At 72.6% G+C, this 56,988-nt stretch carries 52 protein-coding genes (1 of these 52 only partly in view); 23 read left to right on the top strand and 29 right to left on the bottom strand.

Features of this window, described 5'->3' with window-relative positions:
• Positions 1–409, top strand: the 3' portion of a protein-coding gene (locus tag ABCR83_RS20050) for an NUDIX hydrolase (protein ID WP_462696455.1). It extends 128 nt beyond the left edge of the window; only the last 409 of its 537 coding nucleotides appear in the window; the start codon falls outside the window, past its left edge; the stop codon is at positions 407–409.
• Positions 410–449: 40 nt separating this feature from the next.
• Here ABCR83_RS20050 and ABCR83_RS20045 read toward each other — a convergent pair whose 3' ends face one another.
• Positions 450–1,046: a M48 metallopeptidase family protein gene (locus ABCR83_RS20045; RefSeq protein WP_462696454.1), complete on the bottom strand. Its 597-nt coding sequence runs from the start codon at positions 1,044–1,046 to the stop codon at positions 450–452.
• A gap of 252 nt (positions 1,047–1,298) precedes the next feature.
• Here ABCR83_RS20045 and ABCR83_RS20040 point away from each other — a divergent pair, with 252 nt between their 5' ends.
• Together ABCR83_RS20040 and ABCR83_RS20035 are read left to right on the top strand one after the other, a co-directional pair.
• Complete coding sequence (locus ABCR83_RS20040; RefSeq protein ID WP_462696453.1) at positions 1,299–2,489, top strand: ThiF family adenylyltransferase; 1,191 nt, start codon at positions 1,299–1,301, stop codon at positions 2,487–2,489.
• Positions 2,490–2,531: 42 nt separating this feature from the next.
• Positions 2,532–3,896, top strand: a complete 1,365-nt coding sequence (locus tag ABCR83_RS20035) for an ABC1 kinase family protein (RefSeq protein WP_462696452.1) — start codon at positions 2,532–2,534, stop codon at positions 3,894–3,896.
• A gap of 16 nt (positions 3,897–3,912) precedes the next feature.
• On the opposite strand, the gene ABCR83_RS20030 is transcribed toward ABCR83_RS20035, so the two are convergent.
• From ABCR83_RS20030 to ABCR83_RS20010, 5 genes are all read right to left on the bottom strand, one after another.
• Positions 3,913–4,119 carry a hypothetical protein gene (locus tag ABCR83_RS20030; protein WP_462696451.1) on the bottom strand — a complete coding sequence of 69 codons (207 nt, stop codon included), beginning with the start codon at positions 4,117–4,119 and terminating at the stop codon, positions 3,913–3,915.
• A 126-nt stretch (positions 4,120–4,245) separates the two neighbouring features.
• Positions 4,246–4,572, bottom strand: a complete 327-nt coding sequence (locus tag ABCR83_RS20025; protein ID WP_462696450.1) for a hypothetical protein — start codon at positions 4,570–4,572, stop codon at positions 4,246–4,248.
• Positions 4,569–4,928, bottom strand: a complete 360-nt coding sequence (locus ABCR83_RS20020) for a WhiB family transcriptional regulator (protein WP_462696449.1) — start codon at positions 4,926–4,928, stop codon at positions 4,569–4,571. Before ABCR83_RS20020 ends, ABCR83_RS20025 begins: the two co-directional genes overlap by 4 nt.
• Before the next feature lie 131 nt (positions 4,929–5,059).
• Positions 5,060–5,362 carry a hypothetical protein gene (locus ABCR83_RS20015; RefSeq protein ID WP_462696448.1) on the bottom strand — a complete coding sequence of 101 codons (303 nt, stop codon included), beginning with the start codon at positions 5,360–5,362 and terminating at the stop codon, positions 5,060–5,062.
• Between the two features lie 141 nt (positions 5,363–5,503).
• Positions 5,504–7,708 (bottom strand): ATP-dependent DNA helicase UvrD2, encoded by a 2,205-nt coding sequence (locus tag ABCR83_RS20010; RefSeq protein WP_462696447.1) that lies wholly within the window; start codon positions 7,706–7,708, stop codon positions 5,504–5,506.
• Between the two features lie 143 nt (positions 7,709–7,851).
• Here ABCR83_RS20010 and ABCR83_RS20005 point away from each other — a divergent pair, with 143 nt between their 5' ends.
• A complete protein-coding gene (locus ABCR83_RS20005; protein WP_462696446.1) occupies positions 7,852–8,091 on the top strand; it encodes a mycoredoxin in 240 nt (79 codons plus the stop codon).
• A 9-nt stretch (positions 8,092–8,100) separates the two neighbouring features.
• Here the strand turns inward: ABCR83_RS20005 and nudC are convergent, their stop codons facing one another.
• The 5 genes from nudC to ABCR83_RS19980 form a co-directional block, all read right to left on the bottom strand.
• Entirely contained in the window at positions 8,101–9,030 is a 930-nt protein-coding gene (gene nudC, locus ABCR83_RS20000) for an NAD(+) diphosphatase (protein WP_462696445.1), read from the bottom strand.
• Between the two features lie 58 nt (positions 9,031–9,088).
• Positions 9,089–10,477: a dipeptidase gene (locus tag ABCR83_RS19995; RefSeq protein ID WP_462696444.1), complete on the bottom strand. Its 1,389-nt coding sequence runs from the start codon at positions 10,475–10,477 to the stop codon at positions 9,089–9,091.
• Positions 10,478–10,538: 61 nt separating this feature from the next.
• Complete coding sequence (locus tag ABCR83_RS19990) at positions 10,539–13,943, bottom strand: UvrD-helicase domain-containing protein (protein WP_462696443.1); 3,405 nt, start codon at positions 13,941–13,943, stop codon at positions 10,539–10,541.
• 5 nt (positions 13,944–13,948) lie between these two features.
• On the bottom strand, positions 13,949–17,428 hold the full coding sequence (locus ABCR83_RS19985) for an ATP-dependent helicase (RefSeq protein WP_462696466.1): 3,480 nt from the start codon (positions 17,426–17,428) through the stop codon (positions 13,949–13,951).
• A gap of 120 nt (positions 17,429–17,548) precedes the next feature.
• The gene (locus ABCR83_RS19980; protein WP_462696442.1) at positions 17,549–17,971 is read right to left on the bottom strand and encodes an MGMT family protein; all 423 of its coding nucleotides are present in this window, start codon (positions 17,969–17,971) and stop codon (positions 17,549–17,551) included.
• Between the two features lie 176 nt (positions 17,972–18,147).
• Here ABCR83_RS19980 and ABCR83_RS19975 point away from each other — a divergent pair, with 176 nt between their 5' ends.
• The 7 genes from ABCR83_RS19975 (at position 18,148) to ABCR83_RS19945 (ending at position 27,725) form a co-directional block, all read left to right on the top strand.
• Positions 18,148–20,865: a lysylphosphatidylglycerol synthase transmembrane domain-containing protein gene (locus tag ABCR83_RS19975; RefSeq protein ID WP_462696465.1), complete on the top strand. Its 2,718-nt coding sequence runs from the start codon at positions 18,148–18,150 to the stop codon at positions 20,863–20,865.
• A 96-nt stretch (positions 20,866–20,961) separates the two neighbouring features.
• Positions 20,962–21,360, top strand: coding sequence for a TOBE domain-containing protein (locus tag ABCR83_RS19970; RefSeq protein ID WP_462696441.1), 399 nt, complete (start codon positions 20,962–20,964; stop codon positions 21,358–21,360).
• Positions 21,361–21,379: 19 nt separating this feature from the next.
• Positions 21,380–22,135 carry a molybdate ABC transporter substrate-binding protein gene (gene modA, locus ABCR83_RS19965; protein WP_462696440.1) on the top strand — a complete coding sequence of 252 codons (756 nt, stop codon included), beginning with the start codon at positions 21,380–21,382 and terminating at the stop codon, positions 22,133–22,135.
• Positions 22,132–24,069: an ABC transporter permease gene (locus ABCR83_RS19960; RefSeq protein WP_462696439.1), complete on the top strand. Its 1,938-nt coding sequence runs from the start codon at positions 22,132–22,134 to the stop codon at positions 24,067–24,069. The genes modA and ABCR83_RS19960 overlap by 4 nt, the downstream gene beginning before the upstream one ends.
• Positions 24,070–24,116: 47 nt before the next feature.
• A complete protein-coding gene (locus ABCR83_RS19955) occupies positions 24,117–25,691 on the top strand; it encodes an alpha/beta hydrolase (protein ID WP_462696464.1) in 1,575 nt (524 codons plus the stop codon).
• Between the two features lie 128 nt (positions 25,692–25,819).
• Positions 25,820–26,164: a hypothetical protein gene (locus ABCR83_RS19950; protein ID WP_462696438.1), complete on the top strand. Its 345-nt coding sequence runs from the start codon at positions 25,820–25,822 to the stop codon at positions 26,162–26,164.
• A 10-nt stretch (positions 26,165–26,174) separates the two neighbouring features.
• Positions 26,175–27,725, top strand: a complete 1,551-nt coding sequence (locus ABCR83_RS19945) for an alpha/beta hydrolase (protein ID WP_462696437.1) — start codon at positions 26,175–26,177, stop codon at positions 27,723–27,725.
• A gap of 235 nt (positions 27,726–27,960) precedes the next feature.
• Here ABCR83_RS19945 and moeZ read toward each other — a convergent pair whose 3' ends face one another.
• The 7 genes from moeZ to ABCR83_RS19910 form a co-directional block, all read right to left on the bottom strand.
• Positions 27,961–29,139 (bottom strand): adenylyltransferase/sulfurtransferase MoeZ, encoded by a 1,179-nt coding sequence (moeZ, locus tag ABCR83_RS19940; RefSeq protein ID WP_462696436.1) that lies wholly within the window; start codon positions 29,137–29,139, stop codon positions 27,961–27,963.
• A gap of 91 nt (positions 29,140–29,230) precedes the next feature.
• A complete protein-coding gene (locus tag ABCR83_RS19935) occupies positions 29,231–29,977 on the bottom strand; it encodes a spherulation-specific family 4 protein (protein WP_462696463.1) in 747 nt (248 codons plus the stop codon).
• The gene (locus ABCR83_RS19930; RefSeq protein ID WP_462696435.1) at positions 29,974–30,888 is read right to left on the bottom strand and encodes an NAD-dependent epimerase/dehydratase family protein; all 915 of its coding nucleotides are present in this window, start codon (positions 30,886–30,888) and stop codon (positions 29,974–29,976) included. The genes ABCR83_RS19935 and ABCR83_RS19930 overlap by 4 nt, the downstream gene beginning before the upstream one ends.
• Positions 30,889–30,934: 46 nt before the next feature.
• A complete protein-coding gene (locus ABCR83_RS19925; protein ID WP_462696434.1) occupies positions 30,935–32,029 on the bottom strand; it encodes a hypothetical protein in 1,095 nt (364 codons plus the stop codon).
• Positions 32,026–33,573 (bottom strand): DUF3492 domain-containing protein, encoded by a 1,548-nt coding sequence (locus ABCR83_RS19920; protein ID WP_462696433.1) that lies wholly within the window; start codon positions 33,571–33,573, stop codon positions 32,026–32,028. The genes ABCR83_RS19925 and ABCR83_RS19920 overlap by 4 nt, the downstream gene beginning before the upstream one ends.
• Before the next feature lie 212 nt (positions 33,574–33,785).
• A complete protein-coding gene (locus tag ABCR83_RS19915; RefSeq protein ID WP_462696432.1) occupies positions 33,786–34,832 on the bottom strand; it encodes a DUF3152 domain-containing protein in 1,047 nt (348 codons plus the stop codon).
• Complete coding sequence (locus ABCR83_RS19910) at positions 34,825–35,811, bottom strand: alpha/beta fold hydrolase (RefSeq protein ID WP_462696431.1); 987 nt, start codon at positions 35,809–35,811, stop codon at positions 34,825–34,827. The genes ABCR83_RS19915 and ABCR83_RS19910 overlap by 8 nt, the downstream gene beginning before the upstream one ends.
• Before the next feature lie 124 nt (positions 35,812–35,935).
• Between ABCR83_RS19910 and ABCR83_RS19905 the strand changes: the two genes are divergently transcribed.
• The 4 genes from ABCR83_RS19905 to ABCR83_RS19890 all read left to right on the top strand — a co-directional run bounded on the left by ABCR83_RS19905 (position 35,936) and on the right by ABCR83_RS19890 (position 37,849).
• Complete coding sequence (locus tag ABCR83_RS19905; protein ID WP_462696430.1) at positions 35,936–36,154, top strand: hypothetical protein; 219 nt, start codon at positions 35,936–35,938, stop codon at positions 36,152–36,154.
• 201 nt (positions 36,155–36,355) lie between these two features.
• Positions 36,356–36,991 (top strand): TetR/AcrR family transcriptional regulator, encoded by a 636-nt coding sequence (locus ABCR83_RS19900; protein ID WP_462696429.1) that lies wholly within the window; start codon positions 36,356–36,358, stop codon positions 36,989–36,991.
• Positions 36,992–37,159: 168 nt separating this feature from the next.
• Positions 37,160–37,387, top strand: coding sequence for a DUF3107 domain-containing protein (locus ABCR83_RS19895; RefSeq protein ID WP_462696428.1), 228 nt, complete (start codon positions 37,160–37,162; stop codon positions 37,385–37,387).
• A 180-nt stretch (positions 37,388–37,567) separates the two neighbouring features.
• Complete coding sequence (locus tag ABCR83_RS19890; protein ID WP_462696427.1) at positions 37,568–37,849, top strand: hypothetical protein; 282 nt, start codon at positions 37,568–37,570, stop codon at positions 37,847–37,849.
• A 43-nt stretch (positions 37,850–37,892) separates the two neighbouring features.
• Here ABCR83_RS19890 and ABCR83_RS19885 read toward each other — a convergent pair whose 3' ends face one another.
• Positions 37,893–38,630 carry a ferritin-like fold-containing protein gene (locus ABCR83_RS19885; protein ID WP_462696426.1) on the bottom strand — a complete coding sequence of 246 codons (738 nt, stop codon included), beginning with the start codon at positions 38,628–38,630 and terminating at the stop codon, positions 37,893–37,895.
• 527 nt (positions 38,631–39,157) lie between these two features.
• Here ABCR83_RS19885 and ABCR83_RS19880 point away from each other — a divergent pair.
• A complete protein-coding gene (locus tag ABCR83_RS19880) occupies positions 39,158–41,206 on the top strand; it encodes a DEAD/DEAH box helicase (RefSeq protein ID WP_462696425.1) in 2,049 nt (682 codons plus the stop codon).
• A 110-nt stretch (positions 41,207–41,316) separates the two neighbouring features.
• Complete coding sequence (locus ABCR83_RS19875) at positions 41,317–42,198, top strand: alpha/beta fold hydrolase (RefSeq protein WP_462696424.1); 882 nt, start codon at positions 41,317–41,319, stop codon at positions 42,196–42,198.
• Here ABCR83_RS19875 and ABCR83_RS19870 read toward each other — a convergent pair.
• Both ABCR83_RS19870 and ABCR83_RS19865 read right to left on the bottom strand, forming a co-directional pair.
• The gene (locus tag ABCR83_RS19870; protein ID WP_462696423.1) at positions 42,170–42,943 is read right to left on the bottom strand and encodes a VOC family protein; all 774 of its coding nucleotides are present in this window, start codon (positions 42,941–42,943) and stop codon (positions 42,170–42,172) included. The genes ABCR83_RS19875 and ABCR83_RS19870 overlap by 29 nt on opposite strands.
• 129 nt (positions 42,944–43,072) lie before the next feature.
• A complete protein-coding gene (locus ABCR83_RS19865; protein ID WP_462696422.1) occupies positions 43,073–43,999 on the bottom strand; it encodes an NYN domain-containing protein in 927 nt (308 codons plus the stop codon).
• A gap of 178 nt (positions 44,000–44,177) precedes the next feature.
• On the opposite strand from ABCR83_RS19865, the gene ABCR83_RS19860 reads away from it, so the two are divergent.
• Entirely contained in the window at positions 44,178–44,330 is a 153-nt protein-coding gene (locus ABCR83_RS19860) for a hypothetical protein (protein WP_462696421.1), read from the top strand.
• 77 nt (positions 44,331–44,407) lie between these two features.
• On the opposite strand, the gene ABCR83_RS19855 is transcribed toward ABCR83_RS19860, so the two are convergent.
• The 4 genes from ABCR83_RS19855 to ABCR83_RS19840 form a co-directional block, all read right to left on the bottom strand.
• Complete coding sequence (locus tag ABCR83_RS19855) at positions 44,408–45,013, bottom strand: MarC family protein (protein ID WP_462696420.1); 606 nt, start codon at positions 45,011–45,013, stop codon at positions 44,408–44,410.
• A gap of 139 nt (positions 45,014–45,152) precedes the next feature.
• On the bottom strand, positions 45,153–46,007 hold the full coding sequence (locus ABCR83_RS19850) for a PHP domain-containing protein (RefSeq protein WP_462696419.1): 855 nt from the start codon (positions 46,005–46,007) through the stop codon (positions 45,153–45,155).
• 117 nt (positions 46,008–46,124) lie between these two features.
• Positions 46,125–46,766, bottom strand: a complete 642-nt coding sequence (locus ABCR83_RS19845; protein WP_462696418.1) for a DUF6758 family protein — start codon at positions 46,764–46,766, stop codon at positions 46,125–46,127.
• 71 nt (positions 46,767–46,837) lie between these two features.
• Complete coding sequence (locus tag ABCR83_RS19840; RefSeq protein ID WP_462696417.1) at positions 46,838–47,431, bottom strand: suppressor of fused domain protein; 594 nt, start codon at positions 47,429–47,431, stop codon at positions 46,838–46,840.
• Between the two features lie 484 nt (positions 47,432–47,915).
• Between ABCR83_RS19840 and ABCR83_RS19835 the strand changes: the two genes are divergently transcribed.
• Together ABCR83_RS19835 and ABCR83_RS19830 are read left to right on the top strand one after the other, a co-directional pair.
• Entirely contained in the window at positions 47,916–49,022 is a 1,107-nt protein-coding gene (locus tag ABCR83_RS19835) for a magnesium and cobalt transport protein CorA (RefSeq protein WP_462696416.1), read from the top strand.
• Positions 49,023–49,113: 91 nt separating this feature from the next.
• Complete coding sequence (locus tag ABCR83_RS19830) at positions 49,114–49,641, top strand: hypothetical protein (protein WP_462696415.1); 528 nt, start codon at positions 49,114–49,116, stop codon at positions 49,639–49,641.
• A 7-nt stretch (positions 49,642–49,648) separates the two neighbouring features.
• On the opposite strand, the gene ABCR83_RS19825 is transcribed toward ABCR83_RS19830, so the two are convergent.
• Positions 49,649–50,392, bottom strand: a complete 744-nt coding sequence (locus tag ABCR83_RS19825; RefSeq protein WP_462696414.1) for a hypothetical protein — start codon at positions 50,390–50,392, stop codon at positions 49,649–49,651.
• Positions 50,393–50,562: 170 nt separating this feature from the next.
• Between ABCR83_RS19825 and ABCR83_RS19820 the strand changes: the two genes are divergently transcribed.
• Genes ABCR83_RS19820 through ABCR83_RS19810 form a run of 3 tightly spaced genes read left to right on the top strand, consistent with a single transcriptional unit; the run spans position 50,563 to position 53,640 of the window.
• Positions 50,563–51,840: a magnesium transporter MgtE N-terminal domain-containing protein gene (locus ABCR83_RS19820; protein WP_462696413.1), complete on the top strand. Its 1,278-nt coding sequence runs from the start codon at positions 50,563–50,565 to the stop codon at positions 51,838–51,840.
• An 8-nt stretch (positions 51,841–51,848) separates the two neighbouring features.
• Positions 51,849–52,439, top strand: coding sequence for a DUF1003 domain-containing protein (locus ABCR83_RS19815; RefSeq protein WP_462696462.1), 591 nt, complete (start codon positions 51,849–51,851; stop codon positions 52,437–52,439).
• Between the two features lie 43 nt (positions 52,440–52,482).
• Positions 52,483–53,640, top strand: coding sequence for an Mrp/NBP35 family ATP-binding protein (locus ABCR83_RS19810; RefSeq protein WP_462696412.1), 1,158 nt, complete (start codon positions 52,483–52,485; stop codon positions 53,638–53,640).
• 63 nt (positions 53,641–53,703) lie between these two features.
• Here ABCR83_RS19810 and ABCR83_RS19805 read toward each other — a convergent pair whose 3' ends face one another.
• The 3 genes from ABCR83_RS19805 to ABCR83_RS19795 all read right to left on the bottom strand — a co-directional run bounded on the left by ABCR83_RS19805 (position 53,704) and on the right by ABCR83_RS19795 (position 56,770).
• A complete protein-coding gene (locus ABCR83_RS19805) occupies positions 53,704–54,480 on the bottom strand; it encodes a hypothetical protein (RefSeq protein ID WP_462696411.1) in 777 nt (258 codons plus the stop codon).
• 116 nt (positions 54,481–54,596) lie between these two features.
• Positions 54,597–55,022, bottom strand: coding sequence for a sec-independent translocase (locus ABCR83_RS19800; RefSeq protein WP_462696410.1), 426 nt, complete (start codon positions 55,020–55,022; stop codon positions 54,597–54,599).
• Between the two features lie 155 nt (positions 55,023–55,177).
• On the bottom strand, positions 55,178–56,770 hold the full coding sequence (locus tag ABCR83_RS19795) for a S1C family serine protease (RefSeq protein ID WP_462696409.1): 1,593 nt from the start codon (positions 56,768–56,770) through the stop codon (positions 55,178–55,180).
• Positions 56,771–56,988 lie beyond the last annotated feature (218 nt).

Here is a 56,988-nt window from a genome sequence, read left to right as displayed (position 1 = left end):
GGCCTGCCCGGACGGGCACCTCACCGCGAGCGCGCTGATCGTGGACCCGGCCGGCGGGCGGGTGCTGCTCACCCTGCACCGCAAGTTGGAGATGTGGCTGCAGATGGGCGGCCACTGCGAACCGCAGGACGCCACCCTCGCGGCCGCCGCGCTGCGCGAGGCCACCGAGGAGTCGGGCATCGCCACCGGGCTGACACTGCTGCCGGGCGGCCCGGTGCGGCTCGACCGGCACCACACGCCCTGCGCCTGGCACCTGGACGTGCAGTACGCGGCACTCGCGCCGGCCGGAGCGCAGCCGACCGTCAGCGAGGAGTCGCTGGACGTCCGCTGGTTCCGCTACGCCGAGGTGGCCTCGGTGGCCGACGAGTCGGTCGTGCGTCTGATGGAGCGCACCCGCGCGCTGCTGTAGTCGCACACGGTGATACCCGGGGCGGTGTCCCCGGGCATCACTACTCGCCGCGGGCCGCGGGCAGATGCGGCAGCCGTTCGGCGGCAACCACACCTTCGAGGTACCCCCGGGCCCGCTCGGTGCGCGGGTACGCCTCCAGCAGCCGCCAGAACGCCGCCCCATGGCCGGGCACCAGCAGGTGCGCCAGCTCGTGGAGGAGCACGTAGTCCACCACGTATTCGGGCATGCCCTGCAGCCGGTGGGAGAGGCGGATGCTGCCCTCCGAGGGAGTGCAGGAACCCCAGCGGGTGTTCTGGTTGGTGACCCAGCGGACCGTATCGGGACGCGCACGGCCGTCGAGATACTGTGCGGAGAGGCGCTCGGCCCGGTCCGCCAGCTCGGCGTCGCCCAGCATCCGCTTGTTCTCCTGGGCGGCGAGCCGCTCGAGCATCACACTGACCCAGCGCTGCTCCTCCGCATCCGACATACGGGCCGGGATGAGGACGATGGTGCGATCACCCTCGCGGTAGGCGGAGACCGTTCTGCGGCGGCGCGCGCTCCGACGGACCTCGACCGCGCCGGTCTCAGCACCTTTGGCCAACGGGCTCGAGGCACTGCGCGGTGGTCTTGCGGCACTGTGCAGGGGGTCGACGGGCACGCCCTGACGTTACCCGCTGGCGGCGCATGAAGTCCCGCCCGCCGCTGGGTTGACGAGGAAACCGGCACCCGAAGGGCAATGACACACGACAGCGGCTTACTTATACGACTATCACCCTCTACCTGTGGATAACTTCGCACGGTAATCGCCGTGGACCTGCATGCTGAAGGCCGACCGAGATCTGGCACCGAGCCACGCAAAGTCACCCAGCACGCCAAGTCACCCAGCACGCCAAGTCACCGAGGGGGAAGCATGCAGGCGCACTCCGTGGGTGAGTCCACGCATCCGATGATCAAGCCCGCGCTGCGCCGTGCCTGGCGCAGCCGCGACTCCGTGCAGTTCGGCATGACGAGGGCCCATGCGGCCGTGGTGGCCCCGGTGGACACCGCGACGGGTTCCTTCCTCGGCCTGCTGGACGGCACGCGTGGCCTGCCCCTGCTCCGCGAGGAGGCGAGAGCCATGGCACTGCCGGAGGGCCGGGCCGACGCGGTGGTGGAGCGGCTGGCCCGGGCCGGGCTGCTCGACGATTCGCGGGGCGGCGGCGAGAGCGGCGCGGCCCTGCGCGGCCGGGGCGGGGCGCTGGAGCGGTTGCGGCCGGATCTGGCCTCGCTGTCCGTGCTCCACCCCGAGCCGGGTGCGGCGATCCGGCTGATGGCGGCGCGTCAGGAGTCGCGGGTGCAGGTGCGGGGCGCGGGCCGGGTGGGGGCGGCCGTGGCGGCGCTGTTGTCGGCGTCGGGCGTGGGGCGGGTCGATGTGGTGGACGGCGGCTGTGTCGAGCCATGGGATGTGGGGCCCGGTGGGGTGGGTGCCGAGGGGACGGGCGAGCGGCGGGATGCCGCCGTGCGGCGGGCGGTGCGGCAGGCCGCGCCGTTTTCTCCGCCGCGGGCCCGGGCCCGCGGCGGCGGGAGTCCCGGGGAGAGCGGGGGCGCGGTGCCCGAACCGCCGCTGGCCCTCACCGTGTTCACGCCCCGTGACGGTCTCTCGGTGTACGCACCGGATCCCGCCGCGGCGGAGGAGCTCGTCTCCGCCGGGGTGCCGCACCTGTACGCGGGGGTGGTCGAGGCCACCGGGGTGGTGGGCCCGCTGGTGCTGCCCGGCTGGTCGGCCTGTGCGGGCTGCATGGAGCTGGAGCAGGTCGAGCGGGATGCGGTCTGGCCCCGGATGCTTGCCCAATGGAGGTCCGGCCGACGTGCGGGGGTACCGTCTTGCGACATGGCACTGGCCACGGTGGTGGTGGGGTTCACCGTGTCGTGGGCGCTCGCGTTCCTCGACAGTGGGTCCATGGCAAACGCGGGGGTCCGTCTGGAGCTGGCTCTGCCGGGTCCGGGGTGGTCGTCCCGCACCGTCGAGGCCCATCCGCGGTGTCCATGCGGGGCGTCGGGATCTTCCGATCCCGAATATGCCTCGGCCGTGGGAATGCCGCAGGGGAAGATGCAGGGGTAACCGCCGTCAGGGGCGTGGCTGTTCAGCAAGTTGGAGGGGCGCATGTCTGATCTACCGCGCAAGGCGGTCGCTCGTACCGCCAAGTTGGCCGCGCTGCCACTGGGGTTCGCCGGGCGCACCGCGCTGGGGCTCGGGAAACGCATCGGCGGGCGGCCGGCGGAGCTGATCGCCGCGGAGCTGCAGCAGCGCACGGCCGAGCAGCTGTTCGCGACCCTGGGGCAGCTCAAGGGGGGTGCGATGAAGCTCGGGCAGGCGCTGTCGGTCTTTGAGTCGGCGCTCCCGGAGCAGGTGGCGGGGCCCTATCGGGCCGCGCTCACCAAACTCCAGGAGGCTGCTCCGCCGATGCCGACCAAGTCGGTGCACGGCGCGCTGGCCCAGCGGTTGGGGCAGGACTGGCGCGACCTCTTCGAGGAGTTCGAGGACAAACCGGCGGCGGCAGCGTCGATCGGGCAGGTGCACCGGGCGGTCTGGCATGACGGGCGCGAGGTCGCGGTCAAGGTGCAGTACCCGGGGGCGGGTGAGGCCCTGCTGTCAGATCTCACGCAACTGGGGCGTTTTGCCCGGCTGCTGGGCCCGCTGGTGCCCGGTATGGACCTCAAACCGCTCATCTCCGAGCTGCGCGACCGGGTGTCCGAGGAGCTGGACTATGAGCTGGAGGCCCGGGCCCAGAGTGCGCATGCCCGGGAGTTCGCCGGCGACCCGGATGTGACGGTGCCGGGGGTGGTCCACCAAAGCGACCAGGTGCTGGTGACGGAGTGGCTGGAGGGGGTGCCGCTGTCCGAGGTCATAGCGGAAGGCACCCAGGAGCAGCGGGACCGGGCCGGTCAGCTGCTGGCGCGCTTCCTGTTCTCGGGGGCGGCGCGGACGGGATTGCTGCACGCGGATCCGCATCCGGGCAATTTCCGGCTGCTGACCGGGGATGCCCCGGACGGCCCGCCGGAGAGATGGCGGCTGGGGGTGCTGGATTTCGGCACGGTGGACCGACTGCCGCAGGGCCTGCCGCCGGAGATAGGCACCGCGCTTCGGCTGACGCTGGACGGCGAGGCGGAGGCCGTTCACGAGCTGCTGCGGACGGAGGGGTTCGTCAAGCCGGAGATCGAGTTGGATCCGGGGGCGGTGCTGGACTATCTGCTGCCGATCATCGAACCAGCTCAGGTGGAGAAGTTCACTTTCACCCGCGACTGGATGCGCGCGCAGGCGACGCGGATCGCCGACCCGCGTTCTCCCGCCTATCAGCTGGCCCGTCAGCTCAATCTGCCGCCGGCGTATCTGCTGATTCACCGGGTGACGACGAGCACCATAGGCGTGCTGTGTCAGCTCGGCGCCACCGTGCGGCTGCGTGACGAGATGGAGGCGTGGGTGCCCGGGTTTGCGGCCGACGACCGCGGTCAGGAGACGTCCGCCTGAGAGCTGAGTCGGGGTCTCACCACCAGGAGGAGTCGAGCCGGCCCTCGATCGCTCTGAGGTTGGCGCGAGCGCAGTCGTTGCAGAAGTAGCGGCGACTGCCGTTCTCGACGGAACAGGCCCAGGTCGGCGGCGTACCGTCGGCGGTGGTGCCACAGCGGGCACACGTGGTGGTCCCGGTGGCCTCAGGGTCCAACTGCGCTGTTTCAGGCGTCTTCTGGTCCACTCCCAGACGATATCCCCGTGGGCGGTTCACGAGGGCACAACGCACCCGACAGGACGCACGCCCGACAGGACACGGGGCCGGTTCCTTTGGGACCGGCCCCGTGGGGTGGTGTTCAGTCGGCCGTGCTCACTGCATGACGGCGGTGGCCAGGGCGCGGCGGGCACGCATGGAGGCACGCTCGGCGCGGCGCTGCATGCGCCGGGCCACGACCAGCCGTACGGCCTGGCGCTCGCGCTCGGCCTCGCGCATGCGGTCGTGCATATGGGCTCGGGCCAGGACTTCTGGGATGAGTTGCATTTCGAGGTTCCTGTTCTGGCGCGACTCGGTCGCACCGGAGGTCTCACGGGTGAGGGCGTTGGAGCCGGTCGGCTCGGATGCTGGACGCTGCATGCTCGGATCCTGCTTCTTGGGGTCGTACGTCAGAGGGCGGTCGATGGTGCCGGGGGCGTTCATGCGACGACCGCGTTCTTGCGCGGACGACCACGGGGCCGCTTGCGGGCCACGACGACGCCCTGGACGAAGAGCTCGCCGCCCCAGACGCCCCAGGGCTCGCGGCGGTCGATGGCGCCGGCGAGACAGGCCTCACGCAGCGGGCAGGTCTGGCAGAGCGACTTGGCGTACTCGACGTCCGCCGGGGACTCGGCGAAGAAGACCTCGGGGTCGTAGCTGCGGCACGGGACGGGGACGCCCAGGTTCTCGATCGCGTCGTCGAGGTCGGTCAGGGCGGTGAGGGGAGTCAAAGTGTCCTCCGTGGGGACGGGCGGGGGGATCAAGTCGGTGGCTGACGGGGTGTGCGTCTTGAGTTGCACGGTTTGAGTTCCTCGTCTGTCGTTCCGGCTGGTGGCCGGGCTGGTTTCCCCTGGCTCGGGGACAAACAAAAGGGCCGCGGATCCCGGTGTGGGTTCCGCGGCCCTGGAAGGTGCCGACCTGATCGCGCCGATCAGGCTGGATCTCTCCAGGGTTCGAGCCCACGGAAGGCCCACATCGTGTGGTGCTGGTACTGCTTCTTCAGGGATCCGGCGCCTTCGGTCTTCGGTGCGAGGGCACTTGCCGGGGCATGTGCCGCTGCTGCCGATTCCGCTACCTCGGACGCCTGGATCGGTCGCTCATTGACCAGGAGGAAGGTGGCGTTGGACAGACCGCTGCCATTGCAGGAACCAAACGGAAGACCAGCGACACCGAGCGGACGCATGGCGAGGACCCGGCGATCGGTCATTTTGTCTGCGGTAATGAAGCTGATCATTGGACTCGCCTCCTCTCGGCGTATCGGGGACGGATGGTGATCCGTCACATTCGGTTGATTCCAGCATGGAGCCACCGGCTCCCGGAAGAGCCGTTGTTTCCCTGCTCGGAAGGCTATGGGTAGGTCGTCCACCCGCGCAAACTATTTTTCCGGAGAATTTTCCGCCGCCTCGCGCGACCCCGGCTCGCGGCCGGCGCACAGCGCCAGGACGTCGGCTCCGAACTTGCCGAGCTTGCGCCCTCCCACCCCTGAGATGCCGGAGAGCTCCGCTTCGGTTCCCGGCACGGCCTCGGCGATGGCCAGCAGCGTCTTGTCGGTGAACACACAGTAGGTGGGCTGGCCCAGCCGCCGGGCCTGCTCGGCCCGCCAGTCACGCAGCCGCTCATGGAGCGCCTCGTCAAGCTCCGAGGGGCAGTCCTCGCAGCGCATCAGCTTGATCTCGCCTGCATCGGTGAGCGTTCGCCCACAGACCCGGCACCGGGCGGATGCCCGGCGCACCCGACGGCCGGCGCCACCGCGCTCGATGCCGCCGCCCGGGAATCCCCCGGCCCCCGGGGCTGCCGGACGGGACATACCGGACCCCGGACGCAGACCGGTCAGAAAGTGGCTGGGCCGCCGCGAGGCGCGGCCGCCGGGGGCACGGGAGAGCGCCCAGGACAGGGTGAGATGCCGACGGGCCCGGGTGACGCCGACATAGAGCAGCCGACGCTCCTCCTCGATCTGCTCATCGGTCTTGGCATAGGTGATCGGCACCATGCCCTCGGTGAGGCCGACCAGGAAGACGGCGTCCCACTCCAGTCCCTTGGCCGCGTGCAGTGAGGCGAGAGTCACACCCTCGACGGTGGGGGCGTGCTGGGCGCTCATCCGCTCGTCCAGCTCGGTGACGAGATCGGCGAGGGTGGTGCCGGGCCTGGCCCGCCCGAAGTCCTCGGCGAGGCGGACCAGGGCCGCCAGGGATTCCCAGCGGTCACGGACCGCGCCCGAGCCCGCGGGCGGCTCGGGCCGCCAGCCCCGGGTGGACAGCACCGCGCGCACCTGGGCGGGCAGGTCCTCGGCGTCGGCCAGCTGGGGGTCGGAGCTTCGGCCGGCCCGGGCCGCACCCCTGAGCAGCAGAATGGCCTCCCGCACCTCGGGCCGTTCGAAGAACCGCTCGGCACCGCGCAGTTGGTAGGGCACGCCGGCATCGGCGAGGGCCTGTTCATACACCTCGGACTGGGCGTTGATGCGGTACAGGACCGCGATCTCGCTCGCGGGCACCCCGGAGTCGATGAGCCGGCGGATCCGCCGTGCGGTGCCCTCGGCCTCGGCGGGCTCATCGGCGAACTCGGCGTAATCGGGCTCCGGGCCCGGGCCGCGCTGGGAGATCAGCTCGAGCCGGTGCTCGGCGGCCCGGCCGCGGGCCTGGACCAGCAGCCCATTGGCCAGGTGCACCACCTGGGGTGTGGAGCGGTAGTCGCGCACCAGCTTGACGACCGTCGCCCGTGGATGGCGGGTGCGGAAGTTCAGCAGGTGGTCCGGGGTGGCGCCGGTGAAGGAGTAGATGGTCTGGCTGGCGTCGCCGACCACGCAGAGGTTGTCCCGGTCGCCCAGCCACAGCTCCAGGAGTCTCTGCTGCAGGGGGCTGACGTCCTGGTATTCGTCGACGACGAAGTGCTGGTACTGGCGGCGCACCGTCTCGGCGATGTCGTGCCGGTCCTGGAGGACGCCCACGGTCAGCAGCAGGACATCCTCGAAGTCGATCTCCCCGCGCTCGCGCTTCAGCTGCTCGTACATCCCGTAGACCCGGGCGATCTCGGCGGGGTCCCGGGGGGCTTCGCGGCCGTGCTTGGCGGCGGTGGCCGGGTAGTCCTCGGGGACGGTCTGGGTGACCTTGGCCCATTCGATCTCGCCCGTGACATCCCGCAGCTCATTGCGGTCCAGGCGGATCCGGCAGCGGGCCGCGGACTCGGCGACGAGCTGGACCTTCCGCTCGACCAGCCGGGGCAGCTCCCCGCCGACGGCCTTCGGCCAGAAGTACTGGAGCTGGCGCAGCGCGGCCGAGTGGAAGGTGCGGGCCTGGACGCCACCGGCGCCCAGCTGGCGGAGCCGGCCGCGCATCTCTCCGGCCGCGCGGTTGGTGAAGGTGACGGCGAGCACACTCGCGGGCTGGATCACACCGGAGCGGACGCCATAGGCGATGCGGTGGGTGATCGCGCGCGTCTTGCCCGTACCGGCTCCGGCCAGCACGCACACGGGACCGCTGAGAGCCGTGGCCACCTCGCGCTGCTCGGGGTCGAGCCCGTCGAGCACCGCATCCGGGGTCTCCGGCACACGCGGGAAGAGAGTGGAGTGCGTTACTGCTGTCACCCCGCCATGCTGCCAGGTCCGCGGAGGTGACCGGGAACGTTGTCCACAGGCGGAACGGTGCGGTCGTATGAATGCCGGGAATGGCCGGGAGCGACCGCACGTTCTACCTCTGCAGCATCACCCGCCGCCCCGAAGGAGATTCGATGTCCCCCGTCACGATGTACAGCACCACCTGGTGCGGCTACTGCCGTCGCCTCAAGGGCCAGATGGACCGTGAGGGGATCGCGTACACCGAGGTCAACATCGAACTCGACGCCGAATCGGCGGCCTTCGTGGAGAAGGCGAACGGCGGCAACCAGACGGTGCCGACCGTTCTCTTCGCGGACGGTTCGACGCTCACCAACCCCTCGCTGGCCCAGGTCAAGGCCAAGGTCGGCGTCTGAGCGGGGTATTTAGGGCAACGGCTCGCCGTACCAGAGCTCGACCAGCCGGGCTGCGATCGAGATGCCGGTGAAGGACAGCACCTCCCCGGACTCGAACGCGGCCCGCAGCTCTGCCCGGGAGAACCAGCGGGCCTCATGGATCTCCTCGCCGTCCACATGTATCTCGGAGGAGAGGGCGCGCGCCCGGAAGCCGAGCATCAGGCTGGACGGGAAGGGCCACGGCTGGCTGGCGACGTAGTCCACCTCGCCGATCAGCACCCCGGCCTCCTCGGCGACCTCGCGCCGCACCGACTGCTCGATGGACTCGCCCGGCTCGACGAAGCCCGCCAGCGTGGAGAAGCGGCCCTCGGGCCAGTGCATCTGGCGGCCCAGCAGCGCCCGGTCCTGCTCATCGGTGACCAGCATGATGACGGCGGGGTCGGTGCGCGGGTAGTGCTCGGCGCCGCAGGCGGGGCAGCGGCGGATGTGGCCGGCGGCGGCGATGACGGTGCGCTCGCCACAGCGTGAGCAGAAGCGGTGCAGCCGCTGCCAGTTCTCCAGGGCCACCGCGTGCACCAGCAGACCGGCGTCGCGCGGCGACAGCAGCAGACCGGCCTCGCGCAGCCCGGCGGGGCGCGCCGACTGGTCCATGCGGCCCGGCAGCGCGTCCTTCTGCAGGGCGAAGTAGGCGACGCCGTCCGCGTCCTCGCCCAGGAAGTAGCGGTGGGTCTCGGTGACGGGCGCCTCGAAGGCGGGCGTCATGACGAGTTCGGTGCGTCCGTCGGGGGTGTCGTCGATCAGCGCCTGGCCGCCGGAGACCACGAAGACCCGGGTCGAGGGGTGGCTCCAGGCCGCGGACAGCCAGGCCTCGTCCAGACGGTGGTGCGCGGCGCGGTCGATGCCGCTCTCGGCGCTGAACTTGAGCGGCCGGTCGGTGACGGGATCGGTCCAAGTGGTCACGGCTGTTTCCAACTCCCCCTGTGGATGGTGGTGATCTGTCATGGGCCCGGGCCGCCTGCTACGAGGCGGCGAGGTCGCCCCACAAGTAGGCGGCGGTTTCCACGCCCTTCATCAGAAGATCCAGCTCGACCTTCTCGTTCGGCGCGTGCCAGCCGTCCGAGGGCACCGAGATGCCCAGGAACAGCACGGGGACCCCGAGGACGTCCCGCAGATCGGCGGCCGGGCCGGAACCGCCCTCGCGGGTGAAGCGGATCCGCTGCCCGAAGGCGCGCCCCATGGCCCGGACGACGGACTGGAGGGCCGGGTCGTCGAGCGGGGTCAGGCAGGGCCGGGTCACGCCCCAGAAGGTGATCTCATGGCGGATGCCGTCCGGCAGCTGCCGGGCCACCCAGTCCCGCACCAGCTGCTGGATGCGGCCGCCGTCCTGTCCGGAGACCATCCGGAAGGACAGCTTCAGCTGGGCGGTGGACGGCACGATCGTCTTGCCGCCGGGGCCCTGGTAGCCGCCGCCGAGGCCATTGACCTCGGCGGCGGGCCGGGCCCAGATCCGCTCCAGGGTGGTGTAGCCGGCCTCGCCGAGGGTGGCGTGCGAGTGGGCGGTGCGCTGCCACTCCTTCTCGTCGAAGGGCAGCTCGGCGAAGAGTTCGCGCTCGCGGGCGGTGAGTTCGACCACACCGTCGTAGAAGCCGGGGATCGCCACCCGGCGGTTCTCGTCGTGCAGGGCGGCGGCCAGCCGGGCGGCCTCGGTGGCCGGGTTGGGCACCGCGCCGCCGAAGGAGCCGGAGTGGATGTCCTGGTCCGGCCCGTACAGATCGATCTGGCAATCGGTGAGGCCGCGCATGCCGGTGCAGACCGTGGGGGTGTCCTCGGACCACATGCCGGTGTCGGAGACGATCACCGTGTCGCAGGCCAGGCGGTCGGCGTGCGCGCGGATCAGGGCGGGGAAGTTCGGCGAGCCGGATTCCTCCTCGCCCTCGACGATCAGCTTGAGGTTGACGGCGGGGGCGGTACGGCCGGTGGCCGCCAGGTGGGCCCGGACGCCCAGGGTGTGGAAGAACACCTGGCCCTTGTCGTCGGCGGCACCCCGGGCATACAGCCGCCCGTCCTTGATCACCGGCTCGAAGGGGTCGGTGTGCCAGCCGTCCTCGCGGGCGGCGGGCTGGACGTCGTGGTGCCCGTAGACCAGGACGGTCGGCGCGCCCTGCTCGCCGGAGGGCCACTCGGCGAAGACCGCGGGGGCGCCCGGCGTCTCCCAGACCTCCACGGTGGGGAAGCCGGTTTCGGTGAGCTTCGCGGCCAGCCAGTCGGCGCTGCGCCGTACCTCGGCCGCCCGGCCGGGGTCGGCCGACACCGAGGGGATGCGCAGCCACTCGGCGAGGTCGTCGAGGAAGGCGGCGCGATGGGCCTCGATGTACGTGCGGACGGCGCTGTCCGGGGTGTCGCTCATGCCATCGAGCCTATCCGGCCATCCGGAACGGCCGGGACCGGCGTCCCCCTCCGGGCGGCCCTCACTCCGTCTCCCCGAGCAGGATCCGCTCGAGCGCGGCGCGATCGGGCAGCCGGGGCGGGCGGACGACCTCGCCGTCGCGGATGTAGACAAAGGCGGCGGTGACCGAGGACAGCGGCAGCCCGTGCTGCTCGGCCCAGGCCAGGCGGTAGATCGCCAGCTGGAGGGGGTCGGCAAGGTGCCGGCGGTGGGTTTTCCAGTCGACGATCTCGTAGCTGCCGGGCTCCGGTCCGCGGTAGACCGCGTCGATCCGGCCGCGGATCGACCGGCCTGCGAGGGTGAGCTGGAACGGGGCCTCGACGCGGTGCGGGGTGCGCCGGGCATACGGGGTGCGCTCGAAGGCGTCCTTGAGCGCGGCCAGGTCGCGCTCATCGGCGATCTCGGGTTCGTCGTCGGCGCCGCCGGGCAGCTCGTCTGGGCCGAGCAGGGGCAGTGGCAGCGCCTCGAAGCGTGACTCCACCCAGGCGTGGAAGCGGGTGCCGCGGCGGGCCGCGGGCTGGGGCGGGCGCGGCATGGGGCGCGCCAGCTCCCGCGCGAAGGCGTCCGGATCGGCGGCGAGCCGCACCAGCTGGGTGGCGGTCAGCGAGGGCGGTATGAGCACCTCGCGCACGCTCGCCCGGGCCCTGCGCAGCTCGCCCGCGAGGGCGTCCAGGTCGCGGTCCCAGGAGGCGGCGAGGCGGGCCTCTTCGGGGGTGAGGGTTTCGGCGGGGGCCTGCCGGGGGGTGGGCAGCGGGGCGTGGGCCGGCTCCGGGGGCCGGGTGCGGGGCAGCTCGTCCCACCCGGTGAGGCCGGCGTCTTCCGGCGGGCACGCCTCGTCGTCCTGGTACGCCTCGTCGTCATCCGGCGGGAGCGGCCAGTCGGGGTCGTACCCGGGCTCCGGCGCGGGACGCTCCTGGCGGAGGTGGTGCAGCCGGGTCCGGACCTCGGCCGCCGCGGCGCGACGCAGGGCCAGCGAATCCGGATCCAGTGGCAGCGGCCAGGCGCGGTCCGCGGCCGGCTCGGCCAGGGCCGGGTTCGCGGTGCCCTCCTCCGGCGCGTCCGCCCAGGCCTCGATCTCGCCGTGGCCCGCCTCGCAGTGCTCGCGCAGGGCCTGCAGAAAGCCGGACGGGCCGCGCGGCTTCTTCTGCTCCGGCCCCCACCAGTGGCCGGAGCCCAGCAGCAGCGACCGGGGCCGGGTGAAGGTGACATAGCCGAGGCGGAGTTCCTCGATGCGCTGGTGTTCCTTCATGGCTGCCTTGAAGGCCGCCAGGCCCTTGGCGTCCCAGGGGCCGGCCTCGGGCAGGGTGGCGGCGTCGCCGCGCAGGGCGTGCGGCAGCACCTTGGCCTGCGCCGTCCAGGCGTCGCGGGACTGCTCGCTGGGGAAGCTCCTGGCGACCAGCCCGGGGACCGCGACGACATCCCACTCCAGCCCCTTGGACTTGTGCGCGGTGAGGATCTTGACGGTGTCCTCCCCGCCCGGGAGCGAGTTGTCCAGCCCCTTCTCGTACTGTGCGGCGGTGCGCAGAAAGCCGAGGAAGGCGAGCAGACCTGCCTCCCCGTCAAGGCCGGCGAAGCCGGCGGCAAGGTCCAGGAACTGGTCGAGGGTCTCCCGGCGGCGGGCGGCCAGGGCGTGCGGGGAGGCGGAGAGTTCGACGTCCAGGCCGGTGGTGGCCAGCACCCGGTGGAGTATGTCCATCAGCGGGTCGGCCAGGCAGCGCCGCAGGTCGCGCAGCTCGGTGGCGAGCCGGGCGAAGCGCACCCGGGCCGCTGCGGAGAACGGCAGGCCGTCATCCGGCCCCTGGCCGGTCAGGAAAGTGTCGAGCGCGTCGGCCAGCGAGATGGCCTCGGCCGGGTCGCGCCCCTCGACGGCCTCCGCGAGCCGCCGCCCGGGGTCGGTGCCGCTGTTGCCATAGGGCACCAGGGTGCGGGCGCGGCGGCCGAGCAGGGCCAGGTCGCGGGCGCCGATGCGCCAGCGCGGGCCGGTCAGCAGCCGGACCAGGGCGGCGTTGGCGGTGGGGTCCTGGAGCACCTCGCAGACGGCGACCAGGTCGGCGATCTCCGGCAGGTGCAGCAGCCCGGAGAGGCCGACCACCTCGACCGGGATGCCGCGCTCCACCAGCGCGCCCTGGATCCGCCCGAAGTCGGCGGCCGTGCGGCACAGCACCGCGATGGCGCCCGGCGCGGTGCCGGTGTGCACCAGGTGGGCCAGCGAGCCGGCCAGCCAGGCCAGCTCCTCGGCGTGGGTGGGCAGCAGGGCGCAGCGCACCAGGCCGTCGTGCTCGGCGCCGGGGGCGGGGCGCAGCGCCTCGACGCCCTGGTGGCGCCGGCGCAGCTCGGCGGCCAGGCCGTTGGCGAGGCGGAGGAGGCGGCCGCCGCTGCGGCGGTTCTCGCTGAGGGCGTGCCGCCGGGCGGGGCTGCCGTCGGGGTGCGGGAAGTGGCGGGGGAAGTCGTCGAGGTTGGCCACGGAGGCGCCGCGCCAGCCGTAGATGGCCTGGCAGGGGTCGCCGACGGCGGTGACCGGATGGCCGGTGCCGCCGCCGAACAGCGAGGCGAGCAGCTGCCGTTGGGCGACGGAGGTGTCCTGGTATTCGTCGAGGAGGACGACCGCGAACTGCTCGCGCAGGATCCGCCCGACCTCCGGGCGGCTGCGGGCCAGCTCGGCGGAGCGGGCGATCTGGTCACCGAAGTCGAGGAGGCCGCGCTCGCGCTTGTGCCGCCGGTACGCGCCGACCAGGCCGAGCAGTTCGAGGCGGGCCCGGGCGGCCTCGGGCACCTTGCGCAGGTCGGGGTTGGTGAGCTTGACGCCGGCCAGGGTGGTCAGCAGTTCGGTGTCAAAGGCCCGCAGCCGCTCCGGCTCCACCAGGTGTTCGGCGAGCTCGCCGTCGAGGGCGAGGAGGTCGGCGACGAGGTCGGCGAAGGAGCGGGTGAGGGCGGGGTGCGGGCCCGGGGAGGTGCGCAGGACGCGGGCGGCGAGCTGGTACCGGGTGGCGTCGGCGAGCAGGCGGACATCGGGTTCCAGGCCGATGCGCAGGCCGTGGTCCTTGAGGAGGCGGCCGGCGAAGGCGTGGTAGGTGGAGATCTGCGGCTCGCCCGACTCGCCGTCGTCCAAGGCCTCCGGGGTGATCCCGGCCTGGCCGAGGGCCTTGCGCACCCGCTCGGAGAGCTCGCCGGCCGCCTTGTTGGTGAAGGTGAGGCCGAGGACCTGCTCGGGCGCGACCTGCCCGGTGCCCACCAGCCAGACCACCCGGGCGGCCATCACGGTGGTCTTGCCGGACCCGGCGCCCGCCACGATGACCTGCGGGGCGGGCGGCGCGGTGATGCAGGCCGTCTGCTCCGGGGTGAAGGGGATGCCGAGGAGCTCCTTGAGCTGCTCGGGGTCGGTCAGTCGGGGGGTCACACCGGGAACGCTAACGGGAGCCACTGACATCCGGCTCACTCCACCACCTGGCGGCCCTCGGGGCGGGCCGGGCAGGAGGCGCGGAAGGCGCAGTGGCCGCAGTGCTGTCCGGGGCGGGGGGCGAAGCGTTCCTCCAGGACCCGGCCCGCCGCGTCGGCGAGCAGCTTGCCGATCCACTCGTCCCCTTCGTCCAGCGGCCCCTGGGCCTGCACCCTGGGCACTGCCTCGCCGCCCTCCTTCCTGGCCGCGCCCTGCCGCAGGTGGACGAGCTCTGCGCCGCCGGGCCGCGGACGCACCCCGCCGAACGCCTCGTCGACGGCGCCCTGTTCGATGGCGAGCTGGTAGACGGCGAGCTGGGGGTGGCGGTCCACCTCGCGGGCGCTCGGCGCGTTCCGGCCGGTCTTGAAGTCGACCACATGGGCGTGCCCCCGGTCGTCCCGCTCCACCCGGTCCATGGAGCCGCGCACCCGGATCAGGTGGTCCGCCGCCTTGAGCGTGACGTCGAAGCCGTACTCGGTGGCGACGGGGGTGCGGCCGCCGCGGTCCATGACGTGCCAGTGCAGGAAGCGCTCCAGGGCGGCCCGGGCGTTCTCCTTCTCCTGCGCCGACTTCCAGGGGGCGTCGAAGGCGAGGGCGTCCCACACCGTGTCCAGGCGTTCCATCAGCACCGCGAGGTCGGCCGGGGTGTGTCCGGAGGCGACCTCGTCGGCGAGTACGTGCACCACGTTGCCGAAGCCCTGGGCGGCGGTGGCCGGGGCGTCCGCCTTCACCTCGCGGCCGAGGAACCACTGGAGCGAGCAGGTGTCGAGTTGGCCGAGGGCCGAGGCGGAGAGCGTGACGGGACGATCCGGGTCGCGCAGCGGCAGCGTGCCGTGGGTGGGCTCGTACAGGCCCCACCAGCGGTCCGGGTCGGCCGCCGGGACCAGCGGCCGGCCCTCGTCGTCGGACAGCGCCGCGAGCCGGGCGAGCCGCTCGGCGGCGGCGGCGCGCAGGGCCGGGGCGGCGGCGGGGTCGACGGTGGTGGCGCGCAGCTCGGCGACGAGCGCGGCCACCGCGAGGGGGCGGCGGGGGCGCTGGGTGATGTCGACGGGCTCGACGCCGAGTTCGGCGAGGAACCGGGAGGGCTGGTCGCCGTCCTCGGCGGCGGCCTTGACCGCGGTGACCACCAGGCGCTCGCGGGCGCGGGTGGCGGCCACATAGAACAGCCTGCGCTCCTCGGCGAGCAGCGCGCCGGGGCTGAGGGGTTCGGCGAGGCCGTCGCGGCCTATCCGGTCCGCCTCCAGCAGGGAGCCGCGGCGGCGCAGATCGGGCCAGAGGCCCTCCTGGACCCCCGCGATGACGACCAGCCGCCACTCCAGGCCCTTGGCGCGGTGCGCGGTCATCAGCCGTACGGCATCGGGCCGGACGGTCCGCCGGGTGAGCGTGTCGGCGGCGATGTCCTGGGCGTCCAGCTCGTCCAGGAAGTTCAGGGCACCCGGGGCGCCGGTGTGCGCCTCGGTGCGGGCGGCGGTCTCGAACAGCGCGCACATGGCGTCCAGGTCGCGGTCGGCGTTGCGTCCGGCGGCACCGCCGCGCTGTGCGGTCCGCCGGAGGCGGTCCGGCCAGGGGGTGCCGTTCCAGAGCGCCCAGAGGGCGTCCTCGACGGTGCCTCCGTCCATGAGCAGCTTGCGCGCCGTGTGCAGCAGCGCGCCGAGCCGCTGCGCGCCCCGCGCATACGACGAGTCGTGCGCCACCAGGCACTCGGGGTGCGCCAGTGTCTCGGCGATGAGGACGTCCGAGGGCCGCGGCACGGGATGGCCCGCGGTCCGCTCCTCCGCGCGCAGGGCGCGGCCGAGCCGGCGCAGATCGGTGCCGTCCATGCCGCCGAGGGGCGAGGTGAGCAGGGTGAGCGCGGTCGCGGGGTCCGCCGGTTCGGCGCCCTCCGCCACCACCCGCAGCGCCGTCAGCAGCGGTGCCACCGCCGGTTCATGGCGCAGCGGCAGGTCGTCGCCGTCGATCTCCACCGGGACGCCCGCCGAGGTCAGCGCCCGGCGCAGGCCCGGTATCGACCGGGATCCGGCGCGGACCAGCACGGCCATCTCCCCCCAGGGCACCCCGTCCTCGAGGTGTGCCCGGCGCAGGATGTCGGCGGTGTTGTCGACCTCCGCACCGGGGGTCGGATAGGTGTACGCCGCGACCCGGCCGCCCTCCCGGACCGCCGCCAGTGCCGCGTCAGCCGGGGTTTGCCCGTCGAGGAGCGCCCGCCGCGGAGCGGCTGTGTCACCGCGGTGCGTGCTCTCGGCGTGCCGGCCGGAAGGCTCGTACTGGACGTACTTGGACGTACGTGGGCTTTCGGCCGGTGCGGCGAGAGGGCGTGCCGGGCGTCGCGACGGGGCAGACCCCGGCTGACGCGGCACCAGCTCCCGGTGCGCCCGGACGGCCTCGGCCGGGAGGCGGGTGAGCGGCATCCGGCGGGTGAGCATCCGGGTCGCGGCGAGGAGGTCCGCGCCGGAGCGGCGCGAGGTGGTCAGCACCTCGACCGGCGCGGGGGAGCCGTCGGCGCGCGGGAAGGCGTGCGGGAAGTCGAGGATGCCGTTGATGTCGGCGCCCCGGAAGGCATAGATGGACTGGTCCGGATCGCCGAAGGCGATCAAGGACCTGCCGCCCCCCGCCAGCGCGCGCAGCAGTCGCGTCTGGGCGGCGTCGGTGTCCTGGTACTCGTCGACGAACACGGCGTCGTACCGCAGGGCCAGCTCGGCCCCGAGCCGCTCCGCCAGCAGCACGGCCCGGTGGACGAGTTCGGCGTAGTCGAGCACCCCGCGGGCGTCGAGCACATCCAGGTAGTGGGCGAGGAAGGACGCGGCCGCGCCCCAGTCCGGCCGGCCGGTGCGGGCGGCGAAGGCGCCGAGCGCCTCGGGGCCGAGTCCCAGCTCGCGGCTGCGCGCGAGCACCGCGCGCACCTCGTCCGCGAAGCCGCGGGTGGTCAGGCAGGCGCGCAGCTCGTCGGGCCAGCGCACCGCCGCGCGTCCGGCGCGCTCCAGCTCCGCCTGCCCGGCGAGCAGTTCGCGCACCGCGACGTCCTGTTCGGGGCCGGACAGCAGCCGCAGCGGGTCGGCGAACAGGTCGGCGTCCTGGTGGGCGCGCACCAGTGCGTAGCAGTACGAGTGAAAGGTCGTCGCCTGCGGGCTGCGGGCGCCGCCGAGCCGCCCGGCCATCCGGTCGCGCAGGTCCACGGCTGCCTTGCGGCTGAAGGTCAGCACCAGGATCCGCTCCGGGTCGGCGCCCCGCCGCACCCGCTCCACCACGGCCTCGACCAGCGTGGTCGTCTTGCCCGTCCCCGGTCCGGCGAGCACCAGCAGCGGTCCCCGCCGGTGCTCAACCACGGCGCGCTGACGGGCGTCCAGCTCAGGGGGGACCGGCGGGCCCGGCCTGGTGCGGACCAGCCGGTAGGTGCCCGCCGACGACCGGCGCGGCTGCTCCGGCGCCGGCCGGGAAGGGCCGGGGAAACCGGTGGAAGGGGTTGAGCTCACGTGGATCGCCGGTCCTGGTGGAAGTGCGGGGCTGGGGTGTGTCCGAGGGGAACGGTCCCCGACGCTACGCCAGGAGAGGGGTGGGGCGCAGAGCGTCCCGGGAGTCATCAGTCCCCCGCCGTCGCCTCATCCGTTCGGGTAACGGTCTTTCCCCCGGTCCCCCCGGTCCCCCCGGTCCCCCCGGGAGTCCCGGTCCCCTCGGGTGTCCCGTGTCACACCGTCCCAGCGCGCCCGGGCCATCGCCAGCCTGGGCAGGTGTCCTTCGGCGGACGGTCCGGCCGTCCGCAGCGGAGTGCCCTCAGCGCGATAGTGACCGAGAGCGCGCAGCTCATGGCCGGGCAGCAGGACACCGTCCGCGCGGACCACCCGCCACCACGGCACCGCGCCGCCGTAGAGCGCCATCACCCGGCCCACCTGCCGAGGACCTCCCTCGCCCAGCCACTCGGCGACATCCCCGTAGGTCATCACCCGGCCCGGCGGAATCAGCTCGGCGACGGTCAGCACCCGTTCGGCATATTCGGGCAGCGCTTCCTCGCTCACCCGGTCCATACTGCCGCAGCCCGCCCACGGCGACCCCGGCAGGACCCGGAGCCTCGCATTCCACAAGATCACCCAGAGTGCGTCTTCGGACTACACGGCGTACGATCCAAGGTCCGCGCCCCCGAAGTGCACCCTGATAACCCATTGCCCGGCCGGGCCATGCCACCATCTTCCGGGCGGTGACGGTGATACGAGAACGAGAAGACCAGGACGAAACGGACGGACGACAGGGCGCGCAGCCTCCCGAAGAGGACCGCGCCCCCAAGGTGCTGCCCGGCCAGGGAAACGCGAACGGCGAACCCGGCGCTCAGGACCCGCAGCCCTGTGACAACGAGGACGGCGAGTTCCCCATCGACAAGGTCTCCGGCGACGAGCCCCTGCTTCCGGCCCGCGTCCACCGCCCCGCCGATCTGGTGCGCCTCTTCCTGGGCATCCTCGGCATCGCCCTGGTGTTCGCCCTCGCCGCCTTCGCCCATGAGACCACCACCGGCCTGGAAAAGGACATCCACGAGAGCACCGGCCGGGCGCCGGAGCTGCTGGCGAACCTGGCCGGGCTCACCGCCAACATCGCCGTCTTCATCGTCCCGGTGGCGTTCGCCATCGAACGGCTGGTCAAACGCGATGGACTGCGCATCGCCGACGGCGTCCTGGCCGCCGTCCTCGCCCATGGCGTCGCCCTCGCCACCGACCTGTGGGTCGCCAAGGCCGCCCCCGAGACCATCCACAACGTCCTCATCAAGCGCACCCCCTCCAACGGCGTCACCGACCCGGTGCACGGCTACCTCGCCCCGGTGATCGCCTATATGACGGCCGTCGGCATGTCCCGGCGCCCGCGCTGGCGCGTGGCGATGTGGGCCGTGCTGCTCCTGGACGCCTTCGCGGTGCTGGTCAACGGCTACACCACGCCGTTCTCCATCGTCATCACCGTGCTCATCGGCTGGACCGTCGCCTATGGCACGCTCTATGCCGTCGGCTCGCCGAACGTCCGCCCCACCGGCCAGCACTTGCTCGCCGGGCTGCGCCGGGTCGGCTTCGCCCCGGTCACCGCGCTGCGCACCGAGGACCGCACGGAGACCGTCCACCACGACCGCAGCCGCCGCTATGTGGTCACCCTGGAGGACGGCCCGCCCCTGGACGTCACCGTGGTCGACCGCGAACAGCAGGCGCAGGGCTTCTTCTACCGCGTCTGGCAGCGCCTGGCGCTGCGCGGCATCATCCAGCGCCGCAGCCTGCAGTCGCTGCGCCAGGCCCTCGAGCAGGAGGCCCTGCTCGCCTATGCGGCCATCGCGGCCGGCGCCAACGCCCCCAAGCTGATCGCCACCTCCGAGCTCGGCCCGGACGCGGTCATGCTGGTGTACGAGCACATCGGCGGCCGCACCCTGGACACCATCCCCGACACGGAGATCACCGACGAGCTGATGACCAGCGCCTGGCAGCAGGTGAAGGCCCTCCAGTCGCGGCGCATCGCCCATCGCAGGCTGGACGGTGACGCCCTCCTGGTGGATCGTTCCGGCAGTGTGGTCCTCACCGACCTGCGCGGCGGCGAGATCGCGGCCGGCGACCTGGTGCTGCGCATGGACGTGGCCCAGCTGCTGGTCACCCTGGGCCTGCGGGTGGGGGCCGAGCGGACGGTGACCACCGGCGTGAACGTCCTCGGCCCCGATGCCATCGCGGACAGCCTGCCGCTGCTCCAGCCCCTCGCCCTCACCCGCATCAGCCGTGCCACGCTGCGCCGGCTCGCCCGGGAGCGGGCGCAGCGTGAGCGCGAGACGGTGCTGGAGAACGCCCGTGCGGCCAAGGAGGCCCGGACGCAGGGCGCCGGGACGGTCGACCGCAAGGCGCTCAAGGCCGAGCGGCAGGCCGAGAAGAAGGCCGTGGACGAGGCGCTGGAGGGGGCCCGCGAGGAGGATCTGCTGGCCCGGATCCGCCGCCAGGTGCTGCTGATCCGGCCCCAGGCGCCGATAGAGCCCGTCCGGCTGGAACGGATCAAGCCGCGTACCCTGATCAGCTTTGTGGCGGGCGCGTTCGCCGCGTACTTCCTGCTCACCCAGCTGACGCACATTCAGTTCGGCGACCTGGTCGACCGGGCCGACTGGGTGTGGGTGGCGGTCGCGGTGGCCTTCCAGGCGCTGACCTATGTCGCCGCGGCGATGAGCCTGCTGGGTTTCGTCCCGGAGAAGGTGACCTTCGGGCGTACGGTCCTGGCGCAGGTCGCGGGCTCCTTCGTCAAGCTGGTGGCACCCGCCGCGGTGGGCGGCGTGGCCCTGAACACCCGCTTCCTGCAGCGCTCCGGGGTGCGGCCGGGCCTGGCCGTGGCCAGCGTCGGCGCCTCCCAGCTCTTCGGACTGGCCTGCCACGTCATGCTGCTGCTGTCCTTCGGCTATGTGACCGGCACCGAACGCAGCTCCTCGCTGGGCCCCTCCCGCACCGTGATCGGCGGCCTGCTCACCGCGGCGGTCCTGGTCCTGGTGGTGGCCGCCATCCCGGTGCTGCGCAAGTTCGTCGCGACCCGGGTCCGCTCCCTCTTCGCGGGCGTGGTGCCGCGCATGCTGGATGTGCTCCAGCGCCCGCAGAAGCTGCTCTCCGGCATCGGCGGCATGCTGCTGCTGACCGCGGCGAACATCATGTGCCTGGACGCTGCGATCCGCGCCTTCGGCGGCGAGCTGAGCTATGCGAGCATCGCGGTGGTCTTCCTGACCGCCAACGCCCTGGGCTCGGCGGCTCCCACGCCGGGCGGCGTGGGAGCCGTCGAGTTCGCCATGACCGGTGCGCTGACCTTCGCCGGGCTGCCCGGGGACCAGGCGGCCCCCGCGGTCCTGCTGTTCCGGCTCATGACCCTGTGGCTGCCGGTGCTGCCGGGGTGGATTTCGTTCACCCATCTCACCCGCAGGGGCGCGATCTAGGGGTGTCCGATGGGTCGGCACAGGCCCTAGGAACTGCAAGCCCTCGCACCCAATCCACCTTGCATATGCGCGACATCTGCCCATAACGTGCCGCACATGCGGTCCTACACCATAGGCCGGGCGGCCCGGCTGCTCGGCGTCAGTCCCGACACCCTCCGCCGCTGGGCGGATGCCGGGCGGATACCCACCCGGCGGGACGCGTCCGGCAAGCGGAGCGTCGACGGCACCGACCTGGCGGCCTTCTCGGTGGCCCTGGCCGCCGAAGCGCAGGGCAGCGAGGGCGAGGAGGCGTACACCACCGCCCGCAACGCCTTCCCCGGCATCATCACCGCCGTCAAGCTCGGCGACGTCGCCGCCCAGGTCGAGATCCAGGCCGGCCCGCACCGGCTGGTCTCGCTGCTGACCCGGGAGGCCGTCGAGGAGCTCGGACTGGCCGTCGGCATGGAGGCCGTGGCCCGGGTGAAGGCCACCAATGTGCACATCGACCGCGCCTGAACACCTCCTGGAGCCACCCATGCACCGTAGATCCGCCGTACTGGCCGTCACCCTGCTGCTCCCGCTGGCCGCCGCCTGCGGCAGCGACACCCAGGACGACGGCAAGAAACCGGCCACCCTCAAGGTGCTGGCCGCCGCCTCCCTCACGGACGTCTTCAAACAGGCGGGCGCCGCTTACCAGAAGACCCACCCGGGCACGACGGTGAAGTTCTCCTTCGCCGGGTCACAGGAACTGGCCGCACAGGTACGCCAGAAGGTGCCCGCCGACGCGCTGGTCACCGCGGACACCACCACGATGGACGGGCTGAGGTCCGACACCAACACCCCCTCCGTCATCGCGAAGAACCGCCTCGTCATCGCGACCGCCAAGGGAAATCCCCGGCACCTCAAGGGACTTGCCGATCTCACCGCCGCCAACCTGAAGGTGGTACTCGCGGCCCCCCAGGTCCCCGTGGGCCGCTACAGCAAGAAGGTGCTCGACCAGCAGCACCTCACCGTCCGGCCGGTCTCCCAGGAGCCCAGCGTCCGGGCCGTGTTGAGCAAGGTCACGCTCGGCGAAGCGGACGCCGGGATCGTCTATGTGACCGACGCGGCAGCCGCCGAGGACAAGGTCACCACCGTCGCCGTACCCGACGCGCAGAACGCGGTGGCCTCCTACCCGGCCGCGACCCTCAAGGCGTCACAGCACGCCAAGGAGGCCGATGAGTTCGTCAAGTGGCTCAGCTCGGACGAGGCCCGGCAACTGCTGCGCACGGCCGGTTTCCAGCAGCCATGAGGCGTACGCCGCTGCCCCTGGCGCTGCCCGCCGTACTGGCGGTGGCCTTCCTCCTCCTCCCGCTCTCGGGCGTGCTCGCCCGTACCCCCTGGGGCACCCTGCCGTCCCGCCTCACCTCGCCCGAGGTCACCGAGGCGCTGCGGCTCTCGCTGTTCGTCTCGGGCTGGGCACTGCTGCTCAGCCTCTGCCTCGGGGTGCCGCTGGCCTGGCTGCTGGCCCGGGTGGACTTCCCCGGCAAGGCGCTCGTCCGCTGCCTGGTGATGCTGCCGATGGTGCTGCCGCCGACCGTCGCCGGTGTGGCGCTGCTTCAGGGATACGGGCGCCGCGGCGTCATCGGCCCCTGGCTGGAATCGCTCGGCATCACCCTGCCCTTCTCCACCGCCGGAGCGGTGGCCGCCGCCGCCTTTGTGGCCATGCCCTTCCTGGTGATCAGCCTCGAGGGAGCGCTCGCGGGCCTGCATCCGCGCTTCGAGGAGACGGCCGCCTCTCTCGGGGCCTCTCCGCTACGGGTCTTCCGCACGGTCACCATGCCCATGGTGCTGCCCGGGCTGATCGCCGGAGCGGCGCTCTGCTGGGCCCGTGCCCTGGGGGAGTTCGGAGCGACCATCACCTTTGCGGGCAACCTCCCCGGGGAGACGCAGACCTTGCCGCTCCAGGTCTATCTGCTGTTGCAGGACGACCCCGAGGGCGCGACCGCGGTGTCGTTGCTGTTGCTGGTCATCGCGGCGGTCGTGCTGCTGGCGCTGCGGGGTCGTTGGCTGGGCGCCGCGCCGTCGGGGGGCACCCGCCTCCGCCGTGCGGGGTCCCCACCGGGCCCACTGCGGCCGCGGACGACGAACGGTCCGCGGACGCCCCGCCCCCGGCCCGTCGGCCGACAGCAGCACGCCCGCCCCCACCCCTTGGACACCACGGTCCACGGCGCGGCAAACGCCACCCTCAACGCACCCCCCGGCACCGCCATCGCCGTCATCGGCCCCAACGGCGCGGGAAAGACCACCCTGTTGCGCGCCCTGCTGGGCCTCACCACCCGCGCCACCGCCGCCCCTCTCACCCTCGGCGACACCGACCTCACCTCAACTCCCACCCACCAACGCCGCATTGCCTGGGTTCCCCAGGACGGCGCCCTCTTCCCCCACCTCACCGCCCTCGCCAACACCGCCTACGGTCTGCGTGCCCAGGGCATGCCCAAGCCCCAGGCACATCAGGAGGCGCAGCACTGGCTGGACCGGCTCGGCGTCGGCGAACTGGCACACCGCACACCGGACCGGCTCAGCGGCGGCCAGGCACAGCGCGTGGCGCTCGCCCGCGCCCTGGCCGCGCGCCCCCATCTGCTGCTCCTCGACGAGCCGTTGGCGGCCCTGGACCAGTCCACCCGGGCCCAGGTCCGCCACACCCTGCGCACCCACCTCGCGGACTTCCCCGGCGTCTGCCTCCTGGTCACCCATGACCCCGTGGAGGCCGTGTCGCTCGCCGACCGCATCCTCGTCCTGGAGGACGGCCACACCCGGCAGTACGCCACACCGGCCGAGCTGACCCGGCGCCCCCGCTCCCCCTGGGTGGCCCGCATGCTCGGCCGCAACGCCTGGCCGGGCAAGGTCGCCGAGGAAGGCACCCTGCTGCTCGACCACGGCACCGCCACCCTGACCGCCGCCACCCCCCTCGCCCCCCGGACGCCCACCGCCCTGGCCGTCGTCGCCCCCGAAGCCATATCCCTGCACCCCACGGGCAGCAACCCGCCCGCCACGGACAACTGCTGGCCCGGCACCGTCCGCGAGATCACCGCCCAGGGCGGCCGGCTGCGGGTGCTGATCGATGCCGAGCCCGAGGTGATCGCCGAGATCACCCCGGCCGAGGCCGCCGACCTCGCGCTGGCGGAGGGCACCCCGGTATGGGTAAACGTGCAGGCCACAGCGGTGACCCTGCTACCGCTGTAACCCATACGCACCACACTGCGCGCGTGACCCGCTCCCCCGCCCGGAGGATGGATGACGTCCCCTCCGCCGTCGACTCCCGGGAGCACACCGTGTCCAGATCCGTAAGGGCCGGATGCCTGCTCTCCTCCGCGCTGCTCATAGTCGCGGTCGCGGGCTGCACCAGCGGCGACGGCGGCAAGGCGGGCGACGGGGCATCGGGGCCCGCGTCACCGCCCGGCCGGAGCCGGCAGCTGAGCTGGGGCGCCTGCCCGGCCCCCGCCACCAGCGAAGGCGCCCCGGCCAAGAAGCCCGGCAACGACTGGGAGTGCGCGACGCTGCATGCGCCCCTGGACTATGCGCACCCGGACGGCGACACCATCGGCATCGCCCTGATCCGCACCAGGGCCACCGACCAGGCCCACCGGATAGGCTCGCTGGTCTTCAACTTCGGCGGCCCGGGCGGCTCCGGGGTGACCACCCTCCCGGCGTTCGCCGATGACTACAAGAGCCTGCGCGCCCGCTATGACCTGGTCAGCTTCGATCCGCGCGGGGTGGGCCGCAGCAGCGGCATCAGCTGTCTGGACGACAAGGACCTGGACGCCTACTACGCCGCCGCGGCCACCCCCGCCACCAAGGACGAACAACAGGCCCTGGTGGCCCGGGTGGAACGGTATGCGGCGGGCTGCCAGCGCAACTCCAAGAAGATCCTTCCCCATGTGGGGACGGTCAGCGCGGCCCGCGACATGGACCTGATGCGGCAGGCGCTCGGCGACGACAAGCTGCACTACTTCGGCGTCTCCTACGGCACCGAACTGGGCGGCGTGTACGCCCACTTGTTCCCCGACCGAGTGGGCCGGGCCCTCTTCGACGCGGTCGTCGACCCGACGACCGACCCCCTGCAGAGCGCCCTCGCCCAGACCCGGGGGTTCCAGCTGGCGCTGGGCAACTACCTGTCGTCCTGTCCGCAGACCCATGACAACTGCCCCACCGAGCAGCAGATCACCGAACTGCTGGACCGGCTGGGCCGGAAACCGGTTTCCGGCGGCGACGGCCGCGAGCTGACCCAGTCCCTGGCCACCAGCGGAATCGCCCAGTCCCTGTACTCCAAGGACTTCTGGGACTATCTGACCGAGGGCGTCGAGGACGCCGAGAACGGGGACGGACGGATCCTGCTCGCGCTCGGCGACGCCATGAACGGCCGTGGCCAGGACGGCCATTACAGCTCGCTGCAGGCCTCGCTCACGGCCATCACCTGTGCGGACTTCGCCCAGCGCTACACCGCGCCCGAAATCGCCGCCAAGGTCCCGGAGTTCCGCAGGCTCTCCCCGGTCTTCGGGGACTTCATGGCCTGGGGGCTGACCCAGTGCACCGGTTGGCCCGTAACGGGCGAATGGCAGAACCCCGATGTGAGCGCCAAGGGATCCGCGCCGATCCTGGTCGTCGGCAACACCGGTGACCCGGCCACTCCTTATGAGGGAGCGCACCGGATGGCGCAGGCGCTGGGTTCGGGGGTCGGAATGGAGATGACATACCGGGGCCAAGGCCATGGGGCGTACGACAGCGGCAACAACTGCGTGAAGAGCGCGGTGGACGAGTACCTCCTGAACGGTACAGTTCCGGCGCACGACAAGGTGTGCTCATAGCACCCATAGCACATAACACCGGTACGGCATACCGCACTCCGTCGAATGTCAGTGGCCCGCACTACGATCGCCCGCACAGAAGTGCCGCAGCGGGCGGCCGAGTTGACCTGGGCAGGGAGGGGGCCGGAATGTCGCCGAACCGATCGCGTGGCGGGCGCCGGGCGCGGCTGCTCACCGGCGCCCTGGCCATCGTGGCGCTGCTGGCGACGCTGATGGCGCTCTGGCAGACGCAGTCCGGCCCCCTGGTCGGCCCGGCGCACCCCCACCGGCCGCCCTCGCGCACCCCCCGGCCATCGGCCCTCACCCGTGCTCCGGCCCCGGCCACCCCACTGCCCGCCCGGCCGCCCCGCGCCCCGCAGTCCACCCCGCACCCCAGGCCGTCTGCCACGGTGCGCTCCGCCGCACGGTCCGCCCCGCGGCCCACCGTGCGGACCCCGCCTTCGGCCCATGAGGCCGTGCGGATTCCTCCGTAGAGTCGAGGGCATGAGTCCCACACGGCCAAGGGCCCTCTCCCTCGCCTCCGCCGCGCTCGCGCTCGCCCTCACCGCCGTCGGCTGCGGTGGCGCCGGCGCGAGCGGCGCGGACGGCGAGGGGAGCGCCGGCAGCAAGGACCGGCCACCGAGTGGCACCCGGATCGACTGGCAGCCGTGTTCGGCACCCACCGCCGCCCAGGGCGGCGGCCCGGCGCCCGGCAAGGAATGGCAGTGCGCCAAGCTGCCCGTACCACTGGACCACGCGAAACCGGACGGCGAGAAGATCGGCCTCGCCCTGATCCGGGCCAGGGCCACCGACCAGGCCCACCGCCTGGGTTCGCTGGTGTTCAACTTCGGCGGCCCCGGCGGCTCCGGAGTGGCCACCCTGCCGCAGCTCGGCGACAGCTACGCCAAGCTGCGCTCGCGCTACGACCTGGTCGGCTTCGACCCCCGCGGGGTCGGCGAGAGTGCCGGGGTCCGCTGCCTGGGCGACCGGGAGCTGGACGCCGCGGAGCTGACCGACGCCACCCCGGAGACCGACGCCGAGCTGCGGGCGACCCTCGCCGCGAACGAGCGGTACATCGCGGCCTGCACCCGGAATTCCGGCAAGCTGCTCCCCCATGTGGACACCCTCAGCGCCGCCCGCGACCTGGACCTGCTGCGGGCGGCCCTGGGCGACGCCCGGCTGAACTACTTCGGCATCTCCTACGGCACCGAACTGGGCGGCGTCTACGCCCACTTGTTCCCCGGCCGAGTGGGCCGGGCCGTCCTCGACGCGGTCGTCGACCCGGCCCAGGACCCCCTGCAGGGCAACCTGGGCCAGACCAAGGGCTTTCAACTCGCCCTCGACGACTACCTCAAGGACTGCACGGCACACGGCAGCGCCATCGGCTGCCCGACCCAGAACGACATCACCACACTGCTGCGGGAGCTCGACAAGCACCCCCTGCCCACCTCCCGGGCGGGCCGCAAGCTCAGCCAGGACGAGGCGGTGAACGGCATCGCCTCCGCGCTCTACTCCAAGGACACCTGGAAGTATCTGACCGTCGGCCTCCAGGAGGCCGTGGTCAAGGGCACCGGCGACACCCTGCTGCTGCTCTATGACTCCATGGCGGGCCGCGGCCCCGACGGGCACTACAGCAACCTGCAGGCGGCCAACCGCGCGATCTCCTGCGCGGACGCGGAGCAGCGCTACACGGTGGACGACGTCCGGGCACACCTGCCGGAGTTCCGGGCCGCGTCGCCCGTCTTCGGGGAGTCCGCGGCCTGGTCACTGCTCGACTGCACCGGCTGGCCGGTCAAGGGGAAGTGGCGCACGCCGGAGGTGGGCGCCAAGGGCGCGGCACCGGTCGTCGTCATCGGCAACACCGGGGATCCGGCCACGCCCTACGAGGGCGCCCGGCAGATGGCCCGGCAGCTGGGCGAGGGAGTCGGTGTCGAGGTGACCTACCGGGGCGAGGGGCACGGGGCCTACAACAGCGGCAACGCCTGCCTGAAGAGCCTGGTGGACGGCTATCTGCTGGAGGGCACGGTGCCACGCCGCGGCACGTCCTGCGCCTGAGGGTACGTACGGGGCCGGGCGGCCCGCCCGGCTCCGTAAAACCCCCAGGGGGTGTCCGATGGGTCGGCACGAGCCCTGCGGCGCTCCCCCAGCTAACGCTGGGAGGTGCCCCCAGGCACGGCGCCTCGCCGCGTTGTCGCATCACCCGAGTACGGCCCAGTACGCGGGAGATGCTCCGCCTTGCGATCCACCGCACCAGACACCGCAGGGCCCGCACCGACCCATCGGACACCCCCTAGTACACCGGCTTCCCGGGCTCCACCTGATGCACCCACCCGATCACGCCGCCGCCCACATGCACCGCGTCCGCGAACCCTGCGGACTTCAGCACCGCCAGCACCTCCGCCGACCGCACGCCCGTCTTGCAGTGCAGCACGATCTTCTTGTCCTGCGGCAGGTCCTGCAGCGCGGCGCCCATCAGGAACTCGTTCTTGGGGATGAGCCGCGCCCCGGGGATGGAGACGATCTCGTACTCGTTCGGCTCCCGGACATCGATGATGTCGATGTTCTCGCCGTCGTCGATCCACTCCTTGAGCTGCTTGGGAGTGATCGTCGATCCGGCCGCCGCCTGCTGGGCCTCCTCCGAGACCACTCCGCAGAAGGCCTCGTAGTCGATCAGCTCGGTCACGGTCGGCCGCTCTCCGCAGACCGCGCAGTCCGGGTCCTTGCGGATCTTGACCTGGCGGTAGGTCATCTCCAGGGCGTCATAGATCATCAGCCGCCCGACCAGCGGTTCGCCGACGCCCGCGAGCAGCTTGATGGCCTCGGTGACCTGGATGGAACCGATCGAGGCGCACAGCACGCCGAGCACGCCGCCCTCGGCGCAGGAGGGCACCATGCCGGGCGGCGGGGGCTCCGGGTAGAGGCAGCGGTAGCAGGGGCCGTGCTCGGACCAGAACACCGAGGCCTGGCCGTCGAAGCGGTAGATGGACCCCCAGACATAGGGCTTGCCGAGCAGCACACAGGCGTCGTTGACCAGGTACCGGGTGGCGAAGTTGTCGGTGCCGTCCACGATCAGGTCGTACTGGGCGAAGATCTCCATGACGTTCTCCGCCTCCAGGCGCTCCTGGTGGAGAACGACATTCACATACGGGTTGATACCGAGCACCGAATCGCGGGCGGACTCGGCCTTGGAACGGCCTATGTCCGCCTGGGAGTGGATGATCTGGCGCTGCAGGTTGGACTCGTCGACCTCGTCGAACTCGACGATGCCCAGCGTGCCCACACCGGCCGCGGCGAGATACATCAGGGCGGGCGAGCCGAGGCCGCCCGCGCCCACACACAGCACCTTGGCGTTCTTGAGCCGCTTCTGCCCGTCCATCCCGACATCCGGGATGATCAGGTGGCGGGAGTATCGGCGAACCTCGTCGACGGTGAGCTCGGCAGCCGGCTCAACCAGGGGTGGCAGCGACACGGGGTCTCCGTAGGTCGGACGGACAAGACGGACGGGACCGTCCCCGCGGGAGCGGGGGTCCTTCAGTTCCGTAACACTGCCACGCCCCGTCTCATTCCGAGACACCCGGTCCGATACGCGAGACGAAATCGTCCCAGTAGCCGGGCACGGACTCCCAGGGGTTCACCCCGTCGTGGTCCGTGCGGTCGGTGAGGTAGACCGTGCCCGCACCCTGCGCACGGGCCAGGGACAGCGCATCGTCGAGGTGTACCCGGGGGACGCTGTGCACCAAGTGGCAGTAGCGGCCGGGCGGATGGCCCACGGTCCATTCGGGGGCCTGGGTCCAGCGATAGCGGGCCCAGGGGCCGGCGAAGGTCACCAACTGGTCGGCCAGCGAGGCGTATCCGGGCACCGGGTACCTGCCGTGCCAGAGCACCAGATGGGTACGCTCGCGCAGGGTGCGCAGCGCGCCGGTCAGCCGCCGGATCCCGGGCAGCGCCTCGGCGTCCAGCGGGCAGCGACACAGCGCGAATCCATCCACCTTGTACCAGTTGAGGAACCGCTGCGCATCCGACAGCAGTTCACCGAACGGACGCGAGCCGAACTCCACATCGAGGTGGCCCAGCACCCGGATGCCCGCCGTGTGCAGCGGGGCGGCGGCCGCCGCGCAGTACGGGTCCGGGCGGTCGCCCGGCCCGGCCCCGGTGCTGCCGAGCACCGCCCAGTCCAGCGGGAGTCCGGGGCGGGAGAGCCGACCCCACTCGACGGGGGCCAGCAGGGGGTGGCCGAAGCCGGGGACGCCGAGCCGCAGCGGGGCCCGTCCGGTCGGTGGCGGGCGGCGGTTGCCCGAGGAGATCAGATACGACACGCGGCCTCCATCCAGATGTCGGCCAGGGACTCCTCCAGCCCGATCCGGGGCCGCCAGCCGAGCCGGTCGCGCGCGGTGCGCACATCGGCCTGCTGCCAGCCGCCGCAGCCGTCCGGGTAGGGGTACGCGGGGGCGGCGCCCAGGTGCGGATCGTCCAGCTCGTGCAGAGCGCCCCCGAACCCGGCGACCCGGGCCAGGGTGGCGGCGACCTCGCGCAGCCGGAAGGCGCGGCCGGTGCCGATGTTGACGGTGCCCTGGGCGGCGGAGAGCGAGGCGGCGTGCACGGCGCGGGCGATGTCCCGGACGTCCACGAAGTCGCGCTGGACGCCGAGGCCGGTGAGCTTGAGCTCGTTGTCGCCGCTCTGCATCGCCCGGCGCATGGCCTCGGCGAGGCGGCCCAGCGGGGAGCCGGCCGGGGTGCCGGGCCCTACCGGGGAGAAGACCCGCAGCACGATGGCGTCCAGGCCGGAGCCGAGCACCAGCTCGGTGGCGGCGAGCTTGCTCACCCCGTAGGGGCCGCCGGGGCGCGGCACGGCGTCCTCGGCGGTGGAGGAGCCGGGCTGGGAGGGCCCGTACTCCGAGGAACAGCCCAGCTGGACCAGGCGCGCCCCGCAGCCGCTGCGGCGCAGCGACTCGCAGACGGTGGCGACGGCGACGGTGTTGTGCCGGGCCAGCTCGCGGGCCCCGCCCCGGGTGGCGCCCGCGCAGTTGATGACGACGCCGGGGTGGACGGCGTTCAGGAACCGGGTGAGCGCGCCCGGGCTGCCGGTGGCCAGGTCGAAGCGGACGTCCGCGTCATCGCCCCGGCCGAGGGCGGTGAGCTGGACGGCGGGGTCGGCGAGCAGCCGGTCGGCCACGAAGCGGCCGAGGTAGCCGTTGGCGCCGAGCAACAGGACCCTCATCGGTGCTGCCCTCGCTCTCGCGAGGTGGTGCGGGTGTGGCGAACGGTCATGTCTCTTGCTCCTCTGACGACTCTGACGACGGGGTGGGGTGGCCGCGACGGACGAGGGTCGGCGCGTGCGCAGGGTCCCCGCGGCCGTGGACCGAGGCCCGGGTCAGCGCGGGGAAGGCGTGGGCCAGCAGGGCGAGCGCCGGCAGGGCGCAGGCCGCCAGGGACAGGGCGGCCGGGCCGTGGGCGTCGGCCACCGCGCCGACCGGCCAGGCCAGGGCGCCGCAGCCGGGCAGCCGGGCGGCGAGCAGCGCACCCAGCGGCACGGCCTCGGCCGCGGCGGCGGCGAGGGTGGCGGTGGCGGCGGGCCGGGCCAGCCCGTGCGCGGCGAGCAGCCGGGCGAGGAAGAGCAGGCAGCCGAGCGCCGCCCCGGCCGCGTAGCCGGGGCCGGCCGAGAAGGTGCCGCCGGTGCGCAGGGCCGAGCGCCCGGACCACAGGAACGCCAGCAGTACGCCGAGGAACAGGGCGAGGGCCACCAGCAGCACGGGCCGCACCCGGGCGTGGAACTCGGCGAGCGAGCGGCTCTCGGCGAGCACCGCCCGGGCCCGCGCGGCGAACCAGTGCGCGCACCAGGCGGCCGGTGCCACAACACAGGCCAGCGCCAGGGCGGTTGGCGCGGCGGCGGCGGCCAGCGCACGGGCGCCGACGCCCTGGTGGTGCAGCAGCGCGAGCAGCACCCGGTCGCCGGCCAGGCCGTAGCCGAGCAGCCAGAGCCAGGCGAGCGTCCCGGTCACCCCCCAGCCGCTGCCGCCGGGCCGTACCGCGCACCGGCCGCCCCCCCGCCACACCGGCCGCGGCAGGACGCCGGGCCGGTCCCCGCCCGGCGCGGTCTCGCCCGCCACCCGGGCGTGCAACTCCTCCGCCAGGGAGAACACATCGCGGTGCCGGTACTCGGCAGCCACCCGGTCGGTGATGCCGCGGGCCTCCAGTCCGGCGGCGATCTCCAGTGGGTCCACCGCGTCGGCGCACAGGGCGTGGTGATGGCGCATCAGCGTCTTCACCGGGTCGGCCGGGCCCGCGGCCGGGGCGTCGGTGGCTATGCCCGCGGCCGCCGGAGCACTGCCGGCGCGGGGGGCCGATACGGAAGGGGTCATCGGCGGCCGGCCCAGGTGGGTGCGGTGGCGCGGGGGGACCAGGAGAGCGCGGTACGGGACCGGGCGGACTCGGCGAACGGGGCGGCCGCCCGGCCGCCCTCGCCCGGGTCGTGCCGGACCGGGGCGCGGGAGAGGATCTCCAGGTAGATGCCGCCGAAGGCGGCGATGTTCTGCTCCACGGTGAAGAGTTCGAGGGCGCGGGCCCGCGCGGCGGCGCCCAGGCGGGCCCTGCGCTCGGGGTCGCGGAGCAGCGAGAGGCAGGCATCGGCGAGGGCGCCCGGGTCGCGTGGGGGCACCAACAGCCCGGTGCCGCCGATGACTTCGCGCACCGCCCCGGCGTCGGGCGACACCGTGGCCCGGCCGCAGAACATCGCCTCGGCCAGGGCCGCCGGGAAGCCGTCCGGGGCGCCGGAGAGGACCACCACGCTGCCCGTCGCATAGTCCTCCGGGCCGCGGGCGGCGGCATGCGAGACGCCCTCGATGGCGGGTCTGTCCTCGGGCGGTGCGCCGATGACCCTGAGCCGTACGCCGGGTTCGGCCGCCCGCAGCGCGGTGAAGGCCTGCCACAACCAGGGTTCGGTCCGGCCGCCGACCGCCAGCAGGGTGAGCTCCCCGGCGTCGGCCCCGGCCCCCTCGGCGCCGGCCTCCCCCACCGCCTCGTAGAGGCCGGCGTCCATGCCGGGGTGGACGGTGCGCAGCCGGACGCGCTCCGCGCCGCACCGCTCCTGCCACCGTCTGACCTGCGCGTCCCCCGGGGTGATCAGCGCGGCCCGGGCGTAGACCTCGGCGGTCAGCCGGCGATGGAAGGCGGACAGCAGGGTGCGGACGGCCGGGGAGAGCCCGGCCGGACCGGAGAGGTAGTACTCACGCAGGTGTACGCGGTACTCGGTGACCAGGAGGGGGGTACCGAAGAAGCGTTGGGCCAGCAGTCCCGGGAGGGCGGCCGGGCCGGCCGAGGTGGCATGGCACAAGTCCACCCGGGCCAGCCCGAGATCGCCGTCCGCGGCCCCGTACCAGTCCTGGGACAGCGGCCGCAGCGCCCGCTCCAGGAGGCCGGTGACAACCAGCAGGTCGGCGACCCGGGCGCCGTAGGCGGCGGGGTGCGAGCCCGGTGCCCGGCAGGCCTCCTCCAGGGTGCGCAGGGCCTGTTCGGAGCGGAGCGCGGCGGCCAGGCCGCCCTCGTCGCGGGCGAGGTCCGCGAGCCCGTAGAGGCCTTCGGCGAAACGGTACGCCTCATCGTCCGGTGCGGTGATCGCGGCGGCCAGCTCGCCGAAGTGCCCGGCGAACCGGCGCCGTTCGCGCCGCCCGTGGCAGCCGTGGGCGCGCCCGGTGCCGCCCGGCGCCGGGCCGCCCCACAGCGGAGCCGCCCGCACCCGGCGGACGTTGCCCGGGAGCGCATGCCAACCGCCGTCCTCCTGGCGGGCGGTGCGGCTCAGCGCATAGACCTCGAACTCGTGCCGACCGAGCCCCCGGACCAGCCGGTCGCACCACTCCCCGCCCTCGCCTGCGGCATACGGGTAACCACCCTCGGTCAGCAGTCCCACGCGCACGAGCGCACCCCCGATTCTCCTCCGTGAGCCCCGTCGGCATCCACGCGATGCGGACGTACGGCAGCCGGGAGCACGCTATGGGGGCGTCCCGGTGGCGCGGCGGACGGTTGTCCGTCGCGCCACCAGAAGGGGTGAACGGGCGTGACCTTCCTGCTTTCCGGGCGTTAACGGCCTTCGGCACCGGGGGTGCGAGGAGAACGGGGCCGCTACTCCCCCGGGAACGGCCAGGGGTTGGGGCGGCAGGTGACCCCGTCCGTCGTCAGGAACTTGGTCTGCTGCATCATCACCGGCGCCGGCGCCCCCGCCTTGGGGCAGGTCTCATGATCGTGCCCCAGCCGGTGCCCGACCTCATGGTTGATCAGCATCTGCCGGTACGCATGCATCTTGTCCCCATAGGTCGACGACCCCTGGGCCCACCGATAGGCATTGATCATGACCCGGTCGGTTGCCGCCGAGTCACAGGAGACATTGTCCTGAGTGGTGTCCAGCCCGGACTGCGCGCACCACTTGGCCGTGGTGGCCGGACTGGCCAGGGTCACCACAAAATCGGCACGGCCGGACGAGACGCGCTCGAATGCGCGAGTGCCGCCATGCCCCCAACTGCGGTCGTCGTTGAGCGTTCTGTGCACGGCCTCCGCGAAGAGCGCGCCATCGAGCGGAAGTTTCTTCTCCACGTCAATGCGGTAACGCAGAACTTCACCCTTACCGGGGGCTTTGTCGTGGCCGCCCACGGTCTCGAAGTCGCCGGACCCCGCCGCCTGCGCAGCCAGCGGGTACTTCCTGGCCATCTTCTGTTCGTAGGTCGCCGGGACCGCGGCGCCGCCATTGGGCGTGGGACGGCTGTCGGAGCGGGAGGCGGCCCCGGGGCCGCGCCGGTCGTCGGTGTCCGCCGAGCGCGCCTGTGCCTTGCCCTCCGTGCCGTCCTCGACCTGGCCCGCCACCACGACGGCCAGCACGGCCGTCACCACGGCCGCGGCCACCCCGGTCACCGCCCGCGCCACCGGGCTGCCGCCGGCCCGGTGGGCGCCGCCGGTCTCGGCGCGCCGGGCGCCGCCCGTCTCACGCCGCGGCACCGGCACCGGCACCCGCGCCGGAGCGGCCTGTCCGCGCTGTGGGCCGATCACGGCCCAGCCCGCGGCCGTCTCCGGCCGGCCCGACTGGCCCGGGCGGCCGCCCGGCTGCGACGACCATGCGGCCTCCTCGACGGCGGGTTCGGGTCCGGCCTGGGGGGCGCGTGCGCTGTGTTTACCCACGGGGCGGGGCGCTCCGTTCAGACGTCGTGGCGGTGTCCGCAAGGAGTTCACGGAAGGCGCGAGCCACCGCGTCCGGGTCCTCCAGCATCGCGACATGGCCCGCCTCCAACAGCACCACCAGCCGCGATGCGCGGAACGCGGCGCTCGCGCGGCGGGCGGTGCGGAAGGAGACAAGCTGGTCGCGTGTTCCGTACACCAGCAGGGTAGGGGCAAGTACGCGCTCGGCCTGACGCCACAGCGAATGCTGTCCACCGACGGTGTAGGCATCGACCAGACCGCGTGTCGCGCGGGCCATGACGTCCCAGAAGTACGGCAGTGCCAGCCGCCGCTCATATTCCGCGGCCGCCGCGGCGAACTTCTCCGGCGTCACCCGCCCGGGGTCGCCGTAACAGAGCGCCAGCAGCTCATGGGTGCGCTGCTCGGGCGTCCAGTCCTTGGTCAGCCGCGCGAAGAGCGGCCCGGCACCCGGCACCGCCAGCAGCGCGGTGGGCATCGCCGTGCGCTGCAGCCGCAGCTCGGGCAGGGCGGGCGAGACCAGCGTGAGCGTGCTGACCAGGTCCGGCCGGACCGCCGCGACCCGGGTGACGATCGCGCCCCCCATGGAGTTGCCGAACAGGTGCACGGGCCCGCGCCCGCTCGCATCGAGGTAGCGGATGACCACCCGCGCATATGCCGTGATGGAGCAGTCACCGTCGTCCGGCGGCGGCGCGTCGCCGAAGCCCGGCAGGTCGATGGCCTCACCGTCGACCTCGTCCGCCAGCGCCGCCATGAGTTCCGACCAGTTCTGCGAGGAACCGCCGAGGCCGTGCACAAAGAGCGCGGGCGGCAGCCCCCGCCGCACGGGCGGCCGGCAGCGCACCGCCACGGTGACCCCCGGCAGGACCACCGTGCGCCGCTCCTCCCCCTCGTCGAGCTGCGAAGAATGCAGAGGGGAAGCCACGGTCAGGGCGCGGCGGCCCAACGACTCGGTTTCGGACATGCGGCAATGTTACGAGACGATCACGCCCGAAACTGCTGTGGCGGCGGTCACAGATCGTCTGGCGGTGCGGAGCCCCGTCTCCTACGCTCGTAAGCGGGAGCACCCGCCAGAGGGGAAGTGCCGCATGCCTGTCGATCCGACCGACCCGGACACCTTCGAGGACGCTGCCGAGGCCACGGAGTTCGACGTCGAGGCCGACGCGGCCGACGCGGCGGAGCAGCACGCGGATGTGTCGCCCCACCACGACGACCCGCCGACCGCCACGGACCCGGACTCCGCGAACGAGGCGGACCGCGCGGAGCAGGCCCGGGTCGTGGAGCTGGACGAGGACGATTACCGGTGATTCCCGGCGCCCGGGGTGACCTGGGGTGACGCATGGGAATTGGCGGGTGGTTGTGGGCTTCCCACAGCGTCCGACAGGTGAAATTCTCCCCTCCGACCACGCGACGCGCGGTTACCCGAAAGTACGATGGCGGGCGCGGTGCACACCCGGGGCACCGCCCGGCGACAGCCGGGGGAGCACGCAACGATCATGGGAGGCGGCGTGACAGCCATCGAGCAGACCGAGGCGCGCCCGCGAGGCACGCGCCTGCCGCGCCGAGCCCGACGCAATCAGCTCCTGGGCGCGGCCCAGGAGGTCTTCGTTGCCCAGGGGTACCACGCGGCCGCGATGGACGACATCGCCGAGCGCGCGGGCGTCAGCAAGCCCGTTCTGTACCAGCACTTCCCCGGCAAGCTGGACCTGTACCTGGCCCTCCTGGACCAGCACTGCGACAACCTGCTGCACGCGGTGCGCACCGCGTTGGCGTCGACTTCCGACAACAAGCAGCGGGTGGCGGCCACCATGGACGCCTACTTCGCCTATGTGGAGGACGAGGGCGGCGCCTTCCGCCTGGTCTTCGAGTCCGACCTCACCAATGAACCCGCCGTGCGCGAGCGCGTCGACCGGGTCTCGCTGGCCTGCGCCGAGGCGATCAGCGAGGTCATCGCCGAGGACACCGGGCTGGCGAAGGAGGAGGCGATGCTGCTGGCCGTGGGCCTCGGCGGGGTCTCCCAGGTGGTGGCCCGCTACTGGCTCTCCAGCGAGAGCTCGGTCCCGCGCGCCCGGGCGGTCCAGCTGATCACCTCGCTGGCCTGGCGCGGCCTCGCGGGCTTCCCCAAGAACGCCCCCGAGCACTGACCCACGGCAGCACCGCCGGCGCCGCGTGTTCGCTGCGAGCGTGCGGGAGCCCGGTCCGGCCCGCCCGTCCACCGGGCTAATGTGTGAAACGTACGGCGCGGCCGACCCGCGCACCCCTCCCCTGGGCTACGCCATGGGGGACCGCACACCTTCGGAGGGACAGTAGCCGTGGAGGTCAAGATCGGCGTGCAGCAGGCGCCTCGCGAGATCGTTCTGGACAGCGGGCAGACTGCCGAGGAGGTCGAGCGTGCGGTCAGCGCCGCGCTCGAGGGCAAGGCGGCGCTGCTCAGCCTGACGGACGACCACGGCCGCAAGGTCCTGGTCCCGGCCGACAAGCTGGCGTATGTGGAAATCGGCCAGCCGACGACCCGCAAGGTCGGCTTCAGCACGATCTGAGAGCACGATCTGAGCACGCGTCTTCGGACACCAACGACGGGGCCCGGGTGAGGAATTCACCGGGCCCCGCCGTTGTCATACGCGGCAGCGGCACCAGGGTTGCCCAGCAGGGTCAAGGGGTAAGACCGCCACGACCGAATTGCACCCGCTTCTCGGCCACCGCACGGGAGGGACTCCACCATGATCCTCTGGGAAGCGCTCGGGTCGGTCCTCATCGGCCTCGCCGTCTCCTACGGAGCACTGCGCTGGCTGCCCGCGCGCTTCGGCCGGTTCCACTCCCGGGCGCTGGCACTGTCGACCGGACCGGTCGCCGGTCTCTTCGGCGCCCTGCTGACACACTCGGTGCTCGGCCCGGGCCATGCGATCGCCACCCTGGTGGCATCCCTCGGCGTGGCCAGCACACTGCTCTCGCTGCTGCTGCGCCCGACGGCCGTCCCGCCCCGCCGGTCAGCGACGGCCTGAGACGCGCCCGCCGAGGGGCCGGTCGGTGGCCGGATCGCCACGGTCACGCCGCCAGGCCGAGCGCGGCCATCCGCTTGGTGTGCGCCTCGGTGATCCTGGAGAACATCTTTCCGACCTCCGCGAGGTCGAAGCCGTCGGCCACCCCGCCCACCAGCATGGTGGACAGCGCGTCCCGGTCGGCGACCACCCGCTGCGCCTGCGAGAGCGCCTCGCCCATCAGCCGCCGGGCCCACAGCGCGAGCCGCCCGCCGACCCTCGGCTCGGCCTCGATCGCGGCCCGCACCTTCTCGACCGCGAACGTCGTATGGCCGGTGTCACCGAGCACGGTCAGCACCAGGGCCCGGGTGTCGGAGTCCAGCCGGGCCGCGACCTCCCGGTAGAAGTCGCTGGCGATCGAGTCGCCCACATACGCCTTGACCAGGCCCTCCAGCCAGTCCGACGGCGCCGTCTGGCGGTGGAACTCGTCCAGTGCCGCGGCGAACGGCTCCATCGCTCCGGTCGGCTGCACATCGATGGCCGCCAGCCGGTCGCGCAGCCGCTCGAAGTGGCCCAGCTCGGTGGCGGCCATCTTGGCCAGGGCGGCCTTGTCGTCCAGCGTCGGCGCGAGCTTGGCGTCCTCGGCGAGCCGCTCGAAGGCGGCCAGTTCGCCATAGGCGAGGGCGCCGAGCAGGTCCACGACGGCGGCCCGGTACTGCGGGTCGGCGGAGGCCTGGGCCCAGTCCTGGGCGGCGATTCCGGTGTGGGCTTCGGTAGGCGCGGTGGCCTTGTCGGGCGTCTCCATGCAGCGAACGATAGCCCGCCCGATCCTGGGCGGAAGTGCCTGGTCAGCCACTCATCGACGGATCCGATCACAGACGGTCCGGACACAGGTGCGGCTTTCCGGGGTACAGTGCTAGTTGGCCAGCCGAGTATTCGGCCGGCCGTCCTCATGCCGGTTCTTTCGGGAGACAGTCCCCGGAGCGCCAGCGGATGCCCGGTCGGTGGCCCGATCGGCTTCCACAAAACCGACCGCCCTCCGCGCGGCGCGTACCAGACGTACGCGCGCCAGGAGGGATCCGCTCGCGGCACGTGTGCTCGCGCGAAGGCAGTGGTCCCGCGCCATCCGGCCCCCTGGCCGGCCGAGTACTCCGGCGCGGTACGTACGGACTCCTCGTACGACCCCTTTCGCCGCCTCGCGCCGCGTCTCACAGAAGAGGCAAACCCCTGAAAACGCAGACTGCATCCACTTTCCGAGATCTCGGGATCCTTCCCGAGACCGCCGAAGCCCTCGAGACCGTCGGCATCGTCAACCCCTTCCCCATCCAGGAGATGACGCTCCCGGTCGCCCTCTCCGGCTCCGATGTCATCGGCCAGGCGAAGACCGGCACGGGCAAGACCCTGGGCTTCGGCCTGCCGCTGCTGGAGCGCGTGGTGGTCCCCGCCGACGTCGAGGCGGGCCGGGCCAGGCCCGGGGAACTGACCGACGCCCCGCAGGCACTGGTGGTCGTCCCCACCCGTGAGCTGTGCCAGCAGGTCACCAACGACCTCCTCACCGCCGGCAAGGTCCGCAATGTGCGGGTCCAGGCGATCTACGGCGGCCGGGCCTACGAACCCCAGGTCGAGGCGCTCAAGAAGGGCGTCGACGTGATCGTCGGCACCCCCGGCCGGCTGCTGGACCTGGCCGGCCAGAAGAAGCTCAGCCTGGCGCACATCAAGGCGCTGGTGCTGGACGAGGCCGACGAGATGCTCGACCTGGGCTTCCTGCCCGATGTCGAGCGCATCATCACCATGCTCCCGGCCACCCGCCAGACCATGCTCTTCTCGGCGACCATGCCCGGCGCGGTCATCTCCCTCGCGCGGCGCTACATGTCCCAGCCGACGCACATCCGTGCCACCGCGCCGGACGACGAGGGCGTCACCCAGGCCAACATCGACCAGTACGTCTTCCGCGCCCACTCCATGGACAAGCCGGAGATGGTCGCCCGCATCCTCCAGGCCGAGGGCCGCGGCCTGGCGATGATCTTCTGCCGGACGAAGCGGACCGCGGCGGACATCGCCGACCAGCTCGCCCGCCGCGGCTTCGCCTCCGGCGCCGTCCACGGCGACCTCGGCCAGGGCGCGCGCGAGCAGGCGCTGCGAGCCTTCCGCAATGGCAAGGTGGACGTCCTCGTCTGCACGGATGTCGCCGCGCGCGGCATCGACGTCGACAATGTCACGCACGTCATCAACTACCAGTCCCCCGAGGAGGAGAAGACCTACCTGCACCGCATCGGCCGCACCGGCCGCGCGGGCAAGTCGGGTACGGCCGTCACCCTGGTCGATTGGGACGACATCCCGCGCTGGAAGCTCATCAACAAGGCGCTCGAGCTCCCCCACGACGAGCCGGAGGAGACCTACTCCACGTCTCCCCACCTGTACGAGCTGCTGAGCATCCCGGCCGGCACCAAGGGCATCCTGCCGCGCGCCGAGCGGACCCGTGCCGGGCTCGCCGCCGAGGAGATCGAGGACCTCGGCGAGACGGGCGGCCGGGGCCGCGGCCGCGGCCCGAAGGAGGCCGCGGAGGAGCGCCCCGCGCGCACCCGCACCCCGCGCCAGCGCCGCCGCACCCGCTCGGGCGCGCCGCTGACCGCCCCGACGGACACGGACACGCCTACGGCACCCGCCGCCACGGCCCCAGAAACCCCGGCCCGCCCGCGGCGCCGCCGCCGCACGCGCGGCAGCGGCTCCTCGGCGGTCGCCGCGGTCGCCGCGGAGGCGGCGGTGACTCCGGTGGCCGCCGTTGCTCCGGAAGCGGCGGTGGCTCCGGTCGCCACGGAGGAGCCGGAGGCTCCGGCCAAGCCGCGCCGCCGCCGTACCCGCGGCGCAGCGACGCGGCCGGAGGCCGCTGTCGCCGCCGTCCCGGCGCAGGCGCCTGCGGCGGAGGCAGCGGTCACCGAGGCCGAGACCGTCGAGGCCGTGGCAGTTGCCGAGGTGGCTGAGGTGGCCGAGGCCGTGGAGGCGAAGCCGAAGCGCACCCGCACGGCCAGGAAAGCCACAGCCGCGGTCGACACCGCCGAGGCCAAGCCCAAGCGCACCCGCACCACAAAGGCAGCCGCTCCGGCGGCAGTTGACGAGGCGGAGGCGAAGCCGAAACGCACCCGCACGGTGAAGAAGACCGCAGCCGCGGTCGACACCGCCGAGGCCAAGCCCAAGCGGACCCGCACCGTGAAGGCGGCGGTGACCGAGGCCGAAGCCACCCCGGAGGCCGTGGAGGCGAAGCCGAAGCGCACCCGCACGGTGAAGAAGGCCGCAGCCGCGGTCGACACCGCCGAGGCGAAGCCCAAGCGCACCCGCACGGCCAAGAAGGCCGTGGCAGCCGTCGACACCGCCCAGGCCTGAGGCCGGGTCAGGCCCTTGAGCGCCGGGCGGGCCACATCGGTAGCCCGCCCGGCGCTCGCGGGTCCGGCGGCAATCGGACGCCGGGATCGGCCGCCGGTTAGCCTCGGGAGATGAGCAGGCCACCCTTTCTCACTTTGCCCCCGCGCGCACGCGCGTATCACCTGGCCACCGAGCGCGGAGAGTTCGCCGTGCACGACGCGCGGCCCGGCTCCCCGCCGCGCGGAACCGTGCTGCTGGTCCCCGGGTTCACCGGCAGCAAGGAGGACTTCATCGCATTGCTCGAGCCGCTTGGCGCGGCCGGCTACCGGGCCGTCGCCGTGGACGGCCGGGGTCAGTACGAGAGCCCGGGCCCACGCGATGAAGCAGCCTACGCACAGGAGCAGTTGGCCCTGGATGTACGGGCGCAGGCCGCGGCCCTCGGCGGGGAGGTGCACCTGCTGGGGCACTCGCTGGGCGGCCTGATCGGCCGGGCGGCGGTGCTCGGCGACCCGGCGCCGTTCCGCTCGCTCACCGTGATGAGCAGCGGCCGGGCCGCGCTCTCCGAGTCCCAACGGGCCCGTACCCGGCTGCTGATCGACGCCCTGGCGCGGCCGCGAACGGACATGGAGAGCGTCTGGCAACAGATGCGGCGGCTGGACGCCGAGAACGGCACGGACCCGGCCGGTTCCCCCGAGCTCGAGGACTTTCTGCACCGGCGCTGGCTGGCCACGGTGCCCGAGCAACTCATCGTCACCGGGCGCCAGTTGACGGTCGAGCCGGATCGCGTCGGGGAGCTGGCCCGGGTGCCGCTGCCGGTGCATGTCGTCTCGGGTGCGGAGGACCACGCCTGGCCGGTGCCGGAGCTCGACGCCATGGCGAAGGAGCTGTCCGCGGTGCGTACCGTGATCGAGGGCGCCGGTCACTCCCCGGGTGCCGAGCGCCCGGCCGCCACCGCCCGGGCGCTGCTGGGCTTCTGGGACGAGCTCAGCCGCCGGAGTCGACGGTCACGGTGAAGAGCCCGCCCTCGGCGTCGCACAGGGTGGCCTCATGGCCCACCCTGGACCGGCGGGGTTCGGCCGCCAGCCGGCCGCCGGCCGCGAGGGCGGCCTCGACGGCCTTCTCGACGTCGTCGACGCGGAAGTAGACGTGCCAGCGGGGCCGGACCCGTGGGTCGGGCGCGGCCTCGACACCGCCGCCGCGCAGACAGGCCACGGTGTGGCCGCCCACCCGCACCATCACGGCGTTGTCCTCGTAGGCGACGTCGGTCTCCTGGGTGTCCCAGCCGAAGACCGCGCCATAGAACTGGGCGGCGTCGAAGCAGTCCCGGGTGCGCAGCTCCAGCCAGGCGGGGGCGGCACCGCTGCCGATGGTCCAGCCGCGCAGGACCCGGCCCTCCCAGAAGCCGAAGACCGCACCGTCCGGGTCGGAGGCCAGCACCGCGCGGCCCTGGCCGAAGGCGAGCGGCCCCACGGCGACGGTGCCGCCGCGCTCGCGCACCCGGGCCGCGACCGCGTCGGCGTCGTCGACGGCGAAGTAGGCGGTCCAGGAGACGGCCACTCCCATGGACCGTGCGACATTGCCGATCCCGGCGACGGGTTTGCCGTCGTGGACCGCCACCGAGAAGTCCTCGCCCAGCGAGCCTGGTCGGAAGGTCCAGCCCAGCACCGCACCGTAGAAGTCCTGCGCCGCGGTGAGGTCACCGGTCAGCAGGCTCACCCAGCAGGGCGTGCCGGGCCCCGCGCGGTCGGAAGCCGACATGGCCGATCGCCTCGTTTCTCTTGTGTGGTTCTCGGGAGAGGGCGGAGGTCGTGCGCACCCGGGCTCGACCACCCGTAGCCAGGGTTCCACTCGCTCCCCGTGCGCGCATTCCGGCGCGCCCGCACCGTGTCAGTACTGCATCCGCAGGTGGTCCCAGAACCCGTCCCGCAGCGCCCGGCGCAGATCCGCGTGCCCCCGCAGCGAGAGCCCCAGCAGCGCCTCTGCCTCGACCAGCAGCTCCTGGTCGATGGTGCCCGGCAGATAGGGGTGCCCGGGCAGCAGTTCGGCGAGCGAGGCGCGCCCGCGCGAACCGAGCCACTGCGCCGCCACCTGGGCGCCCACAAATCGCACATCGTCGCGGGAGGGGGCGGGGCCGCGGTGGGCGGACGCCTCGCCGAAGGGCTCGTAGGCCGTGCGGCGCGTCACATAGGGCTTGCAGAAGTCGAGGTCGAAGGTGCGCTGGCTGTCGACCTCCCACAGCAGCGGCTCGGCCTGGTTGCGCCCGCCGACGGCCTCGATGCCCCAGAGGTGGACCCGGGCGCCATAGCCCTGTGCCGCCTCGACGGCCGAGACGAGATCCTCGTCGCCGCCGATGAGCACCGCGTCGCTGATGGCGCGGTGCCGGGCGAGCGACTCGAGGTCGGTGCGGATGAGGGAGTCGACGCCTTTCTGTTGGTTGTTGGCGTTGAGGTTGCCGAGCCTGACCTTGACGTCGGGGAGCTCGGCGATGCTCTGTTGCTCGGCGGTGTGGATGCGGCGGCGGGCGCCGTCGTACCAGTAGACGCGCAGCAGCCTGCTGTCGGGGAAGATCATGCGGGCCTTGTCGATAAAGGCCTCGATCAGCCCCTCGGCGTCGAGTTCAAAGGCCCGCCGGTCCTCGGTGCCGGCGACCAGGCGGCCCGCCGCGGCGTACACATAGCCCGCGTCCACGAAGACCGCATGGGTGGAGGGGGTGGTCGCGACCTCGGCGAGCACCCGGGTGAGCAGTTCATTGGTGCGCTCGATGCCTGCGGCGACGGCGCCGAGGTCCGGTGGGGCCGGGTTCAGTTCAGTCATGTGGCGGTCGATTCAGTCGAGTCATCGGAGAGTCATTAGTCACGTTAAAAATTTCCTTAGCGTAGGGAATGTTTGTAGTGACCACCTCGTTGGACACGTATGGAACGCGCTGCACCGAAGCAGCGCGCGTCACTGTTCATGCAGTTCTCCTCAGGAGGATCAGACGAAGGGAGAAGCCTTGCGCTTCGAAATCATGCGCCTGGACGACATCGACGGCGCCGCCGTCGACAGCACCGTCGTGGACGCCGCCTCCGTCAACCGGATCGTGCAGCAGGCCGCTTCAATAGGCCAACGCATCTATATCCGCCCGGCCGACACCGGGACGCGCTGAATCACCGCCGCTCGCTCAAACGCGGGACGCCCCCGTACGAATTGATCCGTACGGGGGCGTCCCGCGTTCGAAGCGTCTCACTGTTTGGTGACGACCTGGGTGATGCCGTTGATGATCTGCTGCACGGCGAGCGCGGAGAGCATCATGCCCGCGAGCCGGGTCACCAGCACCACACCGCCGTCCTTGATGACCCGGATGATCAGCAGCGAGTAGCGCATCACCAGCCACAGGACCACATGCATGGCGGCGATCGCCACCCACACCGACACCTGCGCGGCAGCCGAGTCCGCGCGCTGCACCGCGAGGATGACCGAGACGATCGCCCCGGGCCCGGCCAGCAGCGGCATGCCCAGCGGCACCAGCGCGACATTGACGTCCTTGGTCTGCTTGGGCTCCTCCGACTTGCCCGTCAGCAGGTCCAGCGCGATGAGCAGCAACAGCAGTCCGCCGGCGATCATCAGAGCGGGGGTGGTGATGTGCAGATAGTCGAGGATCTGCCGGCCGCAGATGCCGAAGACGGTGATCACGCCGAAGGCGACGGCCGCCGCCTGCCAGGCCATGCGCCGCTGAACCTTGGCCGGACGGCCCGAGCTGAGGGCGAGGAAGATCGGCGTGATGCCGGGGGGATCCATGATCACAAAAAGGGTGAGGAAGAGGGATCCGAAGACAGCGAAGTCGAACACAGTGGTGCCTTGCGAGTGGTGCCGAGCGGGGGGACAAGAGGTGTGCGGGTCAATGCGCACGGCGCACAGGCGCGTACGGGCCTATGGACGTTGTGACGCACGCCCGTAGGTGCCTCGTGCTCCGTGGTGAGCGCCGGGGTCAGCCGCCGGCGCCCGGAACGGGGAACGCGCCCGTCGCCCGGCGCGTGATCTCGCCGTAGATTTCCGGGTCGGTGGTGAACTCGCCGAGCTCGCAGGTCTTGTGACTGCCGTGGTAGTCGCTGGAACCGGTGGTCAGCAGGGAGAGGTCGGCGGCGAGGCCGCGCAGCCGGGCGCGGGCGGGCGCGTCATGGTCCATGTGGTCCACTTCGACGCCGTCCAGACCGGCCGCGGCCAGCTCGGCTATCGCGCTCTCGGGAACGCACCAGCCGCGCTTGGCCGCCATCGGGTGGGCGAGCACGGTCACTCCCCCGGCGGCCTTGACCAGGCGGACCGCCGCAAAGGGGTCGAGCTCGTGCTTGTCGACATACGCCCGGCCGTGGTTGCCCAGCCAGTCGGGGGTGAAGGCGTCCGAGACGCTGTCGATGACTCCCAGCTCGACCATGGCCGCGGCCACATGCGGCCGCCCGACGGCGCCGCCGGCGGCCAGCTCCGCCACCCGCTCCCAGGTGATGGGCACGCCGAGCTCCCGGAGCCTGGCGACCATGCCCCGGGCGCGCGGCTCACGGCCGTCGCGCACCAGCTCGCGCTCCCGGGCGAACTCCGGCTCGGCGGGATCGAAGAGGTAGGCGAGCATATGCACGCCGACGCCGCCCAGGCGGCAGGAGAGTTCAGCCCCGGTGACCAGGGTGAGACCGGCGGGCAGCGCCGCGATGGCCTCGGCATGACCGCCGACGCCGTCGTGATCGGTCAGCGCGAGCACGTCCAGCCCGGCCGCGGCCGCCTTGCGGACCAGCTCGGCGGGGGTGTCCGTACCGTCCGAGGCCGTGGAGTGGGTGTGCAGATCGATGCGCACGACTCAGACCTCCCGGCGATGACAAGGAGCACGGACGGAACCGGATGCGGGACGGAACCGAGTGCGGACAGAACGGACCGGTTCAGGATAACCGCCGGCAAGGGGGTGTCCGATGGGTCAGGGTGCCAGGATGCGCGGCGACAGCGCCCCGCACGGCACCAGATCCACCTCGGCGCCCGCGTCGCGCAGATCCGTGAGCACCAGCTCGCCGTACATCAGCAGGGCCGAGGTCTCCGGCCAGACGATGGCCCACAGCCACAGCCCGCGCGCCTCGCCCGCGAAGACGGCCCGGTCGCCGGGCGCACCCTCGACATGCCAGAGGTGGGTGGGGCGGCCCGCCGCGAAGACCTTGGCGTGCGGGGCGCGGTCGACGCTCAGATAGGGGCCTGGGTCCGGTCCGTCGATGCCCGCGTAGCGGGCCCCCAGCCCGACACCCAGCTCCTCGGCGACCAGCAGCAGCTCACCGGGGCCGCCGAACGGGCCCGGACCCGAGCAGGCCACCGCGGTGGCGCGGCCGCCGCTGCGGTCGTCGCCCGCACAGACCACGCCGGTGAACAGCCAGCCGACCGGCAGCGGCCAGGGCATCCACACCGGGACCCTGGCCCGGTTGACGACGACGGCCAGCGCCTCGACGCTCGGCGGGACGACCGGCTGCAGGGGATGCACCGTGCCATGCACCGCGCACTGCCAGGAGTCGGCGAAGAGACCGGGCGCTCGCACCCGGCCACCGCACTTCGGGCAACTGGGTTCGCCCCTCATAGGGTCCAACGGTCCTCCCAGGCCGCCGTCGCGTCAAGGACGATCACCCGTCCGGAGCCCGCCTCCAGGTCCTACCCCAGCGGAACGCCCGCGCGCAGTGGATCACGCAGATCGGTGCCGTACCGCAGCCAGCGCTCCTCGAGCGCGGCCGCGCCCTGCACCCGCTTCCACGCCGCCTCGTTCGGGGTCATCGGCAGCAGCGGCAGAAAGCGGACCGGGTCCAGTGCCCCGTCCAGCTCCAGATCCTCGACCAGTCCGCCGGACTCGGCGACCAGCACCGCGGTGAAGGGCGCGCCCGGCCACAGCGGACCGCCGGTGTCCAGCGAAGCCCCCGGCGCCACCACCACGCCCTCCACCTGCGGCGACGCGGCAAGCACGGCCAGCGGGCGGAGCACCTGGTCGGTGTCCGCCCGGCCCGGGCGGACGGAGAGGATCAACTCGGCACGCGGACCGCGGAGCGGATCGGCGAGCATCGAGGCCGGGTCGGCCATCGGCTGGGCGGACATGCCGAGGGTGGCGTAGCGGACGACGTCCTCATCACCGGAGGCGGGAAAGCGGAGGACCTCGATGCGGTCCGCACCCAGGAAGGTCACCGCCGCGCGGGCGTCCGGTTCGCCGAGCGCGGTGCGCAACCTGGCCTCGGCCAGGACGAGAACGTCTGACATGGGGCCGAGCATAGAACGTGTATCGAACGGGCAAAGGCGGGGATCGGCACTCCGCACGGCTGCTAGCCTTGGCCCCTGATCAGGGAGTTACGTCCGTCCCTCAACGGGACCGGCCGGAGGAGGTGGGGCTGCGGTGGATCCTAGTCGACCGTGCAGTACCGACGGTTCTCCCGTCCTCCCGCTCCGGACGCGCGTCCGGTGAGCTGAGGTCTTCCCCGGGAAGTCCCCTCGCTCCCGCGGCACTTGACGGGAGAGCGCCGTCCGCTCGCCCCTCCTGCACGCCATCTGCGAAGTTCTCGGCGTTCTCAGCGTTTCCAGCATCCTCAGCGTTTCCAGCGAATTTGCCGCCAGTGCCATCCCACGCATGGCGCGAAGCGCCGCCCGCTTTGCGGACGTACGCCCTCCTCCGGGCATCACGTCCACGTTCCCGGCAGCGTTGTGCCCATGCCCCGGGCTGCCGGGCGGCCCGTGAATGGAGCCAGCCTTGTCGATGATCCGCGACCTCCGTGCCGCCGTCCGCCCCGCGCTGCGCCGGGCCGACTCGCCGTACCCGTACGAGGCCGGCTGCGACACCTCCCACAGCAGCGCCATCGTCGACTGTGCCGTCTACCGCGACGGCAAGCGGGCGAGCGCGCACTGCAGCCCGGCCGAGGCGATGCGCAGGGTGCGGGCGGAGGGCGGCTTCGCCTGGATCGGGCTGCACGAGCCGACCGAGCAGGAATTCGCCGGTATCGCCGCGGAGTTCGGACTGCACCCACTGGCCGTGGAGGACGCGGTACACGCGCACCAGCGGCCCAAGCTGGAGCGGTACGACGACACGCTGTTCACGGTCTTCAAGACCATCCACTATGTCGAGCACACCGAACTCACCGCCACCAGCGAGGTGGTGGAGGCCGGTGAGGTGATGTGCTTCACCGGCGAGGACTTCATCATCACCGTCCGGCACGGCGGCCACGGCTCGCTGCGCACCCTGCGGCTGCGGCTGCAGGACGACCCCCAGCTGCTCGCCAAGGGTCCCTCCGCGGTGCTGCACGCGATCGCCGACCAGGTGGTCGACGGCTACATAGCGGTCGCCGATGCGGTGCAGGACGACATCGACGAGGTCGAGATCGATGTCTTCTCGCTGCCGGGGAAGGGCATCTCGCGGGGCGGTGACACGGGCCGCATCTACCAGCTCAAGCGTGAGGTGCTGGAGTTCAAGCGGGCCGTCACCCCGCTGATGCGGCCGCTGCAGCTGCTCAGCGAGCGGCCGATGGGACTGGTGGACCCGGACATCCAGAAGTACTTCCGGAATGTCGCCGACCACCTGGCGCGGGTGCACGAGCAGGTGGTCGCCTTCGACGACCTGCTCAACTCGATCCTCCAGGCCAACCTGGCCCAGGCGTCCTTCGCGCAGAACGAGGACATGCGCAAGATCACCTCATGGGCGGCGATCTTCGCGGTGCCGACGATGATCGCCGGAATCTACGGCATGAACTTCAAGTACATGCCGGAACTCGGCTGGAAGTACGGCTACCCGGCCGTCATGCTCCTCACCGTCGGGATCTGTGTGACGATCCACCGCGGCTTCAAGCGGAACGGGTGGCTATAGCGGCGGTGCCCCGGTTCGCGTACGGGCATCGTTCACCGGTCGAGCGCATGCATCTGCATTGCCCTGTGTCACCGAGCCCTAGAGTTGGCGCATGACGCTGACCCGGGCACTGATCGAAGAGGCCGCCAAGAAGTCCGGCCTCATCTGGGTGCAGGGACCCGCCGGACCTGCCCGGGCCCTGTGGCACGTCTGGCACGAGGGCGCCGCCCACCTCATCGGCGGCCCCGGCGAACAGCCGCTGGACGACCTCGGCCTCACCGACGGCGGCACCGCGACCGTGACCGTGCGCAGCAAGGACAAGGGCGGCCGGATCGTCACCTGGACGGCCAGGGTCGGCGAGCTGACGGCGGGCGGCGAGGCCTGGACCGGCGCCGTCGCCGAGCTGAAGGGCAAGCGGCTCAACGCGGTGGACGCGGAGGGCATCGAGGAGCGGTGGGCGCGCGACTGCCGCCTGCTGCGACTGGAGCCCACGGGCGACACGGCGCCCCTCCCGGACGGCTCGCTGTCGTCCGTGCCCCTGGCCACGCCCGCCACCACCCGCGGGCCCGTCCCGGCGGCCCTGCCGAAGCTGCTGCGCGGGCGGCGCCGGAAGCAGCGGCGACAGCCGGGCACCCCCTAGTGCCGCGTCAGCCCCCGGCAGGGATCCGCTTCCCGTAGTCCACCAGCTGCCGCTTCGCCGGGACGGCCAGCGCGAAGTCCTTGCCCCAGTCGCCCAGTTCCAGCTGACCGGCCCGGCCGGCCCGCTGGACGCGCAGCGGATACGGCGTCCCGTCGAGGGAGACGTCGAGGGTGCCGCCGGTGCCCTTGTCGTCACCGCCGTTGACCCGGATCGAGCGGACGCCGCCGAGGGTCCGGTGCTCGCCCCGGGACAGCTTGCCGGGCAGGCCGAGCAGCCCGTCCAGCAGGACGTCCTTGTCGGTGAAACCCCTCAGCTGCCGGTAGGAGGGGTCCCCCGACGGCACCTTCACATATTTGCCGCCGAGCTTGTCGGCGGCGGCGGTGCCCCGGCCCTTCGAGGTGCCGTCCGCACGTGACCAGAAGGCCGGATTCGCCTTCAGGAACAGATCGTCGCCGACCCTCAGCAGTTCGAACGCGACGGTGTCGGAGGAGACCCGGCCGGTGCCGCCGGCCTTCTTGAGCCGCATGTCGATCCGGTAGGTCCGGCCCTGGCTGATGACGCTGCCCGACAGATGGACCGCGTCCGCCGCACGGGCGGCCGCGCGCGCCTTGTCCTGGATCGCCGCCGGCCGGAGCCTGCCGACGCCATTGGTCCCCGCGTCGGGGTCCTCGCCGCCACCGCCACAGGCCGTGAGCACCGTGGACAGCCCCACGCACAGGGCCACCACCTGGGCCGCGTTACGGGTTCGCACCTCTGCTCATGCCTCCTGCTCGCCGGTGGAGTACGGCAGCGTACTCGCGCCACCGCGGGGCGGCCCCGGGCGCGTCCATACCCGGACTCCGCCGGAGCGGAGCGGAACCAGCCACGCTAGCCTGAACCGGACATCACAACACCGCGGACGGCCCGAGGAGGTGCCACGGCATGGCGGCGAACGCCAGGGTGTTTGTATCCCACCTCTCCGGTGTGGCCGTCTTCGACCCCAACGGCGACCGGGTCGGCCGGGTCCGCGACGTGGTGGCGATGCTGCGGGTCGGCGCCCGGCCGCCGCGCGTCCTGGGACTGGTCGTCGAGGTCGCCGGCCGACGGCTGGTCTTCCTCCCCATGACCCGGGTGACCGGTGTGGAATCCGGCCAGGTCATCATCACCGGCGTGATCAACATGCGGCGCTTCGAACAGCGCGCCACCGAGACGCTGGTGCTGGGCGAGCTGCTCGACCGCCGGGTGCGGCTGGTCGACACCGAGGACGAGGTCGCCGAGGTCACGGTCCTCGATGTGTCGATCACCCAGCTCACCGCCCGCCGCGACTGGGCGATCGACAAGGTCTTCGTACGGCGCGGCAAGGGCGGGACGCTGCGCCGCAAGGGAGAGACGCTGACCGTCGAGTGGTCGGCGGTCACCGGCTTCTCCCTCGAGGAGCACGGCCAGGGCGCGGCCAACCTGCTGGCGACCTTCGAACAGCTGCGCCCCGCCGACCTCGCCAATGTGCTCCACCACCTCTCCCCCAAGCGGCGGGCCGAGGTGGCGGCGGCCCTGGACGACGCCCGCCTCGCGGACGTCCTGGAGGAACTGCCGGAGGACGACCAGATCGAGATCCTCGGCAAGCTCCAGGAGGAACGCGCCGCCGACGTCCTGGAGGCCATGGACCCCGATGACGCCGCCGACCTGCTCTCCGAACTCCCGGAGGCGGACAAGGAACGGCTGCTGACGCTGATGGAGCCCGGCGACGCGGCGGATGTGCGGCGGCTGATGGCCTATGAAGAGCGCACCGCGGGCGGCCTGATGACCACCGAACCGATCGTGCTGCGCCCGGACGCCACCATCGCCGACGCCCTGGCGCGCGTCCGCAACCCGGACCTCTCCCCCGCGCTCGCCGCCCAGGTGTACGTCTGCCGCCCGCCGGACGAGACGCCCACCGGCAAGTACCTGGGCATCGTGCACTTCCAGCGGCTGCTGCGCGACCCGCCGTTCGTACTGGTCGGCGCGGTCGTCGACACCGACCTGCGCCCGCTGGCACCGGACACCCCGCTGCCCGCCGTCACCAGCTACCTCGCCACCTACAACCTGGTCGCCGCGCCGGTGGTGGACGCGAGCGGCTCGCTGCTGGGCGCGGTCACCGTGGACGACGTCCTGGACCACCTGCTCCCCGACGACTGGCGGGAGACCGAACTGCACGACCACGCCCTGGGGATGAACAATTGAGACCGCCGATGGGCGCCGACCGCAGACGCGACCACGAGCGGCGCGGCGAGCCCGGCAAGCACCGTGATCTGCCGACGGAGTGGACCACCGCGCCGCCGTCCCAGCGGGCCCGGCTGGACCAGCCCAAGGCGCGCCGGCGCCGCCTGCTGCCGGAGTACGACCCGGAGGCCTTCGGGCGGATGTCCGAGGAGATCGCCCGGTTCCTGGGCACCGGCCGCTTCATCGTCTGGATGTCCGTCGTCATCGTGCTGTGGGTGGTGTGGAACACCACCGCACCCGGATTTCTGCGGTTCGACCAGTACCCGTTCATCTTCCTGACCCTGGTGCTGTCCCTCCAGGCCTCCTACGCGGCCCCGCTGATCCTGCTGGCCCAGAACCGGCAGGACGAGCGGGACCGGGTCAACCTGGAGCAGGACCGCGAGCAGAACGAGCGGTCCATCGCGGACACCGAATACCTCACCCGGGAGATCGCCGCGTTGCGCATGGGGCTCGGTGAGGTCGCGACGAGGGACTGGATCCGCTCGGAGTTCCAGGAGCTGATGAAGGAGATGGAGCAGCGGCGGATATTCCCCTCCGAGAGTGAGGAACGCGACCGCTGACAACCCTTTCCGGGAGGTCGGTGATGCCCCGTACCATCGGGGCATGGCTACCGACACCCCTGTCTCCGTCCCCGCCGAAGAGGCGGTGCGCACCGCACTCGCAACGGTCGACGACCCCGAGATCCACCGGCCGATCACCGAGCTGGGGATGGTCAAATCCGTTGACATCGCGGCGGACGGCACGGTCGCGGTGGTGGTCTATCTGACGGTGTCCGGCTGCCCCATGCGAGAGACGATCACCGCCAATGTGCGCGATGCCGTCGCGGGCGTCGAGGGTGTCACGGCTGTCACCGTCGAGCTGGAGGTGATGAGCGACGAGCAGCGGCGCGAGCTGGCCGCCTCGCTGCGCGGCGGCGTGGCCGAGCGCGAGGTGCCGTTCGCCAAGCCCGGTTCGCTGACCCGGGTCTATGCCGTGGCCTCCGGCAAGGGCGGCGTCGGCAAGTCCTCGGTGACCGTCAACCTCGCCGCGGCGCTGGCGGCGGACGGCCTGAAGGTCGGCGTGGTGGACGCGGACATCTACGGCCACTCGGTGCCGCGGATGCTGGGTGCCGACGGCCGGCCGACCCAGGTGGAGAACATGATCATGCCGCCGTCGGCGAACGGCGTGAAGGTCATCTCGATCGGCATGTTCACCCCGGGCAACGCCCCGGTGGTGTGGCGCGGCCCCATGCTGCACCGGGCGCTCCAGCAGTTCCTCGCCGACGTCTACTGGGGCGACCTGGACGTCCTGCTGCTGGACCTGCCGCCGGGCACCGGCGACATCGCCATCTCGGTGGCCCAGTTGGTGCCCAATGCCGAGATCCTGGTGGTGACGACGCCTCAGCAGGCCGCCGCCGAGGTCGCCGAGCGGGCCGGCTCGATCGCCGTGCAGACCCACCAGAAGATCGTCGGCGTGGTGGAGAACATGTCCGGGCTGCCCTGCCCGCACTGCGACGAAATGGTCGATGTGTTTGGCACCGGCGGCGGCCAGACGGTCGCCGACGGGCTGACCCGGACCACGGGCGCCACCGTGCCGGTCCTGGGCTCGATCCCGATCGATGTGCGGCTGCGCGAGGGCGGCGACGACGGCAGGCCGGTGGTGCTGACCGACCCGGAGTCGCCCGCGGGCAGCGCGCTGCGCGCCATCGCGGGCAAGCTGGGCGGCCGGCAGCGCGGGCTGTCCGGCATGTCGCTCGGCATCACTCCGCGCAACAAGTTCTGACGGACCGCGGGCTCAGGGCACAGCCGGCGGATCAGCACAGCCGGTGGATCAGCACAGGCTGGGTCAGCCCAGGCCCTGACAGCCGTAGTCCGCAATGTCCTTGATCACCGAGAAGCCCATGCCATAGGCGCTCATGCCCCGCCCGTAGGCCCCCACGTTCACTCCCCCGGTGCCGGCACCGGCTCCACCGGAGCGGCCGTCGCCGCGCGGATCGGGGGCCGAACCGGCCAGCACCCAGCCGTAGTCGGACTCCCGGTAGCGGAAGTCCGTCGCCACCCCGTCCACCGGCAGCGAGAGGGTGGTCCAGGGGGCCTCGTCCAGGCGGTCGGCCAGCTCCCAGGCGAGGGCGGTCTGCTGGTCGAGCCAGTTCTGCCGCAGGGCCCGCTCCATCTGGGCGGGCCAGGTGTACGAGAGCAGGCCCGCCCCGGCGAGCCAGGCCGCCGAGGACACCGAGGTGGCCTCGAGCACGCCGGTGCCGTCGGCGCTGCGCCGCAGCGGGCGGCTGGCGACGGTCACCACGACCGCGAAGCGCTGGGCCCCGGAGAACTTCTCGGTCCTGGCCGCCTTGTCGGGTTTGCCCGTCCAGTCGGTGCGCAGCGTGGGCTCCGTCCCGTGTCCCGTGGAGCCGTGCTCGACGGTGCCGTCGGCGGCGGTGCCCACCTGCATCAGCCAGCGCCGTCCGGTGAACGCCTCGTCAAGGCCGTACCACGGGAAGGCGGCCTGCAGATAGCCGTCGGCCGACCGCCGGGGGCCGGGCCCGCCCTGCTGCGCTCCCGGTGCCGGGGAGGACGCCCCCGCGGCGGACGCTGTGGCCGTCATGGCCCGACTCGTGGTCTCCATCTGCGCGGTGCCTCCTCATTGCCCCGTGGTCGTGACCGTCCCGTCACGGCGGGCGACATCACCCCAAACAAAGGGAGGATAGCCACCCTCGTCAATGGGGCCCGGCAGGCGAGGCCTCAGGTGGCGTCGGAGTCGAACGGGGGGCGCTCGCCGGGCTGCAGCCGCTCGGGCTTCTTCAGCAGGTCGGGGCCGCTGCCCGAGGGGGCGGCCGGGGAGCTCTCCCGGCCGTTCACCGCATCCGTGACCTCGGCCATCTCCGCCTTGAGGTCAAAGCCGTTGCGGATTTCCTTCAGCCCGAGCTCGTCCTTGTCCAGCAACTGCTTGCGCACAAAGGTCTTGGGGTGCAGGTCCTCGAACTCGAAGTCCTTGAACTCGGGCCCCAGCTCGGAGCGGATGTCCTGCTTCGCGTTCTCGGAGAACTGCCGGATCTTGCGCAGGGTGCGCGACACATCCTGGATCATCTTCGGCAGCTTGTCCGGCCCGAAGATGAGCACGGCGAGGACGACGAGCGACACCAGCTCGAGGGGTCCTATGTCCAGCACCTGGTAGCTCCTATACGCGTGGGTGGCCCGGGCCGGGGGTTCGGGGGCTGTCCCCCGGGAAACACAGTAGGCCGCCCATCACGGTACCTGGACCCGCGGGCGCGGTGGGAGACGCCCGGGCCAACATCTGGCCAACGCCTTCGCCGGACTCGGGGTCAGCCCGCGGTGGCGGAACCCAGGGTGAGCCCCAGCGTCCGCTCCTTGCCGTCGCGCTCCACGGTCAGCGAGAGCCGGTCCCCCGGGCGGTGGCTGCGGACCTTGACGATCAGCTCCTGGCCGCTGTGGACGGGGACGTCGTCCACCTTCTTGATCACGTCCTGGGCGCGGATGCCCGCCTTGTCGGCGGGCCCGCCGGGGGTGACGGCCGCGCCGCCGGAGCTCTTGGCGTTCACCCGGGCGCCGTCACCCGAATACTCCATGTCGAGCGAGACGCCGATCACCGGATGGGTGGCCTTGCCGGTGTTGATGAGCTCCTCGGCAACGCGCCTGGCCTGGTTGATCGGTATGGCGAAACCCAGCCCTATGCTGCCGCCCTGGGCTCCGGAGGCGGAGTCACCGGTGGAGCGGATGGCGCTGTTGATGCCGATGACCCGGGCCTGGGAGTCCACCAGGGGGCCGCCGGAGTTGCCGGGATTGATCGGGGCGTCGGTCTGGAGTGCGTCGACATAGCTGATGTCGCTGCCGTCCTGCTTGTGCCCGCCCGCCGTGATGGGGCGCTCCTTGGCACTGATGATGCCCGTGGTGACCGTGCCGGCCAGGTCGAAGGGCGCGCCGATGGCGACCACGGAGTCCCCGACGCGCACCGAGTCGGAGTTCCCCAGCGCCAGCGGGGTCAGCCCGGACACCCCCGAGACCTTGACCACGGCCAGGTCGTAACCGCTGTCCCGGCCCACGACGGTGGCCTTGGCGGTCTGACCGCCGTTGAAGGTCACCGATATCGTGCCGTCCGAACCGGCCGGCTCCACGACGTGGTTGTTGGTGAGGATGTGGCCCTGTTTGTCCAGGACGAAGCCGGTGCCGGTGCCCTGGGCGCTGCCGCCGCGCACATGGATCGTCACCACGCCGGGCAGCGCGCGGGCGGCGATCCCGGCGACGCTCCCGGGTTCGCGGTCGGTCTTGTCGGCCGGTGACTGGGGCAGCGTCACATGGTGGCCGCCGACGCCGCCGTCCCGCTCCAGATAGGCGCCGATCCCGCCGCCCACCCCGCCCGCGACCAGGGCCACCAGCACGGCTCCGGCCACGATCCGGCCCCGCGTCACGCCGCCCTTCGCCGGGCCCTGCTGCGGGGGCCGCGAGGCGGCCGCCCAGGGGTCGTACTGCCAGGGCCCGCCCGGGGGTGCGACGGGTGCCGGGGGCGCCGGGCGGGGGGCGGCGGTCATCAGCGGGGGCTCCCCGGCGGGCGGGAGGTGGCCGCCCTGCGCGGGGGTGGTCATCGGTGCCGCCGGAGCCGATGGCCCGGGAGGCGCCCCCAGCTGGACCGGGGGCGCGGGCGCCCAGGGGCCGGGGTGGCCGTACGGGGGCGTGCCGTAGGGGTCGGGGGCGTGCCGGGGAGCCGGGGCGCCGCCCTGCCCCGGGACCGGGGGCGCCGCGGCGGCGGGCGCGGCCTCGGGACGGGGCGGCGGCTCGGCCGTGACTCCCGGGCCGGGCTGCCGGAGCGGCGGCTCGAGACTCCAGTCCGCCTCCTGACGGGGACGGTTCCACCAGTGCTTGGGCTCGGATCCGGAAACCGGCGCCCTGTCCTCGTCCATGCCTCTCCCCCCAACGATCGACCGGGGCCCTGCCCGGCACCGGAAGGCAGCGCCGGGGCGTGCGGCCCACCTGCGATTCAACCAGGTCCTGCGCGGCGTTTGCAGCGGCCCCGGCCTCGCCGGGTGCGGCTCAGGGGGTGTCCGATGGGTCGGCACGGGTTCCGCGGCGCCTGGCACGGCGCCTCGCCGCGTTGTCGCATCACCCTCCCCCATAGCCC

The organism is Streptomyces xingningensis, assembly GCF_054957865.1.
This window is presented reverse-complemented; position numbering and strand designations above follow the sequence as displayed.

Coding starts and splice junctions, on each gene's coding strand:
- ABCR83_RS19875 (WP_462696424.1), top strand. CDS start 41,317: ATGAGCAGGCCACCCTTTCTCACTTTGCCCCCGCGCGCACGCGCGTAT.
- ABCR83_RS19930 (WP_462696435.1), bottom strand. CDS start 30,888: ATGAGGGTCCTGTTGCTCGGCGCCAACGGCTACCTCGGCCGCTTCGTG.
- ABCR83_RS19905 (WP_462696430.1), top strand. CDS start 35,936: ATGCCTGTCGATCCGACCGACCCGGACACCTTCGAGGACGCTGCCGAG.
- ABCR83_RS19995 (WP_462696444.1), bottom strand. CDS start 10,477: ATGAGCGACACCCCGGACAGCGCCGTCCGCACGTACATCGAGGCCCAT.
- ABCR83_RS19990 (WP_462696443.1), bottom strand. CDS start 13,943: ATGTCAGTGGCTCCCGTTAGCGTTCCCGGTGTGACCCCCCGACTGACC.
- ABCR83_RS19795 (WP_462696409.1), bottom strand. CDS start 56,770: ATGGACGAGGACAGGGCGCCGGTTTCCGGATCCGAGCCCAAGCACTGG.
- ABCR83_RS19820 (WP_462696413.1), top strand. CDS start 50,563: ATGGCGGCGAACGCCAGGGTGTTTGTATCCCACCTCTCCGGTGTGGCC.
- ABCR83_RS19810 (WP_462696412.1), top strand. CDS start 52,483: ATGGCTACCGACACCCCTGTCTCCGTCCCCGCCGAAGAGGCGGTGCGC.
- ABCR83_RS19845 (WP_462696418.1), bottom strand. CDS start 46,766: ATGAGGGGCGAACCCAGTTGCCCGAAGTGCGGTGGCCGGGTGCGAGCG.
- ABCR83_RS19950 (WP_462696438.1), top strand. CDS start 25,820: ATGTCGCCGAACCGATCGCGTGGCGGGCGCCGGGCGCGGCTGCTCACC.
- ABCR83_RS19925 (WP_462696434.1), bottom strand. CDS start 32,029: ATGACCCCTTCCGTATCGGCCCCCCGCGCCGGCAGTGCTCCGGCGGCC.
- ABCR83_RS20015 (WP_462696448.1), bottom strand. CDS start 5,362: ATGATCAGCTTCATTACCGCAGACAAAATGACCGATCGCCGGGTCCTC.
- ABCR83_RS19955 (WP_462696464.1), top strand. CDS start 24,117: ATGGATGACGTCCCCTCCGCCGTCGACTCCCGGGAGCACACCGTGTCC.
- ABCR83_RS19880 (WP_462696425.1), top strand. CDS start 39,158: ATGACGCTCCCGGTCGCCCTCTCCGGCTCCGATGTCATCGGCCAGGCG.
- ABCR83_RS19970 (WP_462696441.1), top strand. CDS start 20,962: ATGCGGTCCTACACCATAGGCCGGGCGGCCCGGCTGCTCGGCGTCAGT.
- ABCR83_RS19885 (WP_462696426.1), bottom strand. CDS start 38,630: ATGGAGACGCCCGACAAGGCCACCGCGCCTACCGAAGCCCACACCGGA.
- ABCR83_RS20005 (WP_462696446.1), top strand. CDS start 7,852: ATGTCCCCCGTCACGATGTACAGCACCACCTGGTGCGGCTACTGCCGT.
- ABCR83_RS20025 (WP_462696450.1), bottom strand. CDS start 4,572: ATGAACGCCCCCGGCACCATCGACCGCCCTCTGACGTACGACCCCAAG.
- ABCR83_RS19815 (WP_462696462.1), top strand. CDS start 51,849: ATGGGCGCCGACCGCAGACGCGACCACGAGCGGCGCGGCGAGCCCGGC.
- ABCR83_RS19865 (WP_462696422.1), bottom strand. CDS start 43,999: ATGACTGAACTGAACCCGGCCCCACCGGACCTCGGCGCCGTCGCCGCA.
- ABCR83_RS19910 (WP_462696431.1), bottom strand. CDS start 35,811: ATGTCCGAAACCGAGTCGTTGGGCCGCCGCGCCCTGACCGTGGCTTCC.
- modA (WP_462696440.1), top strand. CDS start 21,380: ATGCACCGTAGATCCGCCGTACTGGCCGTCACCCTGCTGCTCCCGCTG.
- ABCR83_RS19945 (WP_462696437.1), top strand. CDS start 26,175: ATGAGTCCCACACGGCCAAGGGCCCTCTCCCTCGCCTCCGCCGCGCTC.
- ABCR83_RS19805 (WP_462696411.1), bottom strand. CDS start 54,480: ATGGAGACCACGAGTCGGGCCATGACGGCCACAGCGTCCGCCGCGGGG.
- ABCR83_RS19830 (WP_462696415.1), top strand. CDS start 49,114: ATGACGCTGACCCGGGCACTGATCGAAGAGGCCGCCAAGAAGTCCGGC.
- ABCR83_RS19840 (WP_462696417.1), bottom strand. CDS start 47,431: ATGTCAGACGTTCTCGTCCTGGCCGAGGCCAGGTTGCGCACCGCGCTC.
- ABCR83_RS19890 (WP_462696427.1), top strand. CDS start 37,568: ATGATCCTCTGGGAAGCGCTCGGGTCGGTCCTCATCGGCCTCGCCGTC.
- ABCR83_RS20035 (WP_462696452.1), top strand. CDS start 2,532: ATGTCTGATCTACCGCGCAAGGCGGTCGCTCGTACCGCCAAGTTGGCC.
- ABCR83_RS19960 (WP_462696439.1), top strand. CDS start 22,132: ATGAGGCGTACGCCGCTGCCCCTGGCGCTGCCCGCCGTACTGGCGGTG.
- ABCR83_RS20040 (WP_462696453.1), top strand. CDS start 1,299: ATGCAGGCGCACTCCGTGGGTGAGTCCACGCATCCGATGATCAAGCCC.
- ABCR83_RS19870 (WP_462696423.1), bottom strand. CDS start 42,943: ATGTCGGCTTCCGACCGCGCGGGGCCCGGCACGCCCTGCTGGGTGAGC.
- ABCR83_RS19980 (WP_462696442.1), bottom strand. CDS start 17,971: ATGGACCGGGTGAGCGAGGAAGCGCTGCCCGAATATGCCGAACGGGTG.